The 50,363-nt window shown below is 40.0% G+C and carries 58 protein-coding genes (1 of these 58 only partly in view); 20 read left to right on the forward strand and 38 right to left on the reverse strand.

Going from position 1 to position 50,363, the window contains the following annotated elements; all coding sequences use genetic code 11:
• On the forward strand, positions 1 to 776 hold the final stretch of the coding sequence (locus tag AC1M9P_RS10750) for a PhoX family protein (RefSeq protein WP_481587588.1). The gene continues 1,432 nt to the left of window position 1, outside the view; only the last 776 of its 2,208 coding nucleotides appear in the window; its start codon lies beyond the left edge, outside the window; its stop codon occupies positions 774 to 776.
• A gap of 27 nt (positions 777 to 803) precedes the next feature.
• Here the strand turns inward: AC1M9P_RS10750 and AC1M9P_RS10755 are convergent, their stop codons facing one another.
• Positions 804 to 1,607, reverse strand: a complete 804-nt coding sequence (locus tag AC1M9P_RS10755) for an NRDE family protein (RefSeq protein WP_481587589.1) — start codon at positions 1,605 to 1,607, stop codon at positions 804 to 806.
• A 93-nt stretch (positions 1,608 to 1,700) separates the two neighbouring features.
• On the opposite strand from AC1M9P_RS10755, the gene lgt reads away from it, so the two are divergent.
• The 9 genes from lgt (at position 1,701) to msrA (ending at position 7,868) form a co-directional block, all read left to right on the forward strand.
• Positions 1,701 to 2,516, forward strand: a complete 816-nt coding sequence (lgt, locus tag AC1M9P_RS10760) for a prolipoprotein diacylglyceryl transferase (protein ID WP_035266733.1) — start codon at positions 1,701 to 1,703, stop codon at positions 2,514 to 2,516.
• A gap of 84 nt (positions 2,517 to 2,600) precedes the next feature.
• Entirely contained in the window at positions 2,601 to 2,972 is a 372-nt protein-coding gene (locus tag AC1M9P_RS10765) for a hypothetical protein (RefSeq protein WP_481587590.1), read from the forward strand.
• An 81-nt stretch (positions 2,973 to 3,053) separates the two neighbouring features.
• Positions 3,054 to 3,356, forward strand: a complete 303-nt coding sequence (locus AC1M9P_RS10770) for a hypothetical protein (RefSeq protein WP_481587591.1) — start codon at positions 3,054 to 3,056, stop codon at positions 3,354 to 3,356.
• Positions 3,357 to 3,503: 147 nt separating this feature from the next.
• Complete coding sequence (locus AC1M9P_RS10775) at positions 3,504 to 3,995, forward strand: lipocalin family protein (RefSeq protein ID WP_035266738.1); 492 nt, start codon at positions 3,504 to 3,506, stop codon at positions 3,993 to 3,995.
• 192 nt (positions 3,996 to 4,187) lie between these two features.
• On the forward strand, positions 4,188 to 5,030 hold the full coding sequence (gene thyA / locus AC1M9P_RS10780; protein ID WP_035266815.1) for a thymidylate synthase: 843 nt from the start codon (positions 4,188 to 4,190) through the stop codon (positions 5,028 to 5,030).
• A 93-nt stretch (positions 5,031 to 5,123) separates the two neighbouring features.
• Positions 5,124 to 5,636, forward strand: coding sequence for a dihydrofolate reductase (locus tag AC1M9P_RS10785; RefSeq protein WP_035266739.1), 513 nt, complete (start codon positions 5,124 to 5,126; stop codon positions 5,634 to 5,636).
• A gap of 26 nt (positions 5,637 to 5,662) precedes the next feature.
• Positions 5,663 to 6,733 carry an Lnb N-terminal periplasmic domain-containing protein gene (locus AC1M9P_RS10790; RefSeq protein ID WP_481587592.1) on the forward strand — a complete coding sequence of 357 codons (1,071 nt, stop codon included), beginning with the start codon at positions 5,663 to 5,665 and terminating at the stop codon, positions 6,731 to 6,733.
• Between the two features lie 74 nt (positions 6,734 to 6,807).
• Complete coding sequence (locus AC1M9P_RS10795; RefSeq protein ID WP_035266743.1) at positions 6,808 to 7,263, forward strand: META domain-containing protein; 456 nt, start codon at positions 6,808 to 6,810, stop codon at positions 7,261 to 7,263.
• Positions 7,264 to 7,346: 83 nt separating this feature from the next.
• Positions 7,347 to 7,868, forward strand: a complete 522-nt coding sequence (msrA, locus tag AC1M9P_RS10800) for a peptide-methionine (S)-S-oxide reductase MsrA (protein ID WP_035266744.1) — start codon at positions 7,347 to 7,349, stop codon at positions 7,866 to 7,868.
• Between the two features lie 50 nt (positions 7,869 to 7,918).
• Here the strand turns inward: msrA and AC1M9P_RS10805 are convergent, their stop codons facing one another.
• The 5 genes from AC1M9P_RS10805 to AC1M9P_RS10825 form a co-directional block, all read right to left on the reverse strand.
• On the reverse strand, positions 7,919 to 8,323 hold the full coding sequence (locus tag AC1M9P_RS10805) for an ExbD/TolR family protein (protein WP_035266746.1): 405 nt from the start codon (positions 8,321 to 8,323) through the stop codon (positions 7,919 to 7,921).
• Positions 8,323 to 8,946, reverse strand: a complete 624-nt coding sequence (locus AC1M9P_RS10810) for a MotA/TolQ/ExbB proton channel family protein (protein ID WP_180028347.1) — start codon at positions 8,944 to 8,946, stop codon at positions 8,323 to 8,325. Before AC1M9P_RS10810 ends, AC1M9P_RS10805 begins: the two co-directional genes overlap by 1 nt.
• A 20-nt stretch (positions 8,947 to 8,966) precedes the next feature.
• Positions 8,967 to 9,776, reverse strand: coding sequence for an energy transducer TonB (locus AC1M9P_RS10815; protein ID WP_481587593.1), 810 nt, complete (start codon positions 9,774 to 9,776; stop codon positions 8,967 to 8,969).
• A gap of 213 nt (positions 9,777 to 9,989) precedes the next feature.
• On the reverse strand, positions 9,990 to 10,856 hold the full coding sequence (purU, locus tag AC1M9P_RS10820; protein ID WP_092766746.1) for a formyltetrahydrofolate deformylase: 867 nt from the start codon (positions 10,854 to 10,856) through the stop codon (positions 9,990 to 9,992).
• Positions 10,857 to 10,944: 88 nt separating this feature from the next.
• Positions 10,945 to 11,637, reverse strand: coding sequence for a TetR/AcrR family transcriptional regulator (locus AC1M9P_RS10825; RefSeq protein ID WP_035266753.1), 693 nt, complete (start codon positions 11,635 to 11,637; stop codon positions 10,945 to 10,947).
• Between the two features lie 124 nt (positions 11,638 to 11,761).
• On the opposite strand from AC1M9P_RS10825, the gene AC1M9P_RS10830 reads away from it, so the two are divergent.
• The 4 genes from AC1M9P_RS10830 to AC1M9P_RS10845 all read left to right on the forward strand — a co-directional run bounded on the left by AC1M9P_RS10830 (position 11,762) and on the right by AC1M9P_RS10845 (position 15,650).
• Positions 11,762 to 13,210, forward strand: coding sequence for a coniferyl aldehyde dehydrogenase (locus tag AC1M9P_RS10830; RefSeq protein ID WP_481587594.1), 1,449 nt, complete (start codon positions 11,762 to 11,764; stop codon positions 13,208 to 13,210).
• A 165-nt stretch (positions 13,211 to 13,375) separates the two neighbouring features.
• Positions 13,376 to 13,612 (forward strand): 50S ribosomal protein L28, encoded by a 237-nt coding sequence (gene rpmB, locus AC1M9P_RS10835; protein ID WP_000048256.1) that lies wholly within the window; start codon positions 13,376 to 13,378, stop codon positions 13,610 to 13,612.
• A gap of 12 nt (positions 13,613 to 13,624) precedes the next feature.
• Positions 13,625 to 13,780 (forward strand): 50S ribosomal protein L33, encoded by a 156-nt coding sequence (rpmG, locus tag AC1M9P_RS10840; RefSeq protein ID WP_001205031.1) that lies wholly within the window; start codon positions 13,625 to 13,627, stop codon positions 13,778 to 13,780.
• Positions 13,781 to 13,931: 151 nt separating this feature from the next.
• A complete protein-coding gene (locus AC1M9P_RS10845; RefSeq protein ID WP_179998680.1) occupies positions 13,932 to 15,650 on the forward strand; it encodes a cation:proton antiporter in 1,719 nt (572 codons plus the stop codon).
• A gap of 36 nt (positions 15,651 to 15,686) precedes the next feature.
• Here the strand turns inward: AC1M9P_RS10845 and AC1M9P_RS10850 are convergent, their stop codons facing one another.
• From AC1M9P_RS10850 to AC1M9P_RS10875, 6 genes are all read right to left on the reverse strand, one after another.
• Positions 15,687 to 15,965: a hypothetical protein gene (locus AC1M9P_RS10850; RefSeq protein WP_481587595.1), complete on the reverse strand. Its 279-nt coding sequence runs from the start codon at positions 15,963 to 15,965 to the stop codon at positions 15,687 to 15,689.
• Positions 15,966 to 16,087: 122 nt separating this feature from the next.
• Entirely contained in the window at positions 16,088 to 16,591 is a 504-nt protein-coding gene (locus AC1M9P_RS10855) for a DUF6586 family protein (protein WP_481587596.1), read from the reverse strand.
• 194 nt (positions 16,592 to 16,785) lie between these two features.
• Entirely contained in the window at positions 16,786 to 17,112 is a 327-nt protein-coding gene (locus AC1M9P_RS10860; protein WP_035266764.1) for a hypothetical protein, read from the reverse strand.
• A 295-nt stretch (positions 17,113 to 17,407) separates the two neighbouring features.
• Positions 17,408 to 17,659 (reverse strand): RNA recognition motif domain-containing protein, encoded by a 252-nt coding sequence (locus AC1M9P_RS10865; protein WP_481587597.1) that lies wholly within the window; start codon positions 17,657 to 17,659, stop codon positions 17,408 to 17,410.
• 80 nt (positions 17,660 to 17,739) lie between these two features.
• The gene (locus AC1M9P_RS10870) at positions 17,740 to 19,728 is read right to left on the reverse strand and encodes an ATP-dependent helicase (protein ID WP_481587598.1); all 1,989 of its coding nucleotides are present in this window, start codon (positions 19,726 to 19,728) and stop codon (positions 17,740 to 17,742) included.
• 102 nt (positions 19,729 to 19,830) lie between these two features.
• Positions 19,831 to 20,973, reverse strand: coding sequence for a glycerate kinase family protein (locus AC1M9P_RS10875; RefSeq protein WP_481587599.1), 1,143 nt, complete (start codon positions 20,971 to 20,973; stop codon positions 19,831 to 19,833).
• A gap of 134 nt (positions 20,974 to 21,107) precedes the next feature.
• Here AC1M9P_RS10875 and AC1M9P_RS10880 point away from each other — a divergent pair, with 134 nt between their 5' ends.
• Positions 21,108 to 21,623, forward strand: coding sequence for a hypothetical protein (locus tag AC1M9P_RS10880; RefSeq protein ID WP_481587600.1), 516 nt, complete (start codon positions 21,108 to 21,110; stop codon positions 21,621 to 21,623).
• 55 nt (positions 21,624 to 21,678) lie between these two features.
• Here AC1M9P_RS10880 and topA read toward each other — a convergent pair whose 3' ends face one another.
• The 5 genes from topA to AC1M9P_RS10905 form a co-directional block, all read right to left on the reverse strand.
• Complete coding sequence (gene topA / locus AC1M9P_RS10885) at positions 21,679 to 24,318, reverse strand: type I DNA topoisomerase (protein WP_481587601.1); 2,640 nt, start codon at positions 24,316 to 24,318, stop codon at positions 21,679 to 21,681.
• A 32-nt stretch (positions 24,319 to 24,350) separates the two neighbouring features.
• Positions 24,351 to 24,800 (reverse strand): ammonium transporter, encoded by a 450-nt coding sequence (locus AC1M9P_RS10890; RefSeq protein ID WP_481587602.1) that lies wholly within the window; start codon positions 24,798 to 24,800, stop codon positions 24,351 to 24,353.
• Positions 24,801 to 24,856: 56 nt separating this feature from the next.
• Complete coding sequence (locus tag AC1M9P_RS10895; protein ID WP_481587603.1) at positions 24,857 to 25,660, reverse strand: hypothetical protein; 804 nt, start codon at positions 25,658 to 25,660, stop codon at positions 24,857 to 24,859.
• Positions 25,661 to 25,711: 51 nt separating this feature from the next.
• The gene (locus tag AC1M9P_RS10900; RefSeq protein ID WP_481587604.1) at positions 25,712 to 26,728 is read right to left on the reverse strand and encodes a hypothetical protein; all 1,017 of its coding nucleotides are present in this window, start codon (positions 26,726 to 26,728) and stop codon (positions 25,712 to 25,714) included.
• A 112-nt stretch (positions 26,729 to 26,840) separates the two neighbouring features.
• Positions 26,841 to 27,086, reverse strand: coding sequence for a SlyX family protein (locus AC1M9P_RS10905; protein WP_035266784.1), 246 nt, complete (start codon positions 27,084 to 27,086; stop codon positions 26,841 to 26,843).
• A gap of 34 nt (positions 27,087 to 27,120) precedes the next feature.
• Here AC1M9P_RS10905 and AC1M9P_RS10910 point away from each other — a divergent pair, with 34 nt between their 5' ends.
• Positions 27,121 to 29,031, forward strand: coding sequence for an ATP-binding cassette domain-containing protein (locus tag AC1M9P_RS10910; RefSeq protein ID WP_481587605.1), 1,911 nt, complete (start codon positions 27,121 to 27,123; stop codon positions 29,029 to 29,031).
• 55 nt (positions 29,032 to 29,086) lie between these two features.
• Here AC1M9P_RS10910 and AC1M9P_RS10915 read toward each other — a convergent pair whose 3' ends face one another.
• The 5 genes from AC1M9P_RS10915 to AC1M9P_RS10935 form a co-directional block, all read right to left on the reverse strand.
• On the reverse strand, positions 29,087 to 29,656 hold the full coding sequence (locus AC1M9P_RS10915; RefSeq protein WP_481587606.1) for a HupE/UreJ family protein: 570 nt from the start codon (positions 29,654 to 29,656) through the stop codon (positions 29,087 to 29,089).
• Positions 29,657 to 29,673: 17 nt separating this feature from the next.
• Positions 29,674 to 30,288, reverse strand: a complete 615-nt coding sequence (gene ureG / locus AC1M9P_RS10920) for an urease accessory protein UreG (RefSeq protein ID WP_035266791.1) — start codon at positions 30,286 to 30,288, stop codon at positions 29,674 to 29,676.
• A 22-nt stretch (positions 30,289 to 30,310) separates the two neighbouring features.
• A complete protein-coding gene (locus tag AC1M9P_RS10925) occupies positions 30,311 to 30,976 on the reverse strand; it encodes an urease accessory protein UreF (protein WP_481587607.1) in 666 nt (221 codons plus the stop codon).
• Positions 30,963 to 31,448, reverse strand: a complete 486-nt coding sequence (ureE, locus tag AC1M9P_RS10930; RefSeq protein WP_481587608.1) for an urease accessory protein UreE — start codon at positions 31,446 to 31,448, stop codon at positions 30,963 to 30,965. The genes AC1M9P_RS10925 and ureE overlap by 14 nt, the downstream gene beginning before the upstream one ends.
• A 170-nt stretch (positions 31,449 to 31,618) precedes the next feature.
• On the reverse strand, positions 31,619 to 32,506 hold the full coding sequence (locus AC1M9P_RS10935; protein ID WP_481587609.1) for a DMT family transporter: 888 nt from the start codon (positions 32,504 to 32,506) through the stop codon (positions 31,619 to 31,621).
• Positions 32,507 to 32,896: 390 nt separating this feature from the next.
• On the opposite strand from AC1M9P_RS10935, the gene AC1M9P_RS10940 reads away from it, so the two are divergent.
• Both AC1M9P_RS10940 and AC1M9P_RS10945 read left to right on the forward strand, forming a co-directional pair.
• Positions 32,897 to 34,384: a PAS domain S-box protein gene (locus tag AC1M9P_RS10940; RefSeq protein ID WP_481587610.1), complete on the forward strand. Its 1,488-nt coding sequence runs from the start codon at positions 32,897 to 32,899 to the stop codon at positions 34,382 to 34,384.
• A complete protein-coding gene (locus AC1M9P_RS10945) occupies positions 34,375 to 35,022 on the forward strand; it encodes a response regulator transcription factor (RefSeq protein ID WP_481587611.1) in 648 nt (215 codons plus the stop codon). Before AC1M9P_RS10940 ends, AC1M9P_RS10945 begins: the two co-directional genes overlap by 10 nt.
• 35 nt (positions 35,023 to 35,057) lie before the next feature.
• Here AC1M9P_RS10945 and AC1M9P_RS10950 read toward each other — a convergent pair whose 3' ends face one another.
• The 10 genes from AC1M9P_RS10950 to AC1M9P_RS10995 all read right to left on the reverse strand — a co-directional run bounded on the left by AC1M9P_RS10950 (position 35,058) and on the right by AC1M9P_RS10995 (position 43,401).
• The gene (locus tag AC1M9P_RS10950) at positions 35,058 to 36,050 is read right to left on the reverse strand and encodes a 2Fe-2S iron-sulfur cluster-binding protein (RefSeq protein WP_481587612.1); all 993 of its coding nucleotides are present in this window, start codon (positions 36,048 to 36,050) and stop codon (positions 35,058 to 35,060) included.
• A gap of 5 nt (positions 36,051 to 36,055) precedes the next feature.
• A complete protein-coding gene (locus AC1M9P_RS10955) occupies positions 36,056 to 36,388 on the reverse strand; it encodes a non-heme iron oxygenase ferredoxin subunit (RefSeq protein WP_168379990.1) in 333 nt (110 codons plus the stop codon).
• Complete coding sequence (locus AC1M9P_RS10960) at positions 36,385 to 37,155, reverse strand: SDR family oxidoreductase (RefSeq protein ID WP_481587613.1); 771 nt, start codon at positions 37,153 to 37,155, stop codon at positions 36,385 to 36,387. Before AC1M9P_RS10960 ends, AC1M9P_RS10955 begins: the two co-directional genes overlap by 4 nt.
• Positions 37,152 to 37,676 carry a flavin reductase family protein gene (locus tag AC1M9P_RS10965; RefSeq protein ID WP_481587614.1) on the reverse strand — a complete coding sequence of 175 codons (525 nt, stop codon included), beginning with the start codon at positions 37,674 to 37,676 and terminating at the stop codon, positions 37,152 to 37,154. The genes AC1M9P_RS10960 and AC1M9P_RS10965 overlap by 4 nt, the downstream gene beginning before the upstream one ends.
• On the reverse strand, positions 37,663 to 38,934 hold the full coding sequence (locus tag AC1M9P_RS10970) for a styrene monooxygenase/indole monooxygenase family protein (protein ID WP_481587615.1): 1,272 nt from the start codon (positions 38,932 to 38,934) through the stop codon (positions 37,663 to 37,665). The genes AC1M9P_RS10965 and AC1M9P_RS10970 overlap by 14 nt, the downstream gene beginning before the upstream one ends.
• Positions 38,935 to 38,968: 34 nt before the next feature.
• Positions 38,969 to 39,445 carry a nuclear transport factor 2 family protein gene (locus tag AC1M9P_RS10975; protein WP_481587616.1) on the reverse strand — a complete coding sequence of 159 codons (477 nt, stop codon included), beginning with the start codon at positions 39,443 to 39,445 and terminating at the stop codon, positions 38,969 to 38,971.
• A 13-nt stretch (positions 39,446 to 39,458) separates the two neighbouring features.
• Complete coding sequence (locus tag AC1M9P_RS10980; protein ID WP_481587617.1) at positions 39,459 to 39,812, reverse strand: hypothetical protein; 354 nt, start codon at positions 39,810 to 39,812, stop codon at positions 39,459 to 39,461.
• An 11-nt stretch (positions 39,813 to 39,823) separates the two neighbouring features.
• Positions 39,824 to 41,026, reverse strand: a complete 1,203-nt coding sequence (locus AC1M9P_RS10985) for an aromatic ring-hydroxylating oxygenase subunit alpha (protein WP_481587618.1) — start codon at positions 41,024 to 41,026, stop codon at positions 39,824 to 39,826.
• Positions 41,027 to 41,136: 110 nt separating this feature from the next.
• A complete protein-coding gene (locus tag AC1M9P_RS10990; protein ID WP_225530670.1) occupies positions 41,137 to 42,471 on the reverse strand; it encodes an acetamidase/formamidase family protein in 1,335 nt (444 codons plus the stop codon).
• Between the two features lie 45 nt (positions 42,472 to 42,516).
• Complete coding sequence (locus AC1M9P_RS10995; RefSeq protein ID WP_481587619.1) at positions 42,517 to 43,401, reverse strand: SphA family protein; 885 nt, start codon at positions 43,399 to 43,401, stop codon at positions 42,517 to 42,519.
• Positions 43,402 to 43,734: 333 nt separating this feature from the next.
• Between AC1M9P_RS10995 and AC1M9P_RS11000 the strand changes: the two genes are divergently transcribed.
• Positions 43,735 to 44,196 (forward strand): nucleotide triphosphate diphosphatase NUDT15, encoded by a 462-nt coding sequence (locus AC1M9P_RS11000; protein WP_481587620.1) that lies wholly within the window; start codon positions 43,735 to 43,737, stop codon positions 44,194 to 44,196.
• A 7-nt stretch (positions 44,197 to 44,203) separates the two neighbouring features.
• Here AC1M9P_RS11000 and AC1M9P_RS11005 read toward each other — a convergent pair whose 3' ends face one another.
• From AC1M9P_RS11005 to AC1M9P_RS11025, 5 genes are all read right to left on the reverse strand, one after another.
• A complete protein-coding gene (locus AC1M9P_RS11005; RefSeq protein ID WP_481587621.1) occupies positions 44,204 to 45,328 on the reverse strand; it encodes a hypothetical protein in 1,125 nt (374 codons plus the stop codon).
• 70 nt (positions 45,329 to 45,398) lie between these two features.
• Positions 45,399 to 47,099 carry an urease subunit alpha gene (gene ureC / locus AC1M9P_RS11010; RefSeq protein ID WP_481587622.1) on the reverse strand — a complete coding sequence of 567 codons (1,701 nt, stop codon included), beginning with the start codon at positions 47,097 to 47,099 and terminating at the stop codon, positions 45,399 to 45,401.
• A gap of 12 nt (positions 47,100 to 47,111) precedes the next feature.
• Positions 47,112 to 47,420 carry an urease subunit beta gene (locus AC1M9P_RS11015; RefSeq protein WP_035270651.1) on the reverse strand — a complete coding sequence of 103 codons (309 nt, stop codon included), beginning with the start codon at positions 47,418 to 47,420 and terminating at the stop codon, positions 47,112 to 47,114.
• Positions 47,421 to 47,442: 22 nt separating this feature from the next.
• On the reverse strand, positions 47,443 to 47,745 hold the full coding sequence (ureA, locus tag AC1M9P_RS11020) for an urease subunit gamma (protein ID WP_035270654.1): 303 nt from the start codon (positions 47,743 to 47,745) through the stop codon (positions 47,443 to 47,445).
• 96 nt (positions 47,746 to 47,841) lie between these two features.
• Complete coding sequence (locus AC1M9P_RS11025; protein WP_481587623.1) at positions 47,842 to 48,717, reverse strand: urease accessory protein UreD; 876 nt, start codon at positions 48,715 to 48,717, stop codon at positions 47,842 to 47,844.
• A gap of 235 nt (positions 48,718 to 48,952) precedes the next feature.
• On the opposite strand from AC1M9P_RS11025, the gene AC1M9P_RS11030 reads away from it, so the two are divergent.
• Complete coding sequence (locus tag AC1M9P_RS11030; RefSeq protein ID WP_481587624.1) at positions 48,953 to 49,888, forward strand: LpxL/LpxP family acyltransferase; 936 nt, start codon at positions 48,953 to 48,955, stop codon at positions 49,886 to 49,888.
• Positions 49,889 to 49,910: 22 nt separating this feature from the next.
• Here AC1M9P_RS11030 and AC1M9P_RS11035 read toward each other — a convergent pair.
• Positions 49,911 to 50,363 (reverse strand): hypothetical protein (locus tag AC1M9P_RS11035; protein ID WP_481587625.1); only part of this gene is annotated, 453 nt, incomplete at its 5' end.

Genomic DNA, 50,363 nt, shown 5'->3' on the forward strand with positions numbered 1-50,363 from the left:
CAGGTGATGCAGTTGGTGCAACCAAAATGGATCGTCCAGAATGGGTTGCAGTAAACCCAGAGAATGGTGAGGTTTATGTCACCTTAACCAATAACTCATTACGTGGAAGTGAGCATACAATTGATGCTGCCAACCCTCGTAATTATGCTGATAATGATAAAGGTGGTAGTCCTCGTGGTAATATCAACGGACATATTATCCGTTTCCGTGAAACTGGTGATACTGTTACAGCAAAAACATTTGTATGGGATATCTTCTTATTTGGCGCAGAAGAAGATTCACTTCCGGGTGTAAACCTATCTGGACTCACATCAGCAAATGATTTCTCAAGTCCAGATGGCCTATGGTTTGATCCACGTGGTGTTTTATGGGTACAGACTGATGATGGCGCTTATACAGATGAAACGAATTGCATGATGCTTGCTGCACTTCCAGGTCAAGTAAGTGATGGTAAAGTGACTTCTGCAAATGCTGGTTCAAATAATGCCACTCAACTTACTCCTGCTGGCGCACAGCTTGATGATTCAAAGTTACGTCGTTTTTTAACAGGCCCTTCAGGCTGTGAAATTACAGGTGTAACGATGACACCAGACTATAAAGCTATTTTTGTGAATGTTCAGCATCCAGGTGGCACTTGGCCTGCAAATCACAGCAACACTATCAGCGGTGGTAAAGGTACACGTCCTCGCTCTGCGACGGTCGTGATTACACGTAAAGACGGTGGCGAGATTGTTGGGGAAAGTCTAGAAAAGAAAGAAAACACTCCTGCTGCTTAATTCAAACATTGAAATAGAAAATGCCGACTACGATGTCGGCATTTTTTTTGAGAGATGCAAATCAATTTTGACTATTTGATTCTGATGCTTACCTTGCTGCATTTTTTCAAGCCAAGTCCATTGATTTCTTTTCATCAATAAATAGTTTGAACATCGTGTTCCATATATTGGGCTTCGTATAAAAGTAGAAGATAACAGCTGCTCCATTTCCACCGATATGCCCGTTTGAGGTAATAAATCTAAATCAATTTTTCTTTCATCTTGTAAGATATCCCAAACGGCGTGCTCTAAATCATACGCTTTTTGAGCATTGGGATTTAATTGCAATAATGGTAAGAACTCTTGTGTAAAGCGTTTACGCAAATGTTTGGTTTTTTCCCATGGATCACTTAATACACCATTGGAAACCACATATACACCTTTGGCAAGAACTTGTGGAGATTCACCACGATTACTCATATAAACCGCTTGATCAGAGGTTCCGATAAAAAGGTTAAATCCAGCGTAATCACATTGCTTTTTTTCTAATTCTTGGGCAAATCGGATCGGTGCTAATTCAGACTCCAGATATTGCTGAATGATATGTCCTCTTGAAGTTGGATATTCCTTCTTATCATTTGCATCACGGTAATTTGTCACAAGTGCCCAACGCCCTGCAGCAGTAATCCCCATCCATGTCCCACCAGATTGTAAATCTTGACCTGCAATAATTGGGCTATTTTCCCACTTATGAATTTGTGAAGCAGGTCGGTGATAAAACTCATCCCGATTTGAAATTAAGCATAATGGTGTTTCATCCAACACTTGCCATGCGATTGCTACAATACACATCGTTGCATCCTTAGAACTTTACACATTGAATGTACAACATTTTTTCAGTCTTTCCGTTAGAATCGACACAAAACATAATATAAAGGAAAAGCAATGCTGACCTATCCTTCTATTGACCCAGTGGCAATATCTGTGGGTCCATTACAAGTTCACTGGTATGGACTCATGTATCTACTCGCATTTTTATTTGCGTGGGGCTTGGCAACATTCCGTGCTAAGCAACGAGGATGGACACCAGACATGGTCTCTGATCTCATCTTTTACGGTGCATTAGGTGTCGTGATTGGTGGTCGAGTAGGCTATGTGTTCTTTTATGGTTTTGATCAATTCCTTGCAAATCCGATATGGTTATTCCAAGTTTGGACAGGTGGCATGAGTTTCCATGGCGGCTTCTTAGGTGTCATGTTGGCCATGTTATTGTGGTGTAAAAAATACAAAATGACTTGGTTCCAAACACTGGATTTTATTGCTCCATGTGTTCCAACAGGTCTGATGTTTGGTCGTATTGGCAACTTTATTGGCGGCGAACTTTATGGCCGACAAGTCACAGATCCAAATTTCGCATTGGGTATGATTTTCCCTACAGATCCTTTACAACTCGTACGACATCCATCCCAACTTTACCAAGCACTCTGTGAGGGTTTGATTCTTTTTATTGTTCTGTGGTGGTTTAGTTCTAAACCTCGTCCACGCATGGCTGTTTCTGCTCTATTCTTAATTGGATATGGTATCGCTCGCTTCACAGTTGAATTCTTCCGTGAGCCAGATAATGGTCAATTATTTATCGGATGGATGAGCAAAGGACAATTCCTTACAGTTCCAATGATTCTCATCGGCCTATGGATGCTTTGGTATGCCTACCAAAAGAAAGTATATGACTGGGGTCCTCTACAAAATAATGGCAAATAAGAAAATCATGCCCTCAAAGGTGAACATCTTGTTCACCTTTTTTTGTGCTAGAGTTTTGACTTATTTACTTTGATTCAGATTACTATGCTCGAGTTTTGGTTTGATCCTAAAGTTTCATTACAACACAAAGCTTTATTTTTTATTTTGATTGCGAGTGCTACCGCTACGTTATATTGGATGCAACCGCTTAACTTTGATGCCATCTTAATGTTTGTGGGCACAGGTATCGTTTTTCTTATTTGCCGTTACTGTAAAATTCATTTCGCTTCACACCATCCAACAGGGTTGATGTACCGATTATTTACTTGGATTCCTATCGCTCTGCTACTTGCCTTAATTTTCATGCATGCAAAAGATGGAGAAATTCTTTTACCTGGCGCTCAAGGATTAGGATTTATGGCTTTATCTATTTGCTTATTTTCCCCACTGTCTCTACTTCATCAACATCAGCATTAAGACTTCATTATGTTAAATTTCTGGTATTCGGAACGATGCACACGCACGCTTAAATTGATCATTTGTATATCAACGTGTGTAATGATTCTGTTGACAGCTGAAATTAAAAAACTTGATTTTCTATCGACACTAATGAGCTTATGTTTAGGCTTAAGCGTACACATTATTCATCATGTTTTGATCCAATCTAAGCGTCTAAAGCATCAGCTGAAAGCATATTATGCTTTAATTCCTATCATCTTGATTGTATTTTTTATCTTCATGCTTTCAGCGCTGAACTTTCAAAATAGCAGAGAGTTTTTTGCACTTTTTGTACAACTCATGGGTTATAGCGCAGTGGGATTGTTCGTAGTGAGTTTATATGCATCTCGTACACCCCGCTGAATTTCAAAACAACTAAGCAAATGAAAATAAATATAAAATTAATCACACTCACTTAACGCTTTGCTACAGAACAGTATTATTTCTACTCCAAAACTGTGCCTATACTCAAAGAACGTATCTAATTTAGATTAAATGGAGTACATCATAATGAGTCAAAATTTAACGACCGTATCTAACTTCCAACTTGAACGCTATTTAGGTACTTGGTATGAGATTGCACGCTTACCAATGAAGCACCAACCTGAAGACAGTACGGATATTTCGGCAGTCTATACCTTAAACAGCGATGGAACCGTACGTGTTCAAAATCGTTGTCTTGATGGCAACAAAGAACTGGATGAGTCTATTGGCGAAGCCACAGTTGTAGATGCTGAACATGGCAAATTAGAAGTCAGCTTTTTGCCTGAAGGATTTCGTTGGATTCCATTCACTAAAGGTGACTATTGGGTACTTAAGATCGATGAAAATTATCAAACTGCTTTAGTCGGTGAACCTAATCAAAAATATCTTTGGATTCTGCACCGTGAACCTGTGTTAAATGAATCTATCAAGCAAGCGTATCTAGCATATGCTCAATCCATTGGTTATGACCTAAGCGATTTAATTCATACTGTACATACTGGACACAAAACTGCTTAAGCCCTAAAATTTTGTGTTAAATGAGAGCGCCCTAAAGGGTGCTTTCTTATTTCTTTAATTACTCGCTTTCAAAGAGTCTATTCCGTAAGGAAGATATTAAAATGCATGCTGCTTTAGTATAAACTGATGCCAATGAAATTTTTGGCATTGGTTTATTCTTCAAATGCCACATTCAAATCGATCAGGACATTTATGAAAGCGTATTTAGACCTACTACAACATATCCTCGACAATGGCGGTGATAAAGGTGACCGTACTGGTACAGGTACTCGTTCTGTATTTGGTCATCAAATGCGCTTTGATCTTTCTAAAGGTTTTCCTCTACTGACCACAAAGAAAGTTCACTTCCGTTCAATCGTGATTGAATTACTTTGGTTCCTTAAAGGTGATACCAATGTTAAATATCTTCAAGATCATAAAGTTACAATTTGGGATGAATGGTCGACAGCTGAGCAGACTGCTCGTTTTGGACGTCCTGAAGGAGAGCTAGGTCCAGTATATGGACACCAATGGCGTAACTTTGGTGCAACTAAGAAAGACGATGGTTTATACGAGCAAGATGGATTTGATCAAATCAAATGGTTAATTAATGAAATTAAAACCAATCCAAACTCCCGTCGTTTGATCGTATCAGGTTGGAACCCAAAAGAAGCTGGACAAGTGGCACTCCCTCCTTGTCACACGCTTTTCCAGTTTTTTGTTCAGGATGGAAAATTATCATGTCAGCTTTATCAACGTAGTGCTGATGTTTTTCTTGGCGTTCCATTTAATATTGCAAGTTATGCACTTCTCACCCATATGATTGCGCAAGTCTGTGATCTAGAAGTCGGTGATTTTGTGTGGACAGGTGGTGATACTCATCTTTACGCCAATCATTTCGAGCAAGCACAACTTCAATTAACACGTGAACCACTTCCATTGTGCCAACTCAAACTTAATCCTGAAATTAAAGATATTTTTGATTTCAAATTTGAAGATATTGAAATCGTAAATTACGAATCGCATCCTGCAATTAAAGCACCAGTTGCGGTTTGATTTTAACTAATGTCTTTTGGGATCACAGTTGATACTAATCGTGATCCAACTTTACATTTCCCTCTTTAACTCATATTCGCTGGAAGAATAATCATGGCATTTCAAGGTTTAGAAGTCGTACACGTCGTTGCAATGGATCAGCAACGTTGTATTGGCAAAGGAAATGATTTGCCATGGCATATTTCAGCTGATCTCAAACATTTTAAAGAAATTACCCAAGGTGGTGTTGTGGTGATGGGACGTAAAACACTTGAGTCTATGGGTAGAACGCTTCCTAAACGTGTAAATTGGGTCATTACACGAGATACGTCATGGCAATTTGAAGGAACAAAAATCGCGCATACAATCGAGAGTGCACTTGAGCAGGCAGTCCATGATGTAAAAGCTTCAGAAAAGCCTGGATCTATTTTTATCATAGGTGGTGGAGAAATTTTTAGCCAAACGATCTCTATTGCGGATCGCTTAGAACTCACGCATGTTGAATTAGACGTTCAAGGTGATGCTCATTATCCTGAGATTCCACCTGAATTTAAAAAAGTGGCATCAGAGCAACACATTGATGACAAAACAAATATTGCATTTGAGTTCGCAACCTACCAAAAATAAAGCTTTCTTACATATAGCCAATAACAATGCATAACATCGGTAAAAGAGAGTTTATTCTTGCGCTTGCAAAGGGAGCTTTTCACTCCCTATTTAGTTTATTTGTCATCTTCTCTTCAATTTGGTTATGTATGGCCTTATGGGTTCAAGAGCCATTTGGCTGGTTAGTCAGTCGTATTATCATTGGCTTTTGGGTCGCTTTTGCCTTAAGTGTTTTAGGCATATATGCAACACAACATTTTTTCAGCCGTAGTAAAGATGTTGTCTTATACATTGTCTTTTTTGCGTTCAGTTTAGTTTGGTATTTTAGTATCCCTGCCAAACAAGACCGTGAGTGGAATCCTGAAGTCGCAAGAATTCTCAATTATGAACGTCAAGGTGATTGGGTCACTTTACACAATGTGCGTAATTTTGCATGGAATGAAGACGGAACCTATCAAGAACGCTGGGAAACACGTCAAATTGATTTGAATCAAATCAGTGGCATTAACATCATTACTTCATATTGGATGGGACCACAAATCGCCCACACTTTAGTCAGCTTTGATTTCAAAAACTCTAAACCACTGACCTTTTCGATTGAAATTCGCAAAGAAAAAGATGAAGAGTTTTCTGCTATTGGTGGTTTTTTTAGAAAGTACGAAGTCAGTTTAGTTGCTGCTGACGAGAAAGACATTATTTATACACGTAGCAATGTACGTAATGAGCAGGTCTATTTTTTCCCAATCAACATGGAAGCTGCTGAAATGAAAGCTTTATTTGAGGAATATTTAGAGCAAGCAGATAAACTTAGTCAAGAACCAAAATGGTATAACACCTTGACCAGTAACTGCACCACTTTGGTTTTTGATATGGTTCAAGCGATTTCCAAACATGAACTGCCAGTGGACTACCGATTATTAGCCTCAGGTTATTTACCTAATTATCTGTATGACTTAGGGGCATTACAACATCATTGGGATATCAAAACATGGTACAACAAGGCACATGTCAACCCAAGAACAGACCAATTTAATCAATTTAAATATCAAAGTAGTGAAAATTATTCAAAATTGATTCGTCTGGGTCTCCCTCAGAGTCAGCCAGAGCTTGCACCTTAGCGTATCAGTTGATATACATAAAATTGACTTGAATTTAATTTACATTAGAAAGAAATAACACAGGGGCATTTCATATGTTAAAACAACTTTTAGCCGTATCCGTTATAGGCTCAGCATTACTTTTTACAGCATGTACCACAACACCATCTGCTGAAAAGCAACAACAAGCACTTAATCAATTGCAAAATAAAACTTGGATTTTGACACATATTGGCGCAACAGAATTTAAGACCGACCCTACTGCACACAATGTTCCAAGTATTCAATTTGATGCAGCATCTAGTCGTTTGAGTGGTGCAGATGGTTGTAACCGTTTTATGGGTGCATATAGCATTAAAGCTGACAAAATTAGCTTGAGTGAAGTTGCAACTACACAAATGATGTGTGTGAATACTCAAGAACTTGCAAATCGCTATAATGCTGCCTTGGCAAAAGTCGCGGCATTCCAAGTCTATGACAAAACGCTTCGCCTACTCGATGAGAATGGTAATCCAGTATTGCAGTATGAGTCTGCAATACAACCGCGTTAACAGTTAAGCAACCATTTCACTGGTTGCTTTTTTCATTCTACACCCCATTATTTCAGTCATTGCAACTCAATAAGGTGAATCCCATGCAACAAGCTTTGCTCGGTGGCGGATGCTTCTGGTGTGTTGAAGCAGTTTTCCTTCAACTCAAAGGTGTCACTAAAGTCGTGAGTGGTTATGCGGGTGGGTATACGGCCAATCCAAGCTATGAGGACATTTGCAAAGGAGACACCCATCACGCAGAAGTGGTTTTAGTGGATTTTGATGAAAGTCAAATTAGCTTTGCTCAATTGCTTGATGTATTTTTTGCAACACATGATCCAACCACACTCAATCGCCAAGGTAATGATATAGGTACGCAATATCGCTCTGTCATTTATTATTTTAATGAAGAACAGCGCCAGATTGCAGAGAAAGCGATTCAACAGTTAAAAGCAGAAGGTTTAGATATTGTTACAGAACTAAGCTCAGTACCGACCTTCTACCCTGCTGAAGAATATCATCAAAATTTCTTTGCTCGTAACCCGACTCAGGGCTACTGCAATTTTAGTATCCCACCAAAACTTTTAAAGCTTCGCTCTAAATTTGAAGGTTTACTCAAAGACTAATACAGGTATAAAAAAAGCGACCTTATGGTCGCTTTTCTCATGTTAATCAGTTAATTATCTGTGGCAAAGGCAATGTCAGCAAGCCCGGCTTCGCTTGCACGTGACATCACTTGAGCAACAGTATCGTAACGTGATTCTTTATCTGCTTTAAGAATAATTGTCGGTTGTTGTGCTGAACCACCGGCATCGTTAAATCTTTTTTGCAATTCATCTAAGCTGATAATTTCTGAATCCCATGCAATCTCACCCTGTGAGTTAATGCTTACTTGAATCGATTCAGGTGGCGGATCAATGATATCCGCTGTCGTTTTTGGTAAAGTTAATGGAATTGATGGGTTAGCAACGGTCGCTGTCACCAAGAAGATGATCATCAAAACCAACATAATGTCAATTAACGGGATGAGGTTCATCTCCGTCATGCCTGTATCGTTGTCTTCACCCAATTGAAAAGCCATTAAGCTTGACCTCCAACGTAACTTTCTTGAGTCGCTTTCACTTCAACTTTTTGCGCAGAAGAATCTTGTTGCAGCATCGTGTCGATTAACAGACTGTGAGCATGATCTTGTAGTTCATTACTTAATGTACGATTAAAGCGAATACAAATGTTGTATGCGATCACTGCTGGAATAGCAACTGCCAAACCAATACCAGTCATAATCAGGGCTTCACCCACAGGTGTTGCCACTTGTGCAAGTCCTGCTTGACCGCTTTTACCTACTGCAACCAATGCATGGAAAATTCCCCATACTGTACCAAATAGCCCTACAAACGGTGCAAGTGAGGCAATTGTTCCGAGTACAGCAACACCTTTTTCAGCAGATGCTTTTTCCAAAGCAATCTGACGCAATAAAGCTTGCTCAGCAACAGCTTTACGTTGTTCAAATCCCAAAGGAGCGAGTTTTGCTTTCAATCCTGCTAATGCTTTAGAGAGTTGAGCATAAGCAACTTCTTTCAGTTGACGTGTTCCCATCACACGTAAAACGACAATTGTCCATGTCGCAATAGACATTGCGAGTAAAACGAAATAAAGCGTCTTACTGACTGCATCAGCATGTTGCCAATAAACTGAAAAGTTCATACTCGAACTCCTAATAAAAGTTAGCCGTTAGAATTCAACTTAAGTTCAAATGGTTGTTCCGCCCTAAACGGATAAGCCACGCCATTTTCCTTATAAGGTCTGAATTTTGCATTACGCACTGAGCGTAAAATCTTTTGATCAAGCGAATCAATTCCACTTGATTTTGTGATTCTGGCATTCACTACATTACCGTTAGTGTCCGCTTCAATCGATACTACAACAGTACGATCAGAACCTTGTAAATCTCGGTTGGTATATGATGGCTTCGGTGTACGAGACCATGATATTTGCCCAATACTTAAATTCTTTGGTGTATTACGTGCTTGCTGCTCACGACGTTCTTGTTCGCGTCTTTCATTTTCCAAGCGCTCACGTTCTTGTTGCTCACGTAGCTGTTGGTCACGCAATGCTTGCTCACGTCGCTGCTGTTCAAGCAACTCACGATTTTTACGTTCTTGCTCTAAACGCTGTTGTTCCTGCTTTTGCTTTTCTAATTTATCTTCTTGAACAATTGCTTTTTGTTCGACAGGTTTAGGCTTTTCAGCAATGACTTTGGGTTTAACCACAGGAGGTGGTTCAACGACTTTAGGTTCTGGTTTTGGTTGAACTTGAGGTTTCACAGGTTCAACAGGCGGTGGCGCATCCTCTTTAATCTGAACAAAACGAACCTTAATTGGGTCTTTATCAATAGGTTTTAATTCAGGTGTTTTCATCTGACTCACGGCAAATAAAACACCAATATGCCCGATCACCACTGCAATGAGCGAAGTAAGCACTTTCTTTTTCATTGAGATTGGATTTTGCATCATAGGAATGGGAGATGGGCTCATTAAAATTTATGACCTGATATACATTGACGCTGTCTTCATAAGGAAGATTTCAATCAAACTTATCGGTTAGTACAATTAAAGTACGCCAATAATAAATGAGAAGTGTTTTCATTTGCAACTATTAATTCTGCAGTTTTGATGAGTTTTTTTGATCATCAATAAAAAAGGCATGCTCATGCATGCCTTAATAAATCAGTGATATTTAATTAAAAATCACTGGAATACCACAGTTTTATTACCATCAACAATGATACGGTCTTCTAAATGCCACTTAACAGCACGCGCCAAGACATTACGCTCAACGTCTTGACCTAATTCACGTAATTGATCAACTGTAAAATCATGGCTGACACGCTCAACATCTTGTTCAATAATCGGGCCTTGATCCAAATCAGCTGTCACATAATGCGCTGTCGCACCAATCAGCTTTACGCCTTTTTCATACGCTTGCTTATAAGGATTAGCACCCACAAAAGCTGGAAGGAAAGAATGATGAATGTTGATCACTTTCATTTCCCACTTAGAGACGAACTCTTCATCAAGAATCTGCATATAACGTGCGAGTACAAGTAAATCATTACCTTGCATTAACTCATCAATTTTTGCATATGCTTCGCGCTTGTTCTCTTTATTGACAGGCACAACTTCAAAAGGAATACCGAAATTTTCCACAGACTCACGTAGATCTTCATGATTCGACACAACCTTAGTGATTTCACAAGGTAATCCACCACGTGCATGACGCCATAAAAGTTCAAGCAAGGCATGATCGACTTTCGATACCAAAATACCTACTTTCTTTACATCTGACACTAAAGCTAGACGCCAATGCATGTTGTAACGTTCAGCTACGTTTGTGGCGAAAGTTTGTAGAATATTTTCCTTACGGCTTTGCAAATTGTCGAGTTCAAACTCAACACGCATGAAATAACGCCCGCCCTGAGCTTCTGTTGCATATTGATCAAGCGCAGTGATGTTTGCCCCTTGATGATACAAAAAGCTCGATACAGCCTGCACGATTCCTGGTTTATCTTCGCAAGTAATCAGTAAACGTGCTGTGTTAGCAGTTGTCATATTCATGATGATTTATATCACTTAACAGTTAAATTGAAAAACAGCCGCGTATTCTAACTCTTTTTTTAATGCTTTCAAATTATCTTTGCTGAAATCAATCTTCTCGATCAGCAGAAAGACTAGCAAATAATTCAGATGTTCCCAGCGTTTCAAGCAAGCGCTCATAAGTCTGACGACTTTCACCACGTAAATAAGGACCTTCAAGAAACACCATTTGACGCAGTGCCTGCCAAACCCACTTTTCATCTAGATGGTTGGAATCTTTTAAATGACCAGACATATAGAGAAAGTTCGTCCAATTGGTTAGGACGATCCATAGGTTAATGATCAACGCTTCAATTTCAGACTCTGTCATTTGCATGAGACCTGCATTGACGAAGGCTCGATAAATCTTTTGACCTTGTTGCATCACTTTACCTGCGAAACGCGGGTAAATTTTTCTAAAGTCATCATTATTTTCGGTTAAATGATATACATCACGATGCAGAAAACGATAGGCCCATAACTGACTACTGAGTACTTGAAAGTATCGGATTTTATCATTGGCATTTACATCACGGTCTTCTGGCAATGCTAGCAGCTCTAAAGTTGCATGCTGATATTGCTCCATCAACTCTTTAATGATCTCTTGCTTGTTACGAAAGTGATAATAGAGATTACCAGGGCTAATACCTAACTCTGCTGCGATATGGTTAGTTGTGACAGATCGCTCTCCACGTTCGTTAAAGAGTTGCAAACTAATTTGCAAGATTCGGTCTTTGGTTTTTAACGTTTTGGAATGCGACATCCTAATACCATCTATAACAAGAATAATGACGTTTAGCCCAAGCTAACATAAAAGTGACTTGACTTTTAGAGTATTTACTCTAAAAATAAAAATCACATCAACCCTTACATTAGTGGTACTGGTCATGAACAGTCAAACAAAAACAAATTTAATGACGACTGAAGCATCGGAAGTTCAGCATTTACATGATCTTCTAGCGCTTCAGAAAGCAGCCTATCGACGTTATCCGAACCCGACAGCAAAACAGCGTATTGAACGTTTGGCTCGTCTTAAAGCAGTTTTGATTAAATATCAGGACCAAATTGCAGAAGCAATTAGCCAAGATTATGGTAATCGTTCGGTTTCTGAAACGAAAATTGGTGAACTACTCACTTCACTCGAACAAATCAAATATTACAGCAAACATTTAACAGAGTGGATGAAGCCTTCTAAACGCCATATCGGTATTTTACATCAACCTGCAAAAGGTTGGGTTCAGTATCAACCTTTAGGTGTTGTCGGTATCATTTCCCCTTGGAACTACCCTTTATTATTGGCGATTAGCCCATTAGTATGTGCATTGGCAGCGGGCAACCATGCCATGATTAAAGTTTCAAGCACCTCTCATAACTTTGGCTATGTATTACAAAATGCTTTATCTGAAGCGTTCCCACAAGAGTTAGTTGCCGTTGTTACAGGTGGTGGCGTAATCTCTGACACATTCAGTCATCTTGCATTTGATAAATTAGTCTTCACAGGCTCTACCAATGTTGGTAAGACTGTGATGAAAGCAGCATCTGAAAACTTAGTTCCAGTTATTCTAGAACTTGGTGGTAAATCACCAGTTATCGTGCACCCTTCAATTGACTTAAAGGATGTCGCGGAGCGTGTTGCATTCGGTAAATTGTGGAATGCGGGTCAAACTTGTGTCGCACCAGATTATATTTTCCTACCACGTGGTAAAACTTCAGAGTTTATTCACCAGTTTGAAACTGTTGCGAAAACGATGTATCCAACATTACGTGACAACCAAGATTACACCTCTATAGTGAGCGATAAGCAAAATAAACGCTTACAAGGTTACTTAGAAGATGCGATTCAAAATGGTGCTCAAGTCACTGAAATTAACCCATTAAAAGAAGAGCTTGCTTCTGTACGTAAAATAGCGCCAACCCTTCTGACCAATATCAGCCCTGATATGGAAATTATGAAGAACGAAATCTTTGGTCCAATTTTACCAATCTTAGAATATGATCAAATAGACGAAGTTATCGAGTTTATTAATGACCGACCACGTCCACTTGCATTATACTATTTCGACTTTAACGATGCTCGAGCAGAATACGTTTCGCAACGTACTCACTCTGGACACTTTGGTCAAAACGCTGTTGTTACTCATGTTGCACAAGATGATCTACCTTTCGGTGGCGTTGGTGCATCTGGTATGGGCAGATACCATGGTCCCGAAGGCTTCTTCAGTTTATCAAATGAACGCTCAGTCATGTCTATTCCAAAGCTATTCAGCTTGAAATACGTACTGCCTCCGTTTAATAGACCGATCCCTAGTCTTATCCGTAAAGCCTTTCTTCGTTAAATGATCAAGGCATGATCTATCACAACAGGTCATGCCCTGTTTTTATCAATTTCGCTTGTCTTTTAAGCGTATTTTTGATATAAAACGCCCCTTGAATGAATTCAATCCGTTTTATTTTGACTGGCCATACAGATTTGCTGTTGGCTAAATCAATGGAGTTACACCATGTCTAAGGTTTGCCAAGTTACCGGCAAGCGTCCAGTCGTTGGTAACAACGTCTCACACGCCAACAACAAAACTAAGCGCCGGTTCGAGCCGAACCTGCACCACCACCGTTTTTGGTTAGAAAGCGAAAAACGTTTCGTACGTCTTCGTCTAACTACTAAAGGTATGCGTATTATCGACAAATTGGGCATCGAAAAGGTTGTTGCTGACCTACGTGCTCAAGGTCAAAAGATCTAAGGAGCAACGAAAATGCGTGATAAGATTCGCCTAGTTTCTTCTGCTGGTACAGGTTATTTCTATACCACTACTAAGAACAAACGTACTATGCCGGAAAAAATGGAAATCAAAAAATTTGATCCAAAAATCCGTCAACACGTAATCTTCAAAGAAGCTAAAATCAAATAATTTTAGTTCTTTAAAAAAATACGACCCATTGGGTCGTTTTTTTTGCCTTTTTTTTCTTCAGGTTGTTAAAATTTAATCTCAGTTTGGCATTTTTTGTGCTTATACAGCTCAAAAGCCAATTCATAATTTATAAATATTTAAGGGGTGATTAGTGCCACATGATGTAGATTTAATTATATTGCTTGCGGTTGGTTTTGGCTTAGCCCTTATTTTTGGCTTTATCGCCGCACGTTTACGTCTACCCCCTCTCGTTGGCTATCTCATTGCCGGCATTATTATTAGTCCCAAAACCCCCGGTATCGTCGCCGACATCACATTAGCTAATCAACTCGCAGAACTGGGTGTCATGTTTTTGATGTTCGGTGTCGGGATGCACTTTTCACTGAAAGATTTAATGCAAGTTCGGCGTATTGCAGTCCCTGGTGCAATTTTACAAATCACAGTGGCCACCATCCTCGGGATTGGCGTTTCTATGCTATGGGGATGGAGTTTTGGGTCAGCATTGGTGTTTGGCTTAAGCTTATCTTGTGCGAGTACTGTGGTACTCCTGAAAGCTTTGGGTGACCGAGGCTTACTGGATTCAGTCAATGGAAAAATTGCTGTGGGATGGCTACTCGTCGAAGACCTAGTTATGGTGCTCGCTTTAGTTTTATTACCCGCTACAGCTGTACTCCTCGGCGGAACAGCACTCGAAGGCGCCAATCCAGATCAAAATGTCTTTGTGACTTTAGGAATAACCTTACTTAAAGTTGCCGGCTTTATTGCCTTTATGCTGATTATAGGTAAGCGGCTCATTCCTAAAATCATTCAGTTTGTCGTACGCTTAGGTTCTCGCGAGCTATTTACATTGACTGTGGTTGCAGCAGCCGTATCCATTGCCTATGGTTCGTATGCAGTTTTTGGCGTTTCAATGGCATTAGGTGCATTCTTTGCTGGGATGGTGGTTAAAGAGTCTGACTTCAGTCATCGTGCTGAAGAAGAAACGTTACCACTGCGTGAGATATTCTCCATCCTATTCTTCGTCTCTGTCGGAATGTTGTTTGACCCAACAATTATCGTTGAAGAACCACTTCACATTCTGGCTGTGATTGGCATTATCATGATCGGAAAAACATTAGCAGCAATGGCGCTGGTTTTGTTCTTCCGCTATCCATTAAATACTGCACTTACAGTAGGTGCCTCACTCGCTCAAATCGGTGAGTTCTCCTTTATCTTGGCAACACTCGGTCTATCTATAGGACTATTAACCCCTGAAGCTCAAAACTTGATTTTAGCCGGGGCATTATTTTCTATTTCGCTCAATTCTGTTTTATTTTCAGCCATTGAACCCGTACAGAAATGGATTCGTGAGCGCTCGCATTTGGCTCGTTTGCTTGAACGTAGTGGTGATCCATTGGCGATGTTACCTGACGAGGTCTCACAGGACTACCTGCGCGATCAAGTGGTCATGGTCGGTCATGGAGAAGTTGGACGTCGCTTAACGAAAACACTGATGGAAAATAACATCAAAGTGGTGATTGCTGAAGAAAATCGAGAAATTGTTGAAAAACTACGTGCAAAAGATATTGCTGCAGTATCAGGTTCAGCAACAGAACCTGGCGTATTAATTCAAGCACATATTCAACATGCGAGGCTTTTAATTATCTCGCCGATGGATATTTTAGATATTCATAAGATTGTAGATACTGCCAAACTTCTGAATCCACAGATTCAAGTTTTGATCTGTGCGGAAAGTAAAGAAGAAGCTGAAGCAATACGTGCAGATGAAATTGGTGAAGTGTATTACGCGAAGGAAGAAATGGCGAAGAACATGAGTAATCATATTCTAAATCAAATTGAAATCGCACATCATCATGCACCCTCTCACTAAGTAAAATAAAAACCGCGCTATTTGCGCGGTTTTTTCTTAGCTATAAAACTGTGGTTTTTCATCTACGACTTCCGCATGCCATTCATTCGATTGTTTTTCGAGAAGTGCAAATAACGCAGCCTGAATCATGTGTTGGGCAATCAAAGGCATATAATCACCTAATAAAGCTTTCACTTCATCATTAAATTGAATTTTCACAAGTGGCTCATCTTCAGATGCAGCGTGACGAAGCGCTAACTCGCCATTCTCAAGTTGCACCAATTCTAAAATTGCTTCTTGTGTTCCGAATAATTCTTTCAATTGCTCTATAGACATATACCCTCCATGATTCACATGGTGGCAAAATGCTGAATGCACTTTGCATTGCTTAGACTATTTTATATAAGTTCTAAAATTTATATTTCAAGTCTAATCATTTAAAACTGTCATGATTACAATTAAAACTCAACCATTTCGTTACGAAAACCGTCAATAAGATGGGTTAAGTCACGATGCCACTCTCGAAGAATTTGAGTGTCTGGCAACCACGCTTGAGGTGTCTGCGTGACTTTAATAATAAGATTTGAAGAAGTCTCATCCTCAGGTTCTGGTGCACTTGGTTCAGGTGCATACTGGCACATACGATAAGCGCGCTTTAGTTCTGCAATAAAACCATCCTTTGCAAGATGCTGTAACACGGTGATTTCTGGAGAAATTTGCCCTTTAGCGGCCATATGCTCTTCAATAGATTTTAATGTCGGTGAAAAATCATTTAAACGGTAATAACGCACCAACTCTTGCAAAAATGCCAAGACCGCTCCATGCAAATGAAAGACTGCCGCTTCACGATGGGCTTGAGCTTGTTGAATATGATCTGTCTGTTCTGCTTGCTGACATGATAGACGGGCAAAATAGAGTTTTTGATTAGTGCGATCTGCATGAAAACGAGCAACACGAGACATGAAAACTTCCTAGCAACATTTATGTCATACAACTTAAATGTTGACGCCATATCACGCAATGCTTTTAAGAAAAAAATAAAGATTAATTTTAGATCAACAAAATTGATTGAAAGCTTGATGATTAATGCATACTGCTTAAATAAAAAAGCCAGCCAAATGCATGGCTGACCCTTTCGAATGAATCTGAGGTTATATTAGCGAACAATACCCTTAAAAATTCCTAATGGATTATAAGTCCCATCGCCTTTTTCATTGTCATAATGAAATTTGACCTGATCTTGATCACCACCTAACAGTGTTCCAGCCTTGTAAAGACCTTCTGAAATCGCAAGGAAGCCAACATCAATTGCTTGATGAACTGTACCAACACCAGGAATTAGGCTCAGTGGCTTCCAAATTGGAGCTTGAACATTCAATGTGCTCGAAAATAAGTTTGATGCGTTTTGAAGCGTGTCACCGATTAACGTACCTGCACCTGATACGATTTCTGTTTCTAGATGATTTAATTCTTGAATAGACATTTTTATAACCTTTGGGGTTTTATAATGGAGCTTTTATACTACACACTTCACTCAAACCTATTCAATCTATTATTAAGATATAATTCACAATAATTTGTATATAAATGTGATTTTAAGTGTATGTTTTTAATAAAATATTAATATATAACAGAAATATATTTCAAAAATATGTCAATTCTTGAAAGTACAAAAGTCGGTCAAAAAAGCTAAAAAAGATTTATATTTATTAGTGAAATTAAATAAAATAACAAATAAAAAGGAGCAATAACTGCTCCTACTTTATTTAGACATCAAGTTATGCTTCTGGCCTTTCGTCTGCAGCTTTTACTCGAATACCTGCACCTTTAACTTTACGGGTGTTCAGCCCCTTAATTGCTTTCACAGCTTCACGGCCATGTGGCATTTCAACAAAGGCAAACCCTTTCGATTTTCCTGTTGCAGCATCTAACACCAATGTACATGAGTCTACTGTTCCAAACTGCTGAAATAACTCCAGAATCTCAGCTTCAGTAATGCTGCGCTCTAAGTTACGAACTAAAATTTTCATGAAAAAACCTTAAGAAGATAGGCAAAAAAACCAAAAAGTACGCGCCTACTCTACTTTTTGTATGAAACAATCTAGATAGTTTAATCGAGATCAATCCCAAAATCTAAATTAATCGACTGTCGCTCAATCAAAGCACTCTTAACTGTTTGCTGCCTGGTTTTATAATGTGTTTCACTTGTACACAAATGTCTTGAAAGATCATTAAGAAAATAGCTTTCAACTTTTCGTCCTTGCTCATCGACTTGTTCCCTTGCCCACGTCACCAAATTTTGCTTGGTTAAAATCAATTCATTTTGTGCACGGGTAAGTGCTACATAAAGCACACGACGTTCTTCTTCAACTTCATCAAAATCCCCTTGAGCTCTTGCATGTGGATACTGACCAGGTGTCACATTCGCCACGTAACAAACTTTTTGTTCAGTTCCTTTAGCAGAATGTATCGTGATCAAAGTAACAACATCAGTATCTGACTGGCGTTCGATTTCACTGATTGAAACTGGATCAAGCACGTAGGCTTCTAAAAACTCACTTAACTGAGTATGTTTTGAAGCTAACTGTTTCACCAACTCAAAGTCTCCTTGACGACGCCCCCAATCCTTTTTGTAATTTTCACTCAACTGAATTTCTATTGCCTGAATTGCCAAGCTTACGCAAGCTTGAACTTCAGTCTTTAACACATTCAACTGCTTCATAATGAGTAGAGCCTCAGCAGGAATACGTCCAAATTTTTCTAGTTTTTCCGCAATGACGTCATCTTGAGGGTCCTGTAACAACTGTTGCGCTAAACGGCTTGCGCCAACATCACCGACCCCATCCCAAAGCGTCAAAAACCGCATCCATGCAATATCGTCTGAAGGATTGGCAATGACCCGTAGTAAACTCAGTAAATCCTTAACATGCGCAGTTTCAAGAAGTTTCATACCACCAATAAACCGATATGGGACATTGGCTGCAATGAAAGCTGCTTCAATATGACGAGCTGCAAAGCTTGAACGTACCAGAACCATATGATCGCGCCAAGGACTTCCCTCAAGCAAATGTCGCTCTTTAATATCTATGGCAATCCATTTTGCTTCATCAAACTCATTCGGGAAAATATGAATTTTAGGCTTTATGCCTGTACCTCGATACGCATTTAAGCGCTTGTCATATTTAATCTCACTTTGATCAAGCAACCAATTTGATAAATCTAAAATTTCTTGAGTAGATCGGTAGTTTTTTTCTAATTTAAAGATCTGTGCTGCTGGCACACGCTCTTTAAAATGATGAATGTTTTCGAAATCTGCTCCACGAAAACCATAAATCGATTGAGCATCATCCCCGACACAAAACAAACTTACTCGATCCTTTAAAGGCTCTAATAGCGCCCATTGCAATGGATTAGTGTCTTGCATTTCATCCACAAGCATATGTCTGCAAATCGAGGCCACATAATCGACTAGACCCTCAGACTGTGCTAAAGCTGATGCCACGATCGCAAGAATATCGTCATAATCAAGAAAGCTACGTGCCTGCTTTCGAGTTTCATATTCTTTCATGATTTCTGCAATCAGGTCTTTCATTGCTAAGAATTCAGGCATTTGCTTTTCTATGGCAACACTTAGCTTTTGACGCGTATTTCTAGCATATGAATACAGATCGCATAATTCAGCAGGCTTCGGGAGCTGATTGGGATTCTTCTTATCATCTTTACCACGTATCAAACGAAACATCATGAGTTGATCATCACGATCAATAATTGAGAATTGCGCTAAGCCGAAAGCTTTTGGTATACGACGCAGCAAGTACATACAAAAAGTATGGAATGTTGATGCTCGTAATCCTTTTGCTTGTTCACCGAGTGCCAATTCGACACGCGCCACGATTTCACTGGCAGCACGACGCGTAAACGTCAAAATTTGAATTTGATTGGCGGGTACACCTTGATCAATGAGATAAGCAGCACGTGCCACAATCGTTTTGGTTTTACCACAGCCCGCACCCGCCAACACCAAACTATGTAAGGCTTCTGTGGTTGCAGCTTGTTTTTGTTGAAGATTTAATTCATCAATCAGGCTGTCTAAACTCATCGCTACTCATCAATTTTACATTAACAATAGTTTAACAGAGCTAGATTTAGAAAATACAAACACGCTTCAGTTTTAAACCTCAAAGCCCACTTACATAGAGAATTAGATATACTGCCTTACGATATTTTGTACCGTTAAATCTAAATTCTGAACTGCATTTTTCAAGGATTCTGACAAACTTTGATCCAGTGGATTAATACTACAGATGTGATGAAACCCTTGTTCGTACAATGATTCCACCCCTTCACCAACTCTACCAGCGAATGCAAATACAGGCTTGTTGTGCCAATATGCGACTTGAGCAACGGCAAATGGGGTTTTACCAAATTGAGTCTGAGTATCAATTTTCCCTTCACCCGTAAATACATAATCAGCTTGCGCAATTTTTTCAGCCAATTGAGTTTCCTCAATGATTAATTCAGCACCCGATCGAATATCTGCGCCTGTAAATGCCATCAAACCAAATCCCAAACCACCTGCTGCACCAGCACCAGATCGATGACGTAAATCGACTAAAAGCTGCTGCTCTACCACCCCTGCAAAGTGCGATAAGTTAAGGTCTAATACTTGCACCATTTCAGGTGTAGCCCCTTTTTGCGGACCAAAAATATACGATGCGCCAAGTGGACCACATAATGGATTGTTTACATCTGAAGCGATAACAATTTCTGTTTTAGTCAATCTTGGGTCGAGTTGTGTCACATCAATGGAATCGATTTGGTTTAAGTTTCCACCTGTTGGCTCAAATGCTTCATGATATTGATTAATAAATTTCACGCCCAAAGCATGCGCCATACCAGCACCACCATCATTGGTCACACTCCCACCTAATCCGATGATAATCTTTTTCACACCGAATTCGAGAGCTGCGACAATCAGTTGCCCTGTCCCTACAGTATTAGTGAACAAAGGATTTCTTAAATGAGGTGGTATTAAATGAATGCCATTGGCTTTCGCCATTTCAATGACTGCTGTTTGTCCCTGATCAATTAATCCAAAATGAGTCATGACACGCTGATCAGCGAATGGACCTTGTACTTCGCACGCGATTTTTAATCCTGATTTTGCCATGACCAATGCATCAATGGTTCCTTCACCACCATCTGCCATTGGATTCAAAATACATTGTGCATCGGGTAAGACTTTATGGATTGCATTTTTCATAATCATGCATACCTGCTCAGCAGGCATGCTTTCTTTGAAAGAGTCGGGAGCCAAAATAAAAGTTTCTATCCTTTGCTGCATACTTTATTGCTATTCTCATATTTAAATTAATTCAGATACTTATTTATTACATTGAGATTTTCAATTTTTCAAATAGAACCCTTATATATATTGTAATAAACTTACAATTCCCCAAAAAAAATAACGGTATAACAATGCAAAAATATCAAATATTTAAAAAAACTTTCGTGCTGTGTACATTCATTTTTGTATGTAATCAAGCTACCAGCTCGTCTGCAACCAATTCACACAGTAGTGAAAATATTCAATTATCAGCACTTTCAGCCAAATGGAAATGTACTGAAGAAATGGATTACATGGGTTATGCTGCGAAAAGCGAAATAGTGTCTGAGTTCAAACCAAATGGTCAATATTTTGAAAAAAATCAAATGACCTTTATTAAAGATAACGAGAAAGCAATTGCTTATACCCAATCTGAAGCTCAATGGAGTTTACAAGAACATATACTCACAATTGATCAAAATAAATTACTGAAATTTGAAATGGACAATGCTCAAGTTGAAGAGCAATTAAACCTTAAATCAGCTTTAGCTGATCCTGATACTGTGAAATTACTAATTAAAGAACTCGATAACAAAGAAATGATTGCGAATTTCATTCTATTTGATACAGAAATAGAAAATCTCTCAAGAGTATGTGTAAGACAATAAATTTAATGTCATAAAAAAATGCTGACCTAAGTCAGCATTTTCTGTTATTTAAACGTTAAGCTTCAATCCATTTACCATCTTGGTAAATCAAAGACCATTTCGTTTGTTTACCTTCAGGCGTTTCAGAACCAATATATTGCGCTTGATTTTTACGACTAAACTTCACTAAAGTTGGGTTTCCATCAGGGTCAGTATCTGGCGCTTGCAGAATAAACTGATACTTTGGATCTAGCTGTTGAGCAACCGTACGCAATTCCGCAACCTTAGGAGCACGAGTTTCACGTACTTTAGGGAATTTACTTGCTGCTAAGAATAAGCCTGCTGCTCCATCACGTAATACGAAAAAGTCGTCGTGTTTCGTTGAGCGCAAATGTTCCATTTTAATCGGGTCGACACGAGGAGGTGCTGGTTGACCGTTCTTCAATACTTTACGTGTATTTTCACAGCTTGTGCAGGCAAAATAAGGACCAAAACGCCCTGTCTTTAACTGCATCTCACCATCGCATTTGTCACATGGAATTGTTGGACCATCGTACCCTTTAATTTTGAACTCACCTTCTTCAAGCTCAAAACCTTCGCAGTCTGGATTGTTCCCACAGATATGAAGTTTACGACCACCATCAATAACATAGCTATCCATTGCTGTTTCGCAAATTGGGCAACGTTTTTTCGACATTAAATCTGCGGTTTCTGCAGACTCATCATCAGATAATGCGGCCAAGGACTCTACTGGCGTTAAGTTAAGTGTACCTTTACAACGTTCTTTCGGTGGTAAGTTATAGCCAGAACAACCTAAGAATACACCTGTGGTACCGGTACGAATCTGCATCGGACGATCACATTCTTTACAATGCACAGCATCAACTTCAACAGGCTGATTACGGCGCATGCCATTTTCACCCTGTGCAGTAGTCAGACGTTTCTTAAAATCACCATAGAAACTATCTAATAACTCTTTCCAATTACGCTCACCATCTGCAACTTTATCCAGTTGACCTTCTAGATCTGCAGTAAATGCATAATTCATTAAGTTGTTAAAACTTTCGTCCAAACGATCTGTAACGATTTCACCCATCTTCTCTGCATAGAGACGACGGTTATCCAATTTCACATAGCCACGATCTTGGATCGTTGAAATAATCGCTGCGTAAGTTGAAGGACGACCAATGCCTTTTTTCTCAAGCTCTTTCACTAATGATGCTTCTGTAAAACGTGCAGGTGGTTTAGTGAAATGTTGAGAAGGATCTAACTTTTGAAGTTGCAGAACTTCACCCACTTTCACAGCAGGCAGTAAAACATCATCATCCGACTTGTTCTGGCCACGTACTTTCGTAAAGCCATCAAATACCAAAGTACGACCTTTAGCTTTAAGTTCTACACCGTTTGCATCGACCAAGATTGTCGAAGACAAATATTCAGCAGGTGTCATTTGACATGCAACAAACTGACGCCAAATCAGATCATATAGACGCTGAGCATCGCGATCTACGCCCGCAAGCTGATCACCCTTCAACGCGACGTTTGATGGACGAATCGCTTCATGGGCTTCTTGCGCACCTGCTTTATTTCCAAAACGGTTTGGCTTTGCAGGAAGATATTTTTCACCATACTCGGTTTCGATATGTCCACGTACCATATTGACCGCATCATCACTCAAGAATGTAGAGTCGGTACGCATATAGGTAATATAACCTGCCTCATACAAGCGCTGTGCCATCGTCATTGTTTTCTTTACAGAGAAACCAAGTCGAGTACTTGCTGCTTGTTGTAAGGTCGATGTGATATAGGGTGCGCTCGGATTAACTTTGGTCGGTTTATCTTCACGGGCAGCAACTTTAAATTCAGCTTCTTTTAAAACATCCAATAAAGCATCTGTTTGTGCTTTGTTTTGAAGTTTTAATGTCTTACCTGACTGTTTGACTGCTTCTAAACGAATATCATCTTTTTTAGATTTGGTATCTGCAAAAACTTGCCAATATTCTTCAGGAATAAAAGCACGAATTTCTCGCTCACGCTCTACCACAAGTTTCGCAGCAACTGACTGTACACGACCCGCAGATAAACCACGTGCGATCTTCTCCCACAATAGTGGTGAAATCATAAAGCCAACAATACGATCAAGGAAACGGCGTGCTTGTTGTGCATTGACTTTATCAATGTCTAAACGAGCAGGCTGTTTAAATGCTTCTTGAATGGCATTTTTAGTAATTTCGTTGAAAACCACACGTCTATAACGAGAGTCATCACCACCAATGACTTCTTTTAAATGCCAAGCAATTGCTTCTCCTTCGCGGTCCAAATCGGTTGCGAGATAGACCTCGTCAACCTGCGAAGCAAGCTTTTTCAGTTCTGAAACAACATTTTCTTTACCAGGAAGCACTTCATAGTGTGCTTTCCAACCGTGCTCAGGGTCTACCCCCATACGATTAATCAGTGCCTGTTGAGCTTTTTCAGCTTTCTCTTCAGCAGTCTGTTTGGTACGTGTTACTGGTTTCTTTTCCGTACTTTTTGAAGCACCTGTTGGTAAGTCACGGACATGACCCACAGATGATTTCACAATGTAGTTTGAACCTAAGTATTTATTAATGGTCTTCGCTTTAGCAGGCGACTCGACGATCACTAAAGCACGTTTTTTTCCAGCTTCTGACGATTGAGCTGTAGCGCTTTTGGATGTGGACTTAGGAGCATTCGCCATAGTGAACCGTTATTCCTATAAGATTAAAAAAATTAAATTTCAGCCAATTTATGTAAAAGTGCTTTCATTTCATCAAGTTGTGTAGCGTGAAGATCTTCTTCTTCATTCCAGTACAAACCGACGCAATTAGACTGCATATCAATAGCATAAATCCCTTTTAATGCAATGGGGAAATCATTAAATTTCTCATTTCCGTGAACAACATTGAGTTTTTCATTTTCAACCAAAGCGCGCATTAAAGGTAGGCGACCATCAGGAATGATAACGCTGTAATACGCCACCATACTGGCACGATTTTCTGATGCCATTGGAATATTGGTCCATGAAGGTGCAGCAATCAAACGCGGGTGTAATCCCATTTTTCGCGCTTTCTCACGCATGATCCCCAAAGCTTTTTCTCTTGGATTTACACGTAATCCGAAGATCGAGCCCAGCACAAAAACAACGATAAGAATCGTTATCCAAAGTCCAGCATTTTCCATAGTTCACCTTTTGCTTCTTATATTAGAGTTGCATAAGCCGAATATAAAAGGCAAGTTCAGAATGCGTCAATTCTCCAAATTACGCTATCAGGTATAAATGACGCTTTCTTTTTATTTTCATTATTTTCATTTAAAACAAATATATAACCATTCTTTACTTTAGAAACCATAATAACTTTTCGTTTAGTATTATTAGTTAAATATAATGTTTTGTATTCTGTTGAATCTAAATATTTTTGGGCATGAACTTCACCTTGCTTACCAATATGAATAACCCAACTTAACCAACTAATGAACAGAAACATCACAAATAAAAAAACCAAATATGATTTAAATAAATTATGACTTCCTTCCTCTTTCCTACTTGAAGATTTTAGATATTGTTCATCTTCACTCAATTCTTTTTTTACATTAGACAAATGGCCATCAAAAGCTTTTATTTCTTTTAGCTTGAGAAAAATACTATGAAAAAGTAGAACAATTAAAATTGGTAAAATAAAAAATGGGAATATAAAAACAACAAAAAAAGGAATAATTTTTTTTGATCCGCCTAAAAAACACCATATCGAAAAAAGACAGACATACATAAAGTCATACAGAAAAATCAATGCTTTAGGGTACAAAACAAACGATATCGACAGTGCTAGGGATGTGATAAACACAATAAAAAAATTAAATTTATCTGAAATGACTACATATATAAAAAAATCATAGAAGTTCAAATCAAACAACGAAACATTAAAGCCTAGCGTATTGGATAACCCATCAATATACATTAGACCTGCGAAAGAAATGGAAATCGTAAAAAAGGTAACAACAAAGACCAAACGACTCAGTCGATTAAAAACTTGATCAAACATTGGTCATCACCGTATCAATTAAAATTAATATTAAATGAGAGAATATAATTCTTAATTCAGAAACATCTCATGACTATATAGAACTTCATGCCCATTCCAGTAAATATATCCCTTATCAATCATTTCCTTAAGCAATAACCGCACATCGGATTTTGGAAATAGTTGTTCTAATAAATCACGCAGTTCATAAATATCTTTAGGCTTTCCGGATTTTAAAGCATTCAATTTTTGGATGACTTCCAGCTGGACGGGATCTATTTTTTCGAAATTTTTAAACAAATCACTCTGAATGTGCTGAATATCTTGTGACTCTTCAACTTCAACTTCAACTAAAATGTCTTTTGCTTCGATATGTAGCTTCGCCAATAACGCATCTACCTGACCAAGCTTGTGGTCTGCTACTACATCTTCATCAACATTCATATCCAATTGAGCCCACTGCTTTAATACCTTTTTACGAAAGGAAATTTGCTCACCATCTTTTTTAATTACCTTTAAATTAATGAGCATGCCAATCAATTTAGCGCTGTGCTCGTCATTTATTCTCAACGTATTCTCGATCGAGTTTTTAAGCTTAGCTAAGGTGTTTGGCTTCCCTTCCATACGAACCACAACATCACAATATTGCTTTACTCTAAATAAATCATGATTTTGACGAATAGTTTCAACTGAAGGCACGTTGTATTTGAGTTTTGACACAGGTTGCTCTGGTTGTACCTGTATCAAATTACATTGAATACCAGAAGCTCGCATCATGTCAGCCAACATCGTGCTACAGTCTCGCGCGGAAATCACATCAATCTCTGCGCCATGCTCAACCAATGCCAAGATTTGTCCCACAATCACAGCGTACTCAAATTCTTTTTCTTTTGCCTCAAGCATTTCTAAAATGACAATTTGACCACTACTAATCCAACTCGAAAATTCAGTTAAATCAGTGAGACTGTAATGAAAACTCCCTTTCGAATGAAATAGATAGGTCGTGGTGTAATGTTGCACAATCTCCCGAAATAACGTCGAAGTCGGCATGTTATTTTCAAGATCTATTAGGACAACTTTAGCGCTCATAGGATAAGATTCAGAATTCGGCAAGTGAAAAGACTATTACAACGACCTTCATATCAAAGGTCAAACTATTTACGCATACTTCTTAATAAATAATCAGTATTTATGTCACGTCTTAATAATGTGGCGGTTTATCCAAAATTGGATCAAATGGAGCAACACCATCGTCAGCATGAGTAGCTTCAACACGTTGATACAAAATTTGCATTTGTTTCTTTAAATCGCTGATTTCACGGCTTTGTAATGCAATTTGAATATTTAACTGATCAACTAATTCATCTAAAAATGCAATTCGGACTTGCAAATCTTCTATGGGTGCGGAAAATGACGCCTGCTCATTTAGATTTTTTTGATTCGACATTATAAGTCCTCATCAGGGGATTTCAGGAAACATTATGGCCTATATTACCTTAAGGGACGTCCAACTCGCATTTGGTGGACCGTACTTACTCGACGGCGCGAATTTTAGTTTAGAGCGCGGCGAACGAGTGTGTTTGATTGGCCGTAATGGTGAGGGTAAGTCTACTTTACTTAAACTCATTGATGGAAGTTTATTGCCTGACGCTGGTGAAGTTTCCCTGCAAAATGGTATTACCATTTCTATGCTGGCTCAAGACGTGCCAATGGACTCGGGACGTGTTGCAGATATTGTGGCAGATGGCGCAGGTGAAGCAGCTTCTGTTCTTAGAGCTTATCACGAAGCAAGCGAAGCTTGTGTACTCGGCGATATGGAAGCTTGCGATCGCATGGGTAACTTGCAACATAAAATGGATCAATTAGATGGTTGGGCACTTGAAACTAAAGTGAATTCAATCCTCAGTAAAATGGGACTTGATCCTGATGCTGATTTAGCTGATCTTTCAGGTGGTCGTAAACGTCGTGTGCTTCTTGCACGCGCACTACTCACCCAACCTGATGTTTTGTTACTCGACGAACCAACGAACCATTTAGATGTTGAAAGTATCGAGTGGTTAGAAAAATTCTTACTCGATCAAAATAATTTAACATTACTCTTCATTTCGCATGACCGTTCATTTGTAGACAGTATTGCTACACGTATTGTGGAACTGGATCGTGGCATCTTACGCAGTTATGAAGGGAACTATTCACGTTACCTCGAACTCAAAGCTGCACAGATGGAAGCTGAAGAAAAACAAAATGCGCTGTTCGATAAAAAGCTAGCAGAAGAAGAAGTTTGGATTCGTCAAGGCATTAAAGCACGTCGTACCCGTAACGAAGGTCGTGTACGTGCCTTAAAAGCATTACGTGAAGAATCTAAAGCCCGCCGTTCGCAGCAAGGCAAAGTGAGCATGGCTACCCAAGATGCTCAACGTTCAGGCAAAGTGGTCTTCGAAATTGAAAACCTCAGTGTGCAATTTGGCGACAACACTCCAATTATCAAAGATTTTAATGCACTGGTTCTGCGTGGAGATCGTATTGGTCTCGTGGGCGATAACGGTGTCGGTAAAACCACGCTAATCAAAGCAATTTTGGGTCAACAAGAACACTCAGGTACGGTCAAAACAGGGACACAACTCGAAGTGGCTTATTTTGACCAGCTTCGTAACGTGCTCGATCTTGAAAAATCGGTAAAAGACAACGTGGCCGAAGGGTCAGACTTTGTCGATATCAATGGCGGACGTCGTCATATCTATAGCTATTTACAAGATTTCTTGTTCTCCCCTGAGCGTGCTCGTACACCTGTAAAAGCCCTTTCAGGTGGTGAACGTAACCGCATTTTATTAGCGAAATTACTGCTTAAACCATCGAACCTCATCGTGATGGATGAGCCAACCAATGACTTGGATATGGTGACGCTTGAGCTGCTTGAAGAGATGCTCAGTGATTACAAAGGAACTTTATTGTTGATCTCGCATGACCGTGCCTTTATGGACAATGTCGTGACCTCAACTTGGGTATTCGATGGCAAAGGCAATATCGATGAATATGTCGGTGGTTATCAAGACTACCTCATGCAACGTCCTGATCAAACTGTAGTCGATCAGAAATCTGCGGTGAAAAAAGCAGCCGCAAAGGCTGAAGCGGCAGCAGCCCCTGCACCCGCATTTAAAAAAGTTAAACTAAGCTATAAAGATCAGCGTGCTTTAGAACAACTTCCTGCTGAAATGGAAGCTTTGGAAAAGGAACAAGCCGAGATTAATGCACTTTTAGCAGATGGTTCTTTATTTGTGTCAGATAGTGACAAAGCAACTCAACTTTCAATTCGACTTACTGAAATTGATGAGCTACTTTTAGAGAAATTAGAACGCTGGGAAGCGCTTGAAAGTCTTGCGAATGGTAGCTGATTACCCTAGTAAATAAAAAACTCCGCGCTTGCGGAGTTTTTTTTGTCAAGATTGATCACGCTAAACCAATTACTGCAACCAATGCTGCTAGCGCACCTACAATCTTTTTACCTTGTGGAACAAATTTCACCATCAATGCCCCTAAACCCAGTCCAAGAGCATAAATCATTGCCATGGCAGTAATCATGCCTAAAATCTGAATGCCAACATTTCCATTCATCGCTAATTCAGCTCCGTGTGCTGAACCATGAAAAACTGATAGAAACACTGCTGCAATTGGGAAAATTCTGTTCGATTTGGTCCATAAACTTACAGCTAAGATGAACAATGAACCTACAATTCCAATTTCTGTAACGCCATTAGGAATAATTCCATGCGCACCTAAACTGAATCCAGCAACAAGCGCTGTAAGCAAGCCCCATGCCCCAATCATCTTCCAAATTTTAGACATGCTCCACATCAAAACGCCGAAACTGAGTGCCATCATCAAATGATCCAATCCTGTAAACGGATGAATGAAGCCCGCCCAAAAATTAGCATCATGGTGATGATGGCCTGGATGTGCCATTACAAGGCTCGGAACACTTGCCAGAATGAATAGACCGAATTTATTGCATTGTTTCATCCTTTAAGCCCTCTTGTTTAAGCTTTGAATAAACCTTGTTTTTCAATAAAACTGATAATCTCGTTTAAACCATCTTCAGTTTTCATGTTTGAAAACAAGAACGGTTTATCTCCTCGCATACGCTTGGCATCTTGATCCATCACCTGCAAATTCGCTCCAACCATTGGCGCCAGATCTGTTTTATTGATAATCAGTAAGTCAGACTTGGTAATGCCTGGACCGCCTTTACGTGGAATTTTTTCACCACCAGCAACATCAATCACATATAGTGTCAGATCAGACAGTTCAGGGCTAAACGTTGCTGCCAAATTATCACCACCACTTTCAATGATAATTAACTCTAGACCATCAAACTTTTCACATAAGTCATCAATCGCTGCCAAATTGATTGAGGCATCTTCACGAATAGCCGTATGAGGGCAACCGCCAGTTTCCACCCCCACAATACGATCGGGTGACATGGCTTCATGACGAGTTAAGAAGTTGGAATCTTCTTTTGTATAAATATCATTGGTCACCACCGCCATATTGTATTTATTACGCAATGCACGGCATAAATTTAAAGTCAGTGCTGTTTTACCAGATCCGACTGGTCCACCAATTCCGACACGTAAAGGAGAACGTTCTGACATGATTGATTCCTTATGATAATTTTTAAGATCTAAATAAACGCGAATATTGTGTTTCATGGGACATGCTGAGCATGGCATATTGTGGTAAGGCACTGCTGAGTTGATGATCTTCTATACACATTGCATGCGTTATGGCATCTGGGACTAAACCATGTAAATGCCACAAAATTCGTTGACCACTCATCTGACCGAGCGGCACAGTTTTGACTGCGCCAAGTACTTGGTTTTCTAAAACAGTAAATGTATACGCCGTTAAAACATCTTCGATATTCAGATCCAATCGCCCACATAACTGAGCATATACGGGTACAAATCCAAGTTGTTTTTTTACCGTAACGGGCATTTTCAATACATCTTTAATCCATGCGTTCAAGGAAAATGCCAACTGCTGCGATTCAGCCAATAACTCACGACTTTCACGACTGGCTCGATACAACTGCGCCCAATGATTAAACTGCTGTTCATTATCATGGGCCTGCATCAAACGCTTCAATACAGGTAGCTCAAAACGAACCAAAAGCATTTCCAGAACTTCTTCGAAGTACGCAATACTGGATTGCTCATCATGGATCAAACCTTGATCGATCGCACTTTCAACACCTTGCGAATAGCAATAAGCGCCTACAGGCAAAGCTGTAGAGGACAAAGTTAACAGTTTGAGTAAGTGAGCTGCATTAGTGATGCGCATGAGCATGAATCGCTTTGATTGGGCTTAAACGATGATCATGTGCATGCTGAGCATAAGCACCACTTTCTGGCTCAAATGGATGATCCACTTCCGTGACCATTAAACCCAATCCTTGGACCATTTCGGCTAAGACATGATCAGGTTCAAAATATAGTGCACTAGGCGTGAGCATAAGAGGGACATGACGATTCCCTAAATGATAGGCTGCTTTCAAAAGCTCAAATTCAGATGAAGCTTGGACACACATCAGGCGTTCAGGCAATGCATCCACACGCAGTAAGTCACCTGTTTCAGTTGCAATAAATGATCCTCCGCGAAGAATGCCTGTGCGCGGTAAATCTGCACCAATATCGCACCCTGAAACTAAAGTTGCACGAAAACGGCTCTTTTGTCGTGTATCAAAGTTGAGTTGCACAGTTTCGAAAGCTTGATCTTCTGTCACTGCTTCTATTCTTTGAGTATAGATTTTCATGCCTTTCCTATTGTCGCTTGAATACTTTGCTTTAATTTCAACTCGCGAAATGTCTTGTAAACATCAATCCATTTACGCATCAAAATTAAGCATTATTCATGCCAACATGAAATCTATTGGTGCATCCCCTTCTTTCTTATTAAATAATATTTGATGATCTCTAAAAATATTTAAGCCCAGATCACCAAGATTGCTGCAATTACAACTAAGGCTAATCCCCAATGTTCGGCTTTCGCTAACTTTTCTTTAAAGAAATAAGCGGAGATCAACAAACTAAACAAAATCTCAATCTGACCGAGTGTTTTCACCACTGGTACACTCATCATACTCATGGCAGTAAACCATCCGAGAGATGCCATAGAACTACATACACTGACTTTAAAGGTCAGCCCTAGACGTTGCCACATCGCCAGCAGCGTTTGACGACTGAATAAGCTCAGATACAAAAGCATACTCAAGCATTGAAAGCCAATCACCGACAGTAATACCCATGCAGCGCGATGAATTGTTGGCAACATTGTTAGTTCAAGACTGGCCTCTCTGACCAATAGTGAAGTGATAGCAAAACACAAACCACTTCCGATGCCAATCATCAGTGTTTTGGATGAAAATCCAGTAAAACCATGTCCCCGACTCAACAGAAACACCGCAAAAGCGCCTAGCAAGACACCAAACCATGCCAACCATGACAAATGATCAGAGAGAAAAGCAACACCAATGATTGCAGCTAAGATCGCTTCACTTTTAGCCAGTCCCACGCCAATGGCATAGTTTTTTTGTTTAAATAACTGCACCATCAATGCAGTGGCTAAAATTTGGCTAATGCCTGCGATAAAAATATAAACCCAATATTTTGTCGTAAATTGAACAGTCGCTGTTACAGGTGAGAAGTGATAAAGGCTACTCAAATAAATCAATGCAAAAGGCAAGGCGAAGATAAAGCGTGCAAGGGTGACGCCCCATACATCGACAGTGGTACTCAATTGTTTTTGAAAGGCATTGCGCCAAGCCTGCATAAAAGCAGCCATGAGGGTAAAGAGAATCCAACTGAACGCCATAAAAATATCACTTTAATGAGTAGGACTGACGGGTTTTATTCTATGCCTCATCCAGTGTAATGACTAATCAAAAAAGGATTGTATGTAGATAGCATAAAGTTTGATTTTATTCGTTAGATAAAAAGATGATATTTTTTGAGCTAACATTCCTCGTGTAACTGTCACCTAAATCAGTTGAAATAACATGGTATCTAAATTGCATAACATTGATCACTGATAAATTTTTCACATGAATATTTTTATATGTTAAAAGTATGTAATTAGACCCTAAGTCTAATTGCAAGATGCTGCCCCTTAATGCAGTATTTACTTATAAAAAAAATGATTTATCAGTGACGATATTTCACCCTATACCCGATAGCCGGAAGCCATCTCAGGTAAGGACCTACAATGACCAGCTTACAATATTATCAAACTATTTTTGATAAAGCGGGCGATGCAATTTTTGTACATGATATTGGCAGTGTCCAATTTATGGATGCCAATGAAGCCGCTGTAGAACTTACTGGATATAGTAAATCTGAATTGACACAAATGAACGTTGAAAAGATCAGTGCTTTTCAACATGGTTTTGATTTGCATCATGCACTCCGAAAAGTTCAACAGGCCGCCACTACAAAAGACGAAGCAATCACATTTGAATGGTTAATAGAGTCTCAAGACCAACGTCATATTCCAGTTGAAGTATGTCTTAAAAAAGTTGAGATTGAAAATAAACCAAAGCTTCTCGCTCTAGTACGTAACATCAGCGAAATCAAAAAGTATCAATATGCTCTACAGTCTAAAGATCAATATTTCAAAATGCTGCTTGAGCATTCTGGAGATGGAATTGCTATTCTCGACTTACAAGGCAAACTACTTTATGCCAGCCCATCATTACAAGGTATTCTTGGTTATCGGGATCGCTTTGTACTCAATAAGAATGTGTTAACTGCAATTCATCCTGATGATCGTATTAAAGTCAGACAGCTTCTATTTAAGAAAACAGAACAACATGCAGTTGGTGTGATTCATTACAAAATCTTGCACCACAATGGAAAATGGCGACACCACGAGGCAACCTATCGTAACTTATTAGATCACCCTGATATTCAGGGAATATTGGTGAATTATCGTGATATCACTGAGCGTATTGAGGCTGAAGAAAAAGCACGTGCTCGTGAAAAGCAACTTGGTCATATGTCACGTTGCAAAACGATGGGCGAACTGGCTACAGCGCTCGCCCACGAATTAAATCAACCACTGGCTGCACTCAACAATTACGTTGGAGGTAGTATTATTCGCATTCAAAACGGTTTAGCCAACACACAAGAGACTCTTGATGCCCTCAATGCTGCTTTAAATCAAACACATCGCGTCAATGGCATTATTCACAGCATGAGAAGCTTTTTACGTAAAGGCGAAGCGAATTTCCAGATTAATTCTGTGAGTCATCTTATTCAAGAGTTACATCCTTTGATTAAGCTTAAAGCAGATCAAGGTGGATGTACCATCCATTATGAATTAAGTGTTTCGCCTATTTTTATATCAGCAGATGAAACGCTCTTTAGCCAAGTCATTATCAATCTCGTCTTCAATGCGGTCGATGCTCTACAAACTAACCCTGAGGGTGAAAGGGACATTTATATCCGCACTTGGCAACATAACCAACATGCTCGAATTGCAATTGCCGATAATGGGCCTGGACTCGAAGGGCAAAATCCAGAACAAATTTTTGAATCTTTCTATTCAAGTAAAAACAACAGCATGGGTATTGGCTTAACTCTGTCTCGAAGCATCATTGAAAACCATCATGGTTATTTATGGGTCTGTGAAGGTGAGTCCGGCGCTATTTTTAATATCTCTCTGGCAGCACAGGAGCGTACAAAATGTATTTAACCAATTCTCATGTTCCCGAGCCCATTGTATATGTGATAGATGATGATCAAGACATTTGTAATTCACTCACATGGTTGCTCGATTCCGTGCAACTCGAAACCAAAACATTCAATAGTGCTACTGAATTCCTGAATTATCAGCGCCCGCAAACGCCTGCATGTTTGATTCTTGACATTCGTATGCGAGGAATGAGTGGCTTGCAATTACAACAACAATTGAACCAACAAAAAACCCGTATGCCGATCATTTTCATGACTGGCCACGGCGACATTCCAATGTCGGTCAATGCGATGAAAGCTGGGGCATTTGATTTTTTAGAAAAACCTTTTAATCCACAACATATGCTTAATCAAATCCAAGCCTGTCTGCAACTTGCTGAACAAGACTTTATTGAAGAAGAAAAACGTCAAGAACAGATGATTAAATTGAAATCTTTATCACCAAGAGAAAGTGAGATTATAAATTTATTGGTCGATGGACTTTCGAGTAAACATATCGCACAAATGTTGAATATCAGCCATAAAACAGTAGAAATTCACCGCACTCATATTCGTCAGAAGTTAGGAACTGAATCTATCGCACAGATCGTCAATATGGTCTTGATGTGTCGTGATCGCTCAGTACCGGCGATGGGTTAACCATCGCCTGAGCGGGAGAAAGATGATATGTTCGATTAAAAAAAACGATCAAAATGAATTTGTTGTTGTGGAATACCAGCTTGGTGAGCCATTTGTTCAATTGATTTCACCATCGGTGGTGGACCTGCACAATAGATTTCATGCTCAATCAATTGTTCACCTAATACATCTTGAATGACATCATGAATAAAGCCTGAACGGATACCTTCAATGAATTCAGAGGAGGTTGCAGGTACATAATTGAGGCGTTCCCCTAATTCTGTCCAGTCACGTAATTGATTTTCAGTGAACAAATCACGCTGTTCACGTCCACCATGGAAAAACCAGACTTTGTGATTTTTCAAATGTGTATTGACTGCAACACCACGTGCAATCGCTAACATGGGGGCAAGACCTGAACCGCCTGCCACACAGACAATCGGACGAGGTTGTTCTTGTAAATGTGCTAAACCGTATGGACCATCAATTTGTATTTCTGCTTGTTCACGCAACTGTTCATCAAACAGTACATTGGTCATCTTACCATCAGGAACACGGCGGATTTGGAAGACCCATAAACCGTCGTCATTCGGCAGATTGGACATCGAATAGGCACGAAGTAACTCTTGATTCACCCAAACTAAGGCATATTGTCCTGGGATAAATTGTGCAGGTTCATCGGATTGCAAATGCACTTCCAAAATATCATGAGTCACCAATTGCACATGTTTAAGCTTCACTTTTTGTACTTTTGGAATCACTTTGGGTACGCATTTTTCATCTAAACGAAGCTTAATCACGCAATCCGATTTAGGACGACATTGACACGCCAGTAACCGACCTTTACGTTTATCACGATCGCTTAATCCAGGTGCATCTGCCCATAAATTTTCCACTTCTCCTGACAGGACATCGATTTTACACGTTCCGCAACCACCCGCATTACATTCGTAAGGAATGCCTAACCCTTCACGTAAGCCACCACGGAGCAATACATCATCCGCTGCGCAGTTGAATGTGCCCTGACCTTCGATTTGAATTTTATACATCGGCATCACTCCACCAAATAGACTTTGTCTTCACGCACGATGGATTGATAGGTTTTCAGTGGAATCGTACATGGCGCCCCACAAGGTTCACCTGTTTTGATATCGAATGCACCTGCATGAAATGGGCACTCCACTTCACAGCCATCAATTTCACCATCTGCCAATGATGCATCACCATGTGTACAGGTATCATCGGTGACATAGAACTCGCCATCTTCTAAGTGAAATACTGCCAATGGCGGATAACCGTCAATGATGACTTGTAGTCCCTCACCCTGTTCCACATCAGAGGTTGAACACAAAAATTTCTCAGCAACATTGGTCATTTTAATGTTCATTGGCTTAACTCCTCTATGGGCGAATCTGTGGCTTCAGGACCTAGAATGTGATAACCACCATCGGCATGAATCACACTGCCTGTCAGTAATTTTGCTTTCGGGCTACACAACAAACTTAATGCTTGTGCGACTTCCTCTGCATCCGCAATACGCCCTAACACATGGAAACGTCCTGCCACGCGGTCCGTCTTGGTACGGTCTCCGCCAGAGATCATTTGCATTGGTACTGACCAAGTCCAACCTAATGAGAGTGCATGTACACGAATACCATCTTGCGCTAGATCAAGCGCCATGCTTTGTGTGAGTTGTTCTAAAGTTGCTTTAGATGCTGGATAGACCCAGCGTTCTTTTTGTGCAATACGTGCGCTTACGCTGCTGATATTAATTACTGCACCATCAACGCTGGCCTGCAGCAAAGGTCGACATGCCTGGACCAGTGCTGCATGACCAAACACGGTCACATTAAAAGTATTTTGCCAATCTTGACGTGTAGATTCAGATCCATGATCTTCATACAAACACGCTAGGTTAACCAAGACGTCTAACTGAGTGAGTTTTCCACTTAAGGTACGAATACTTTCATCATTAGCGAGATCTAGAAATTCGTACCGAGCTTGGGTTGATTGTGCAACTTGCTGTCCTTGAGTTTGATTAATATCGGCAATAATGACCTGTGCGCCTAAGCTTTTTAATTCTTGCACCACGGCTTGACCAATATGCGTTGCACCACCTGTCACCAGTACCACTTTGCCATTTAAGTCTGTCATGAAACCTCCTTATACTCAGGCCATTCATTAAATTGACCTTTGCAAAACAACAGTGGGCGTTGATTACTGTGACGACATTGCTCAATTTTTCCTAAGAAAATTTGATGATCACCTGCTTCAATTTGTTGAGCTCTTTTACAAATAAATTGCACTACACAATCTTCTAAAACAGGAGCTTTTGAAGCTTGAATATTCCACGTACCATACTGAAATTTATCTGCTATTGGCTTAGCGAAGTTCAAACCTACTTCCTGCTGATGTGCACCTAAAATATTAATGGCGAAGTATTCAGCACTTTCAAAAATAGATCGGCTTGGAGAATGATTGACTAAACTCCATAACACCAATGCAGGATCTAAAGACACTGAACTAAAGGAATTAATCGTCAACCCTACAGGTTGTTGATCTTGGTCTAAGCAAGTGACGATTGCCACTCCTGTCGCAAAGCCACCAAATGCCTGACGGAGCGATTTTGCTTCCGCCAGATCAACATCCTGCCAAAGTAATTCAGGCAGCTGCATGTTGAAACTCCTTACGTGACAAGTATTCTTTTGCCCCAGCTTCACCATCTACCGCTGGCCAGAAACCACATGGATTGTTGAAATGCCCCATAAAGTCATCTGCAATCGCTTGGTTTTGTGATGCTGCAGCTAATACTTGTAATAAGCTCTCACTTGGTGGATTTAACAGCAAGTTAGTGAATTCTGTGGTAAATCGACCTGATTTCTCCCAGAATTTTTCAAAGACTTCCGTCATCCAATCGGCAGTAAATGCTTGATCACCACGCGCTAAAATAGCATCTAGATAATGTTCAACCATTCGTGTTGCATTGTTCGCACCTTGACCCGCAATTGGATCGTTCACAATCACAGTATCCCCAATGCCCCAGATTTTCGCGCCGTTGTCTAAGGTTGCAACAGGGTCACGGACTTCTGGACGGAATGCACCTTTCAACCATGCATTTGGATCGCTTAATTCCATATTGTCGACCATACGGAAACTTTGGTCAGGCGTAACTTTGGCAACTGCTTCTTTCATGCGTTGCAGCATTTCTTCGCCACTGGTGACATCATCAAAGATATCCATGGGTCCATTCGGCACACACTCAAAAAGGAAGCTACGACATGGCCCATGCGTATGGCTGTAGAATGGCATGCTGAAGTATTCACCTGCACCTGCCACGAAGTTGAAATGTAAGGTCTGTGAGGGTTGACCTTGCCAACTATTTGGACCACACAAATCATCACCTACGACGAGTGCAGCAGCCAATTTACGTGGCGGTGTTTGATGCACTGAACGTGTTTCATTGCGTTTGAATAGGCTCGTGATATTGCCCTTACCTGCCGCCAAAATCGTCAGATCATTTTCAGCAGTGATTACTTCCAAATCTTCTGGACTGACATTTTGAATGATGAGCTTGCCACCACGGCGTGGATATTCTTCTAACCAACGGTGATACTTGGTTCGCTGATCCATCGCGATACCTTTGTTCTGATGCAAGAATCCTGTAAGTGGCAATGCAATTGAACCATCTGGACCACGGAAATCTACATGAATGGCTTGACCATGATGGGCTTTACCATCCCAGAAATTCAAACCAAGTTTGCGTTCAAACTCTAATGTATTGGCGAAGAACATCGTGGTACTGACCATACGACCGTGTAACAATTCATCCGCAGGGCGATCTACATATAAAGTGACATCATATTTATTTTCGAGTAGCGAGAACGCCAGTAATAAGCCTGCTTGTCCACCACCGATAATTGCGATTTTTCTCATCTTGAATTCCCCTTAGGCCGTACTGATACAGTGCCTATATTGCTGTGTTCGGATAAGGTTGATTGAAGGTCAGATTCAGTTCGACACGATCAAATTTCCATTCACCCCATTGATTCCGACGTACTTCCGTTTTATAAAAACCACCTAAACAACAGGTTGTTGGTTGGTTTTGTTGTGTTGATGAATCTGCCAGATTACAGACTTCCCAAAGCATCCATGACGCGTTTGCATGATTTTGATCAATGACTTCAATATCTGGCATCGCCATGATATGTAAGCTCCAAAGCACTTGTGCTTCTGCAATCTCTGACAATGCATTCAAGATATTTTGGCGTCCTTGATATTCTCCAAAACCATTTGCACACCATATGGCATCCTCATGAAATACATGCTGTAAAATGGCTGAATTGTTGCGCTGATCAGCCGCTGTTGCATAACGACCGATCAGGCTACGAATCGCCTCGCAGGTCTCCAGATAGTGCAAACGCTGTTCTAGATTGTGCTGGCTCATCTCCGAGATCCTTTTAAACGTTAACTACATCACCAGTTTCATAAACGAAACGCTTTTCTTCAAAGGCGTATGGCACACCTACTGAACCTTTATAAAGTTCAATATGTGGAGCAACTTCGGCAAAACTCAGGCTTAACCAGTACAACTTGTGCAGCTCTTCTGGCAAGGTACCTAAAGCGTATTGGTCAAGTGCTGCAAGGAGCTTGCGCATTTCAGGCAAAATAGCATCGTAAAAAGCTTGCAATTCAGCTGTAGTCGAATTTAAGCGTGCTGCATGACGTTGTTTCGATGTCCCTAAAGCCCATTTCGCGACATAAGGTTCTAAGCTTGAAAAGTCAGCTGGCAATTGTGAAATGATGTTTGACATGTGCATTCTCCTTATGCGCGATTCAGGTATTGTTCAAGAACGTGGTAACCGTGACGAATCAGGATTTCTTCGTCTTGTAGATGCATCACTTTTTTCGCTCGAGACTCAAGTGCTTCTTGGGTATCTTCCATGGTGGCAGTATCTTCTAACCACGCATTACGTTGTAATACTTGTGCAAACTCTTGCGCCCAACGCTCTGAATAGGTTTTCGCTTTAGGCAGGTAATAGCGACCCTCCCAACGGGTTTGGTTATGACCGACCGGCCAGAACTGATGGGTGAACCATACACCTTCAGTCACATGCACCAAGATATTCGGGAAAATGACAGATAATTCAAACGAGAAGTCATCACGATCATTTGGATTGACTGATTTAGGTAGCTGAACACGTTCATAGTGATTCACCAATGATGCGCCAGTGATCTCACCTGACAATGCAGCCGCTGGTTTTGGATTGGCATTTTTGGTTAAGCACACAGCGCAAGTACGATGATCACCAAACAATTGCACTTCTTGTAAACCTGATGCGAATACATTCGGGAAAGAGCCTGCATGAATGGTCGCCACGTGATACGCTTCAGCAAATGCGTCATGAGCGACTTTCCAGTTACAGTTCAGAACTGTGTTATAGGCAAAGCATTCTTCCATTTCATGGAATGGATAACCGCCTAAATGCTGTCCCATACCACCTAAGAATTCTTCTACCGATTGAGTGCCATCATTATCCAAATTGATGAAAATAAAACCTTCCCAAACTTGGGTACGAATAGGTGCAAGACCGTTATGACCTTTATCAAAACAAGAAGTGAATTTTTCTTCTTCAGGTACACTAACCAAATCACCTTTAGCATCGTAAACCCAGCCATGGAAACGGCAAGTCACGACTGCAGCTTTATTTGAACCAAAAGTTTCATTGCCAGTCTCCACCACAACTTTATTGCCACGGTGTGAACAAATATTATGAAATCCACGAATTTCACCATCTTTACCGTGCATTAAAATGACTGAGGTTTTAGCAAAATCTAAGCGTTTAACTTTGTAGTCGCCTTTCTTTGGTATTTCTTCTACACGCCCCACTTTCAGCCAAACTTTTGAGAAAACTTTTTCAATTTCCTCTTGATAGATCTCTGGCGAAATACATGGTTCGGTTGGAATCGGCTCAATACCAAGTTCTGGATATAAATCGCCCCAACGGAGTTTTGCATTACTGTTCATATGACATTCCTGTTCAAGTTCTCGTTTCTAAGTTTTAAGTTCAGTAAATTTCATGCTTATTTGCGAACAGCGTTTGAATCATCTGAATCAACCGCCGTTCACGTGATGAATTAAAGTTGGTAATGTTCGCGAACTAAGTTTGCGATCCCCAATTTTTCTAAAATTGGCATTGGGCATAAGAAGGTTGCACGTACCATTCCTGGTAAACGGCTGATTTCGATAGAGCCTGTGATGGTGCAACGGTTCATAACCTCATCCACACTTAAACCTGTGACTTTTGCCGCTCGATTTAAAGCATTGTCCGTTGCATCATTGAGGTTCTTACCTGTTCCCATAAATGTGATTGGACCACTTTCCTCAATTTCAGTTTGTCCCCAACGTGCACCTAAAGCTTTCACTTTTTCACGCTCTTCCTTGGTAAATGGACGTGCCATTGGTGGTAAGTCATCTGGTGCTTGAAGCAAAATTGGACCATCAATGGTTAAGCCTTTAATCACTTCCACTTGTAATTCTGTTTCGCCTGAAACGTCCGTGGCATGTCCTGCAATTTCACCATTACCTTGTTGCGCATGCATATCTCCCATGTAGACACCTGCACCTGGTACTTTCACAGGACAAATCAAAATACAGCCTGGACGAATCGAATTGGTATCCATGTGACCGTCTGTTTTGGCTGCGATAAGTTCTTCTTCAGTCATTCCGAATTTATGCGGTGCATCAATCAAATACTGACCAAAGTCGTGGCAGTTGTGAGAGTCTGGTAAGTCACGTGAAGGTGTCGTACCAATATTTCCGAGGAATGGACGCATATGCGCAGCAACCCCAGGCATATCAGCACGTGCAAGCGACAAGATTGAATGTTGCGCTGCATGTTCAGGCAGTGCAGAAAGCTCATTGGCATTGCCTGCTAACTTGTTGGCAATCTCTTGATTGACCGTCAAGCTCACTTTGTTTTCTTCATCCAACACAATCACATAACCATGTGAAAAGCGAAAAGCACTGACTTCTGCACCACAGTTTTTACAGTGAATCGCATCTTCACCAATTCCTTCTACATAACTTGCCGGTTGCTCTGTACCACATGCTTCACAGTATTTCGCAACAAACGGATCGCCTTTATAACGCCCTTCAACAAATTGCATCACACCCGATGAGGTTGCTGTAGAAGTGACATGCATATCCTTAATCTTTAAAGCGACAGCATCACCCACCTCTGCACCTTCAATAAAGACAGGGAGTGTCACTTCATGACCACCTTGGAATGCAGGTGTAATCATTGGACCCCAACAGCCAGGCGGTGTGCCTGTTTTTAACGTTCCACCATTTTTTAAAGGTCCCAGCATACGTTGGCTTGGTCCCACAATACCGCCTGAAAACTCATTCACCACTAAATAATCGACAGCTCCAGCACTGCCTGCTGCATATTCTTGATTCTCAATTTTCATGGCCTTACCTCTATATGCTTGCTCTAATGTTTAGGTAACAATGTTTTAAAATGGGATGGTGATATCTATTGCGAACTTCTGACCTTCTGGTCGGTTTTCAACATCAAATTCTTTTTGATATTTCGCTGCGATTGCATATCCTTTAGGAAATTGATAGCGAACTTGCGGACCTATGCTGGCTGCTTTAGCTTTAAAATCACCTAAAACAGCACCTTCACCTGAGTCACCTTCAAGCTGACGATGTACGTAACCACCAACACCAACTGCCAAAGGTCCCATGTGTTTCGCAACTAAGTAATCGACATGCAAAGCGTTGCCCGATTCATATTTGGTATCCTTATTCTCGAAATTGATGTCGTACATCCACTTTGTACTGACTTCGATACCTTGTTTATTTAAGTATGTGGTCGAGATAATTGGTTGAATGGTGTAATAGTTACGTCCAATATTCGCGAGTCTATTTTTGTTGTAAGAGCCAACTGGAATATAAAAGTCGATACCTGTAGCCACATGCCAATCCCCTTTACGCCAACCCAATAAGAATGGATCGATAATGAGATCACCCATTGACATGTGATCATCTTGACGACCACCTAATGTAAGATCTGCATGTGCATATACAAGGAATGCATGCATGCCCCATGTCGCGCCTAAAAATGTTTTGTCACTGACATAGACACCACGAGCAACTGTGGCAAAAGTATCAATTTTAAAATCATCAAATACTGGATGATCATTTTTAAATTTATCTGCGTTGTAGTATTGGTTATAACTGACGAGATACATCCCAGGTGGCGGCATTGCTCCACCAAAAAAACTCTCTGTCCCATCAGGATAAGCACTTCCGCCATTTTCAGCGGCAAGCGCTAAACTTGCACTACTGAAAAGACATATGGTCAATGCCACAGAAGTTAGATATTTCCTTACCATTTACCGCATCCCCCTCGTTGCTAAATTCCTTGCTGGCGATGTTCTAAATCGTCTAGCGCATGTCTTAATCTAGTCTTGAAAGGAGGCAGGGAAATATAAGGATGAATCTATGTTGAATTAAGGGATTATCTTGTAGAAATATTGACTTTTTCTCACTGGTATAGAGGTTTTAGAGAAATAAAATAGGTTTTCTTCACTATAGTGATAGGTAAAATCCCCTATAAATGTGAATGATTTTTTATTTAAATTACATGTTTTGAAACATTTGAAAGTTAGCGTTGTCATATCGCTGTTGTACTTTTTAGAACACAGAGCAGCTAGATGTGCACAATCATGAATATTAAAAGCAACTCCATCATCGGCGTGGGCATCATGTTGATTGATCAACGTCAAAAAGTTCTATTGGGTTATAGAAACAAAATTGATGAACCTGCCTCATGGTGTTTTCCGGGTGGAAAAATGGATGCGCATGAATCAGTTGAAGATGCTGCAGTACGCGAATTGTTAGAGGAAACTGCTTTAGATCTGAGTCAATATATTGAGTCTATTCAACCCTTAAATACGATCATTGATCAAGATTCTGAGGCAGTAAAAGTTACGTTCGGAACGATTTATCAACTTTTAGATGAACGTTTAAAAACTCAAATTTGCATGACAGAACCTGAGATTTTTGAGCGTTGGGAATGGTTTAGTTTTGATGAGCTTCCACAACCACTTTTTCCTGAAACTGAAGTCATGATTAGACATTTTTTAAATCAGTCTCAGGAAAAAAGATGGGCTGTTTACTCAAACTAATCCAACACTAAGACTTCCTAAATTCACTTACTAATTTCGCCAATTGCTCCATACCATCAAAAGTGGTTGGAATCTTGTCATCTGAAGAAACAAGCGGTGAGAAGATAATATTCTCAAATTTCTCAAAACCCTTTTCATTTTTCTTATGCAATTTTTCTGAATCATCTGCATAGTTTTGAATAAACTGACACAATGCCATTCTGAGTTCAAGTTGCATCATCTGAGACTTGATTGAACGAATTTCTTGCAAGTTAATTCTATAGAAATAGAACAAAAATAAGATCAGTGAAATTGAAGGTACAACCATATACCATATTGCTACACTATTTATTTCTATTTGATTGGCAATCAACCACCCAAAAAAAATAATTTCCAAAACTGGTATAGCCAAAATAAATCTGAACAGCCACTTATAGTTACTCTCTGGATTTTTTAAATCGTCTTTCTTTTGATCATAAAGATTCTTAAAACCTTCATTTAAAAGAACAAAATCATAAGTTGTCTTATAACTTTCTAACTTTTTTTCTAATTCTTTGACTTCATAAATTTTCACATCAAATGTTGAATTCCAACCGCTGATCAAATCAGATGCCTTCTCTGATTCTTTAATCAAAGCCTTATAGTCACTAAAATCTTTTTCTTCTAAAAATTTTCTAATTTCATTTAATTTAGAGTTGCTGTAAATTTCTCCACAAATAATAAAAGGAAGCTCATCCACAAAATCATAATGTGTTTTGAATTCTAAATATTTTTGATTTTTTTCAGTATAAATAAAGTTATAAAAATTTCTTACTATAGGATTCTCTTGTTCATTTTCTTTAATTCCACGTCTAAATTCCCATTCTTTTAAATATACAAATAAAGTCAACGCTCCATATTTTAAAAATGCTAGATCATCTGAGATTATGTTTTCGCTTAGCTGACTTAAATCAAATGCATTCCACTTCTTAGTTTCATTTAGATTCTCTTCAAGGTAAATTAAATTCTCTTCTGAGAAAAAACTCTTTAATGATCTAACACTATGTGCCCATCTCTTCAATTCTTCCTCTTCCCACTTTAGTTTCCCTTGGGATACTTCGAATAACTTATTTAGTGTTTTTTTTGACTCATCAGAAAGAAAAGAAAAGCCCATACCACCCTCTTTTTATATATGTATATAATTTTATTATAAATAAAAAGCCCCTGAAATGGGGCTTCCAGAATTAAAATAAGAAATACCTTTGCGCCATCGGTAATACTTCCGCAGGCTCACAAGTCAGCAAGTTCCCATCTGCTCGCACTTCATAAATTTCAGGATCAACCTCCATCACAGGACAGTAGGTATTCAGTTTCATATCTTTCTTCTGAATATCGCGTGTACCTTTACATGGACTGATCAACTTTTTCAGACCCAATTTTTCATGCACGCCTGCTTCAATCGCGACTTGTGACAAGAACGTAATACAGGTGTTATGCACACCGCGCGCATTTGCCCCAAACATCGGACGATAATGCACAGGCTGTGGTGTTGGAATCGAAGCGTTAATATCTCCCATCGGCGCAGCTGCAATCATGCCACCTTTAATAATCATCGACGGTTTTACCCCAAAAAATGCAGGCTTCCACAGTACCAAGTCAGCAAGTTTACCTACTTCCACCGAACCAATTTCATGGCTTAAACCATGCGTAATTGCAGGGTTAATTGTATATTTAGCGATATAACGTTTTACACGATTATTATCATGTGTCGCATTGTCACCCTCTAAAGGTCCACGCTGCACTTTCATTTTATGCGCGGTTTGCCACGTACGAATCACCACTTCACCGACACGCCCCATCGCTTGCGAGTCTGATGACATCATGGCAATGGCACCTAAGTCCTGCAAAATATCTTCTGCAGCAATGGTTTCACGGCGAATACGACTTTCCGCAAAAGCCACATCTTCAGAAATCGCAGGGTCTAAATGGTGACAAACCATCAGCATATCCAAATGCTCATCAATGGTATTGATGGTATAAGGACGAGTTGGATTGGTGGAAGATGGCAACACATTCGGCTGACCAATGGCTTTTAAAATATCAGGGGCATGTCCACCGCCTGCTCCTTCGGTATGGTAGGTGTGAATGGTACGATTTTTAAATGCAGCGAGGGTTTCTTCCAAGAAACCACTTTCATTTAAGGTATCGGTATGAATCGCCACTTGGACATCAAACTCATCGGCAACGGTCAGACACGTATCAATCGCTGCAGGGGTTGAACCCCAATCTTCATGTAGCTTTAAACCTACTACCCCTGCACGAATTTGCTCACGAATTGGGTCGGGCTGACTTAGGTTTCCCTTACCGAGTAGACCAATATTCATCGGTAAATCATCTATGGCTTGAAGCATTGTCCCAATATGCCAAGGCCCCGGTGTCACTGTTGTTGCAGAAGTCCCTGCCGCAGGGCCTGTACCACCACCAATCATGGTGGTCACACCGGACATCAGTGCGGTTTCAACTTGCTGCGGGCAAATCCAATGAATATGCGTATCGACACCGCCTGCGGTGAGAATCTGTCCTTCACCAGCGATCACTTCCGTCGCTGCACCAAGTGGAATGGTGATATCGGGCTGAATATCTGGATTTCCCGCTTTCCCAATTTTCCAAATGCGACCGCTCTTTAAACCGACATCAGCTTTGACAATACCCCACCAATCCACAATCAGCGCATTGGTAATGACCGTATCCGCAACATCTTCAGCCAACAGTTGTGATTGTCCCATGCCATCACGAATCACTTTACCACCGCCAAACTTCACTTCCTCACCATAGGTAGTGAGGTCTTGCTCGACTTCAATAAACAGCTCAGTATCCGCGAGACGAACTCGATCACCTACCGTTGGACCAAACATTTCCGCATAAGCACGGCGTGACATTTTCATTATTATTTTCCCTTAATCCAACTTACCCATAACACGACCCGCAAAGCCATACACCTCACGCTTACCTGCGAGTGCAACAAGTTCAATATCTCGACTCTGTCCTGGCTCAAAACGCACCGCTGTACCTGCCGCAATATTCAGTCGATATCCTCGTGCTAACTCACGATCAAACTGCAACGCATCATTCGCTTCAGCAAAGTGATAATGTGACCCAACCTGAATCGGTCGATCCCCTGCATTTGCTACCGTCATTTTGAGCGTTGCCCGTCCGACATTCATTTCAATGTCTGTATCGGACGTAATGATTTCACCTGGAATCATATTTAATTTTTCCTCTCAGACATCACACAATCGGTTGATGTACAGTGACCAGTTTTGAACCATCAGGAAATGTCGCTTCCACTTGGACCTCTGCGATCATTTCAGCCACGCCTTCCATTACTTCATCCCGTTTTAGCAATGTTGTTCCAAAATGCATGAGGTCACTCACACTCATTCCATCACGTGCACCTTCTAATAGTGCGGCAGAAATATAAGCCACTGCTTCTGGATAATTCAGCTTTAAACCACGGGCCTTGCGTCTTTCCGCTACAAGCCCCGCAGTAAAAATCAGCATTTTGTCTTTTTCTGTAGGTGTTAGTTCCATAATGCTTTCCTCACTATCTTTAAATATTGATGCAAGATGTGTGCTCAAATGTTTGTGTTAAAACAACTTAACTATGTTGCTATGACAAGAATAAATTTATGTGCGCCAAATTCTTGGGAACTCTTCATCAAGATCAAACCAATAACGACGAAGCTTTGCACGAATTGCAGCAAATGCATCATGACACTCACGTACATCATCTCCGAGATAACGTGCGGTTACGACGTAATCGAGTAACGTCAATGTGACGTTAATATTCATACGCATGATTAATTCACGAATTTGATCAACATGTTGATCAAGATAGAAATTTGACCGGTATTGTTCTGGAGGCACTGCCCAAAAACTGGCCATCACTGCATGACCGTTCATCCCTAAACAAGACTTTAACCAACGATCATTACCTTTAAAATTTAAACAGTCTGCAACCAATATTTTTTGATTTTGATAAAGCTGAAATTTATTTTGATAAGCACCCTGCGAGAAGGTTTCATGTCGTGCTTGCCGTCCAATCACCAACATATCCCAACCAATAAAACTGGCAGCAGCGTCCAAATGTACGATCGTTTCTGAATTTGCATTCGCACCATTAAAGAGCATCGTCTCTTGAGGAAGCCACTCGAAAATCGCCTCATCTTGGACATGTATATGAATATGTTGAAATGCTTGTTTAAGATTGGTTTTGTACCATTTCCCTGCGCCAGGTGTGGTGACCAAAGCATGCGAATCCTGATCTATTTTCATTTCAAAGGTGAGATGATCTCCACCAGCAATTCCAGCAGGTGGATGAACAATAATGGCGTGACATACTCCTGTTTTTTCAGGCCACAGCATCTTTTGCACGCGAACAGGTCCAAAGTGCTTACGATGCGCCAAAATTGTGCGATTTGAATCTTTGGTAAAACCTAACTCTAATTTAGCAAACCAATACTGTGCATTTTTGACTGGCTCATTGAACAATACTTGATTCATTCACGGTCATCTTCGTATTCCTATCATTTTCAGTAAATGTTCTGCAAAAATTGCACCAAGTTTGCTCAAGCTAATTTTGGTTAAAGGTTCTTAGGCACTTAATGTTGATATTGATGAGTAATTCATGTGAAAAATCTAAGAACGTTTTTCTAAAGAATCCGATTGTTGCCTTCGCCGAAAAAAAACAGTTCGTGCTAATATAGTGAATTACCTTAAATTGTTATCAAGTTTGAATATGAGTAAACAGAAAAACTACCAACCGGGAGAGTTCCAGTGGTCTTTCTTAGTGCCAAAATATTGGGGCATTTGGATTGGTATTATATTTCTGATGCTCCTTGCGATATTACCTTGGGCAATTCAGCATCGTTTAGCGTATCTGATGGGAAATGTAGCTTTCAAATACTTGCGTTCACGTCGTGAAACAACTTTAAGAAATTTAGAAGTCTGCTTTCCTGAATGGATGCCCGAACTCCGTTATGAAAATGCTCGCCAAGTCTTTATTGATCAAATGGTCGGTGTTTTTGAAACACTGAATGCTTGGTATTGTCCCAAATGGTTTAAAGATCGTGTAACGATTGAAGGTTTAGAACATATTCAACAAGTGCAAGCTGAAGGGCGTGGGGCTTTACTACTTGGTACACACTCTACCCTACTCGATGCAGGTGGATATGTATGTGCCCAGTATTTTGATCCAGATGTCGTGTATCGTCCGCAAAATAATCCATTGCTAGATATGCTGATTTACCGTTGTCGTGCCACGATTTATACCAATCAAATCGACCATGATGATATGCGTGGATTAATCCGTCATTTAAAAGAAGGACGACCTATTTGGTATAGTCCCGACCAAGATTTTGGTCTTAAACAAGGTGTTATGGCACCCTTTTTTGGTGTACCCGCAGCCACTGTAACTGCACATCGCCGTATATTAAAAATGACCAAAGCTGCCGCGATTCCACTTTACTTCTACCGTAAAGGTGATATTACAAATCCGAAATATCATATTTTGATTGAACCTGCATTAGACAATATGCCAAGTGAAGATGAAATTGCAGACGCGACACGAACAAATTTGATTATTGAAAATCAACTTCGTTTAGCACCAACCCAATATATGTGGTTCCACCGTAGATTTAAAACACGTCCCGAAGGTTTTGAAAAAATTTATTAAAAAAAGCGGCGGAGCCGCTTTTTTATTGTGTTTCTAATACATCTGAATTTTTATCAGTATCAGGCTTTTTCGCCTCTACCATCTTATAGCGGTTGATACGACCTAACTCATCTTTTAAAGTGATATGCTGCATGTCCAAGACATTTAATATCAGCTTTTCTGAAGTTTTATTTTGATTCTGATCTGTCCAATTTACATTGAACTCCGTACCTAAACGAGTCCATTGATTTGCATGAATTTCCCCGACAGCAACAGGGGTTATAAATTTTGGTACTTTTCCGTTGAGATCAATTTGAATCTCTTTTAAATCCACCCTTGGACATTGCTCAGCAAAACATTGATAGGCTGCTGGTTCAGGCGTTACTTTTTGAGCAAAAGACTGTGCTTTAGCTTCTTTAGCTTCTTTAGCTTCTTTAGCTTCTTTAGCTTCTTTAGCTTCTTTAGCTTCTTTAGCTTCTTTAGCTTCTTTAGCTTC

It is taken from the genome of Acinetobacter sp. 25-47-122, from assembly GCF_056779695.1.

What these genes read in the sequence shown, in the direction of transcription:
- AC1M9P_RS10795 (WP_035266743.1), top strand. Translation starts at nt 6,808, where the DNA reads ATGTTAAAACAACTTTTAGCCGTATCCGTTATAGGCTCAGCATTACTT.
- AC1M9P_RS10775 (WP_035266738.1), top strand. Translation starts at nt 3,504, where the DNA reads ATGAGTCAAAATTTAACGACCGTATCTAACTTCCAACTTGAACGCTAT.
- AC1M9P_RS10805 (WP_035266746.1), bottom strand. Translation starts at nt 8,323, where the DNA reads ATGGCTTTTCAATTGGGTGAAGACAACGATACAGGCATGACGGAGATG.
- AC1M9P_RS10785 (WP_035266739.1), top strand. Translation starts at nt 5,124, where the DNA reads ATGGCATTTCAAGGTTTAGAAGTCGTACACGTCGTTGCAATGGATCAG.
- ureC (WP_481587622.1), bottom strand. Translation starts at nt 47,099, where the DNA reads ATGAAAATGTCACGCCGTGCTTATGCGGAAATGTTTGGTCCAACGGTA.
- AC1M9P_RS10810 (WP_180028347.1), bottom strand. Translation starts at nt 8,946, where the DNA reads ATGAACTTTTCAGTTTATTGGCAACATGCTGATGCAGTCAGTAAGACG.
- AC1M9P_RS11025 (WP_481587623.1), bottom strand. Translation starts at nt 48,717, where the DNA reads ATGAATCAAGTATTGTTCAATGAGCCAGTCAAAAATGCACAGTATTGG.
- AC1M9P_RS10770 (WP_481587591.1), top strand. Translation starts at nt 3,054, where the DNA reads ATGATTCTGTTGACAGCTGAAATTAAAAAACTTGATTTTCTATCGACA.
- AC1M9P_RS11015 (WP_035270651.1), bottom strand. Translation starts at nt 47,420, where the DNA reads ATGATTCCAGGTGAAATCATTACGTCCGATACAGACATTGAAATGAAT.
- AC1M9P_RS10895 (WP_481587603.1), bottom strand. Translation starts at nt 25,660, where the DNA reads ATGTTTGATCAAGTTTTTAATCGACTGAGTCGTTTGGTCTTTGTTGTT.
- AC1M9P_RS10975 (WP_481587616.1), bottom strand. Translation starts at nt 39,445, where the DNA reads ATGAGCCAGCACAATCTAGAACAGCGTTTGCACTATCTGGAGACCTGC.
- AC1M9P_RS10970 (WP_481587615.1), bottom strand. Translation starts at nt 38,934, where the DNA reads ATGAGAAAAATCGCAATTATCGGTGGTGGACAAGCAGGCTTATTACTG.
- AC1M9P_RS10855 (WP_481587596.1), bottom strand. Translation starts at nt 16,591, where the DNA reads ATGTCTCGTGTTGCTCGTTTTCATGCAGATCGCACTAATCAAAAACTC.
- purU (WP_092766746.1), bottom strand. Translation starts at nt 10,856, where the DNA reads ATGAATATGACAACTGCTAACACAGCACGTTTACTGATTACTTGCGAA.
- ureE (WP_481587608.1), bottom strand. Translation starts at nt 31,448, where the DNA reads ATGAAAATCTATACTCAAAGAATAGAAGCAGTGACAGAAGATCAAGCT.
- AC1M9P_RS10765 (WP_481587590.1), top strand. Translation starts at nt 2,601, where the DNA reads ATGCTCGAGTTTTGGTTTGATCCTAAAGTTTCATTACAACACAAAGCT.
- AC1M9P_RS10790 (WP_481587592.1), top strand. Translation starts at nt 5,663, where the DNA reads ATGCATAACATCGGTAAAAGAGAGTTTATTCTTGCGCTTGCAAAGGGA.
- AC1M9P_RS10940 (WP_481587610.1), top strand. Translation starts at nt 32,897, where the DNA reads ATGACCAGCTTACAATATTATCAAACTATTTTTGATAAAGCGGGCGAT.
- ureG (WP_035266791.1), bottom strand. Translation starts at nt 30,288, where the DNA reads ATGTCAGAACGTTCTCCTTTACGTGTCGGAATTGGTGGACCAGTCGGA.
- AC1M9P_RS11000 (WP_481587620.1), top strand. Translation starts at nt 43,735, where the DNA reads ATGAATATTAAAAGCAACTCCATCATCGGCGTGGGCATCATGTTGATT.
- AC1M9P_RS10890 (WP_481587602.1), bottom strand. Translation starts at nt 24,800, where the DNA reads ATGGAAAATGCTGGACTTTGGATAACGATTCTTATCGTTGTTTTTGTG.
- AC1M9P_RS10900 (WP_481587604.1), bottom strand. Translation starts at nt 26,728, where the DNA reads ATGAGCGCTAAAGTTGTCCTAATAGATCTTGAAAATAACATGCCGACT.
- AC1M9P_RS10955 (WP_168379990.1), bottom strand. Translation starts at nt 36,388, where the DNA reads ATGAACATTAAAATGACCAATGTTGCTGAGAAATTTTTGTGTTCAACC.
- msrA (WP_035266744.1), top strand. Translation starts at nt 7,347, where the DNA reads ATGCAACAAGCTTTGCTCGGTGGCGGATGCTTCTGGTGTGTTGAAGCA.
- AC1M9P_RS10935 (WP_481587609.1), bottom strand. Translation starts at nt 32,506, where the DNA reads ATGGCGTTCAGTTGGATTCTCTTTACCCTCATGGCTGCTTTTATGCAG.
- AC1M9P_RS10985 (WP_481587618.1), bottom strand. Translation starts at nt 41,026, where the DNA reads ATGAACAGTAATGCAAAACTCCGTTGGGGCGATTTATATCCAGAACTT.
- AC1M9P_RS10915 (WP_481587606.1), bottom strand. Translation starts at nt 29,656, where the DNA reads ATGAAACAATGCAATAAATTCGGTCTATTCATTCTGGCAAGTGTTCCG.
- topA (WP_481587601.1), bottom strand. Translation starts at nt 24,318, where the DNA reads ATGGCGAATGCTCCTAAGTCCACATCCAAAAGCGCTACAGCTCAATCG.
- AC1M9P_RS10990 (WP_225530670.1), bottom strand. Translation starts at nt 42,471, where the DNA reads ATGAAAATTGAGAATCAAGAATATGCAGCAGGCAGTGCTGGAGCTGTC.
- AC1M9P_RS10880 (WP_481587600.1), top strand. Translation starts at nt 21,108, where the DNA reads ATGCAAAAATATCAAATATTTAAAAAAACTTTCGTGCTGTGTACATTC.
- AC1M9P_RS10875 (WP_481587599.1), bottom strand. Translation starts at nt 20,973, where the DNA reads ATGCAGCAAAGGATAGAAACTTTTATTTTGGCTCCCGACTCTTTCAAA.
- AC1M9P_RS10825 (WP_035266753.1), bottom strand. Translation starts at nt 11,637, where the DNA reads ATGTCGCATTCCAAAACGTTAAAAACCAAAGACCGAATCTTGCAAATT.
- AC1M9P_RS10905 (WP_035266784.1), bottom strand. Translation starts at nt 27,086, where the DNA reads ATGTCGAATCAAAAAAATCTAAATGAGCAGGCGTCATTTTCCGCACCC.
- AC1M9P_RS10865 (WP_481587597.1), bottom strand. Translation starts at nt 17,659, where the DNA reads ATGAAAATTTTAGTTCGTAACTTAGAGCGCAGCATTACTGAAGCTGAG.
- AC1M9P_RS10925 (WP_481587607.1), bottom strand. Translation starts at nt 30,976, where the DNA reads ATGCGCATCACTAATGCAGCTCACTTACTCAAACTGTTAACTTTGTCC.
- AC1M9P_RS10980 (WP_481587617.1), bottom strand. Translation starts at nt 39,812, where the DNA reads ATGTCAAACATCATTTCACAATTGCCAGCTGACTTTTCAAGCTTAGAA.
- rpmB (WP_000048256.1), top strand. Translation starts at nt 13,376, where the DNA reads ATGTCTAAGGTTTGCCAAGTTACCGGCAAGCGTCCAGTCGTTGGTAAC.
- AC1M9P_RS10860 (WP_035266764.1), bottom strand. Translation starts at nt 17,112, where the DNA reads ATGTCTATTCAAGAATTAAATCATCTAGAAACAGAAATCGTATCAGGT.
- AC1M9P_RS10945 (WP_481587611.1), top strand. Translation starts at nt 34,375, where the DNA reads ATGTATTTAACCAATTCTCATGTTCCCGAGCCCATTGTATATGTGATA.
- AC1M9P_RS10850 (WP_481587595.1), bottom strand. Translation starts at nt 15,965, where the DNA reads ATGTCTATAGAGCAATTGAAAGAATTATTCGGAACACAAGAAGCAATT.
- AC1M9P_RS10815 (WP_481587593.1), bottom strand. Translation starts at nt 9,776, where the DNA reads ATGAGCCCATCTCCCATTCCTATGATGCAAAATCCAATCTCAATGAAA.
- AC1M9P_RS10995 (WP_481587619.1), bottom strand. Translation starts at nt 43,401, where the DNA reads ATGGTAAGGAAATATCTAACTTCTGTGGCATTGACCATATGTCTTTTC.
- AC1M9P_RS10870 (WP_481587598.1), bottom strand. Translation starts at nt 19,728, where the DNA reads ATGAGTTTAGACAGCCTGATTGATGAATTAAATCTTCAACAAAAACAA.
- AC1M9P_RS10950 (WP_481587612.1), bottom strand. Translation starts at nt 36,050, where the DNA reads ATGTATAAAATTCAAATCGAAGGTCAGGGCACATTCAACTGCGCAGCG.
- AC1M9P_RS10910 (WP_481587605.1), top strand. Translation starts at nt 27,121, where the DNA reads ATGGCCTATATTACCTTAAGGGACGTCCAACTCGCATTTGGTGGACCG.
- AC1M9P_RS11005 (WP_481587621.1), bottom strand. Translation starts at nt 45,328, where the DNA reads ATGGGCTTTTCTTTTCTTTCTGATGAGTCAAAAAAAACACTAAATAAG.
- AC1M9P_RS10755 (WP_481587589.1), bottom strand. Translation starts at nt 1,607, where the DNA reads ATGTGTATTGTAGCAATCGCATGGCAAGTGTTGGATGAAACACCATTA.
- AC1M9P_RS10830 (WP_481587594.1), top strand. Translation starts at nt 11,762, where the DNA reads ATGAACAGTCAAACAAAAACAAATTTAATGACGACTGAAGCATCGGAA.
- AC1M9P_RS10960 (WP_481587613.1), bottom strand. Translation starts at nt 37,155, where the DNA reads ATGACAGACTTAAATGGCAAAGTGGTACTGGTGACAGGTGGTGCAACG.
- AC1M9P_RS11030 (WP_481587624.1), top strand. Translation starts at nt 48,953, where the DNA reads ATGAGTAAACAGAAAAACTACCAACCGGGAGAGTTCCAGTGGTCTTTC.
- ureA (WP_035270654.1), bottom strand. Translation starts at nt 47,745, where the DNA reads ATGGAACTAACACCTACAGAAAAAGACAAAATGCTGATTTTTACTGCG.
- AC1M9P_RS10965 (WP_481587614.1), bottom strand. Translation starts at nt 37,676, where the DNA reads ATGCAGCTGCCTGAATTACTTTGGCAGGATGTTGATCTGGCGGAAGCA.
- rpmG (WP_001205031.1), top strand. Translation starts at nt 13,625, where the DNA reads ATGCGTGATAAGATTCGCCTAGTTTCTTCTGCTGGTACAGGTTATTTC.
- thyA (WP_035266815.1), top strand. Translation starts at nt 4,188, where the DNA reads ATGAAAGCGTATTTAGACCTACTACAACATATCCTCGACAATGGCGGT.
- lgt (WP_035266733.1), top strand. Translation starts at nt 1,701, where the DNA reads ATGCTGACCTATCCTTCTATTGACCCAGTGGCAATATCTGTGGGTCCA.